The sequence below is a fragment of the Microbulbifer maximicatervae (SeqCode) genome (assembly GCF_052467325.1).
This window is the reverse complement of sequence record NZ_CP174310.1, coordinates 2,826,945-2,884,615: the sequence shown is the minus strand read 5'-3', so window position 1 is coordinate 2,884,615 and position 57,671 is coordinate 2,826,945. Positions and strand designations below refer to the sequence as shown.

At 47.0% G+C, this 57,671-nt stretch carries 44 protein-coding genes, 1 tRNA gene and 1 pseudogene (2 of these 46 cut by a window edge); 24 read left to right on the top strand and 22 right to left on the bottom strand.

All coding sequences use genetic code 11. The features are described 5' to 3' along the window. The 3 genes from ACJJIE_RS12965 to ACJJIE_RS12955 form a co-directional block, all read right to left on the bottom strand. A protein-coding gene (locus ACJJIE_RS12965; RefSeq protein ID WP_444891959.1) for a NarK family nitrate/nitrite MFS transporter crosses the window boundary here: on the bottom strand, positions 1–849 show its 5' portion. Its footprint begins 615 nt before the window's first position; the window shows 849 of its 1,464 coding nt (coding positions 1–849); it begins with the start codon at positions 847–849; its stop codon lies off the left edge, out of view. Between the two features lie 180 nt (positions 850–1,029). Next, positions 1,030–2,094, bottom strand: coding sequence for a CmpA/NrtA family ABC transporter substrate-binding protein (locus tag ACJJIE_RS12960; RefSeq protein ID WP_444891958.1), 1,065 nt, complete (start codon positions 2,092–2,094; stop codon positions 1,030–1,032). A 7-nt stretch (positions 2,095–2,101) separates the two neighbouring features. Continuing rightward, the gene (locus ACJJIE_RS12955) at positions 2,102–2,689 is read right to left on the bottom strand and encodes an ANTAR domain-containing response regulator (RefSeq protein WP_282931354.1); all 588 of its coding nucleotides are present in this window, start codon (positions 2,687–2,689) and stop codon (positions 2,102–2,104) included. Between the two features lie 774 nt (positions 2,690–3,463). On the opposite strand from ACJJIE_RS12955, the gene ACJJIE_RS12950 reads away from it, so the two are divergent. From ACJJIE_RS12950 to ACJJIE_RS12935, 4 genes are all read left to right on the top strand, one after another. Continuing rightward, a complete protein-coding gene (locus ACJJIE_RS12950; protein WP_282931355.1) occupies positions 3,464–5,011 on the top strand; it encodes a Re/Si-specific NAD(P)(+) transhydrogenase subunit alpha in 1,548 nt (515 codons plus the stop codon). A gap of 15 nt (positions 5,012–5,026) precedes the next feature. Further along, entirely contained in the window at positions 5,027–6,418 is a 1,392-nt protein-coding gene (gene pntB / locus ACJJIE_RS12945; protein ID WP_282931356.1) for a Re/Si-specific NAD(P)(+) transhydrogenase subunit beta, read from the top strand. A 211-nt stretch (positions 6,419–6,629) separates the two neighbouring features. Further along, the gene (locus tag ACJJIE_RS12940; protein WP_444891957.1) at positions 6,630–8,216 is read left to right on the top strand and encodes a S41 family peptidase; all 1,587 of its coding nucleotides are present in this window, start codon (positions 6,630–6,632) and stop codon (positions 8,214–8,216) included. A 1-nt stretch (position 8,217) separates the two neighbouring features. Next, positions 8,218–8,592, top strand: coding sequence for a hypothetical protein (locus tag ACJJIE_RS12935; RefSeq protein WP_444891956.1), 375 nt, complete (start codon positions 8,218–8,220; stop codon positions 8,590–8,592). A 34-nt stretch (positions 8,593–8,626) separates the two neighbouring features. Here ACJJIE_RS12935 and yhbY read toward each other — a convergent pair whose 3' ends face one another. Next, positions 8,627–8,929 (bottom strand): ribosome assembly RNA-binding protein YhbY, encoded by a 303-nt coding sequence (gene yhbY / locus ACJJIE_RS12930; protein ID WP_108734403.1) that lies wholly within the window; start codon positions 8,927–8,929, stop codon positions 8,627–8,629. 143 nt (positions 8,930–9,072) lie between these two features. Between yhbY and rlmE the strand changes: the two genes are divergently transcribed. The 14 genes from rlmE to cas6e all read left to right on the top strand — a co-directional run bounded on the left by rlmE (position 9,073) and on the right by cas6e (position 24,890). Next, positions 9,073–9,693: a 23S rRNA (uridine(2552)-2'-O)-methyltransferase RlmE gene (gene rlmE, locus ACJJIE_RS12925; protein WP_108734402.1), complete on the top strand. Its 621-nt coding sequence runs from the start codon at positions 9,073–9,075 to the stop codon at positions 9,691–9,693. Positions 9,694–9,880: 187 nt separating this feature from the next. Further along, positions 9,881–11,800 carry an ATP-dependent zinc metalloprotease FtsH gene (ftsH, locus tag ACJJIE_RS12920; RefSeq protein ID WP_444894768.1) on the top strand — a complete coding sequence of 640 codons (1,920 nt, stop codon included), beginning with the start codon at positions 9,881–9,883 and terminating at the stop codon, positions 11,798–11,800. A gap of 91 nt (positions 11,801–11,891) precedes the next feature. Next, positions 11,892–12,737, top strand: coding sequence for a dihydropteroate synthase (folP, locus tag ACJJIE_RS12915; protein ID WP_444891955.1), 846 nt, complete (start codon positions 11,892–11,894; stop codon positions 12,735–12,737). 94 nt (positions 12,738–12,831) lie between these two features. Next, positions 12,832–14,184, top strand: coding sequence for a phosphoglucosamine mutase (gene glmM, locus ACJJIE_RS12910; protein ID WP_444891954.1), 1,353 nt, complete (start codon positions 12,832–12,834; stop codon positions 14,182–14,184). Between the two features lie 119 nt (positions 14,185–14,303). Beyond that, positions 14,304–15,038, top strand: coding sequence for a triose-phosphate isomerase (tpiA, locus tag ACJJIE_RS12905; RefSeq protein WP_282931362.1), 735 nt, complete (start codon positions 14,304–14,306; stop codon positions 15,036–15,038). 70 nt (positions 15,039–15,108) lie between these two features. Next, a complete protein-coding gene (gene secG, locus ACJJIE_RS12900) occupies positions 15,109–15,543 on the top strand; it encodes a preprotein translocase subunit SecG (RefSeq protein WP_444891953.1) in 435 nt (144 codons plus the stop codon). Positions 15,544–15,552: 9 nt separating this feature from the next. Then, positions 15,553–15,638 (top strand) — tRNA-Leu (locus ACJJIE_RS12895). A gap of 1,338 nt (positions 15,639–16,976) precedes the next feature. Further along, a complete protein-coding gene (locus tag ACJJIE_RS12890; protein ID WP_444891952.1) occupies positions 16,977–19,142 on the top strand; it encodes a choice-of-anchor U domain-containing protein in 2,166 nt (721 codons plus the stop codon). A gap of 45 nt (positions 19,143–19,187) precedes the next feature. Then, positions 19,188–19,427, top strand: coding sequence for a hypothetical protein (locus ACJJIE_RS12885; RefSeq protein ID WP_282931375.1), 240 nt, complete (start codon positions 19,188–19,190; stop codon positions 19,425–19,427). 468 nt (positions 19,428–19,895) lie between these two features. After that, positions 19,896–21,497 (top strand): type I-E CRISPR-associated protein Cse1/CasA, encoded by a 1,602-nt coding sequence (casA, locus tag ACJJIE_RS12880; RefSeq protein WP_444891951.1) that lies wholly within the window; start codon positions 19,896–19,898, stop codon positions 21,495–21,497. Beyond that, positions 21,497–22,075 (top strand): type I-E CRISPR-associated protein Cse2/CasB, encoded by a 579-nt coding sequence (casB, locus tag ACJJIE_RS12875; RefSeq protein WP_413663214.1) that lies wholly within the window; start codon positions 21,497–21,499, stop codon positions 22,073–22,075. The genes casA and casB overlap by 1 nt, the downstream gene beginning before the upstream one ends. A gap of 190 nt (positions 22,076–22,265) precedes the next feature. Then, a complete protein-coding gene (gene cas7e / locus ACJJIE_RS12870) occupies positions 22,266–23,342 on the top strand; it encodes a type I-E CRISPR-associated protein Cas7/Cse4/CasC (RefSeq protein WP_282931378.1) in 1,077 nt (358 codons plus the stop codon). 8 nt (positions 23,343–23,350) lie between these two features. Then, the gene (gene cas5e, locus ACJJIE_RS12865) at positions 23,351–24,109 is read left to right on the top strand and encodes a type I-E CRISPR-associated protein Cas5/CasD (protein WP_444891950.1); all 759 of its coding nucleotides are present in this window, start codon (positions 23,351–23,353) and stop codon (positions 24,107–24,109) included. A 10-nt stretch (positions 24,110–24,119) separates the two neighbouring features. Then, entirely contained in the window at positions 24,120–24,890 is a 771-nt protein-coding gene (cas6e, locus tag ACJJIE_RS12860; protein ID WP_413663212.1) for a type I-E CRISPR-associated protein Cas6/Cse3/CasE, read from the top strand. Between the two features lie 783 nt (positions 24,891–25,673). On the opposite strand, the gene ACJJIE_RS12855 is transcribed toward cas6e, so the two are convergent. The 3 genes from ACJJIE_RS12855 to ACJJIE_RS12845 form a co-directional block, all read right to left on the bottom strand. Further along, on the bottom strand, positions 25,674–27,032 hold the full coding sequence (locus ACJJIE_RS12855) for a hypothetical protein (RefSeq protein ID WP_444891949.1): 1,359 nt from the start codon (positions 27,030–27,032) through the stop codon (positions 25,674–25,676). Positions 27,033–27,375: 343 nt separating this feature from the next. Further along, a complete protein-coding gene (locus ACJJIE_RS12850; protein WP_444894767.1) occupies positions 27,376–27,909 on the bottom strand; it encodes an endonuclease V in 534 nt (177 codons plus the stop codon). Positions 27,910–27,921: 12 nt separating this feature from the next. Then, positions 27,922–28,656, bottom strand: coding sequence for a tetratricopeptide repeat protein (locus tag ACJJIE_RS12845; protein WP_444891948.1), 735 nt, complete (start codon positions 28,654–28,656; stop codon positions 27,922–27,924). Between the two features lie 236 nt (positions 28,657–28,892). On the opposite strand from ACJJIE_RS12845, the gene cueO reads away from it, so the two are divergent. After that, positions 28,893–30,464 carry a multicopper oxidase CueO gene (gene cueO / locus ACJJIE_RS12840; protein WP_444891947.1) on the top strand — a complete coding sequence of 524 codons (1,572 nt, stop codon included), beginning with the start codon at positions 28,893–28,895 and terminating at the stop codon, positions 30,462–30,464. A 20-nt stretch (positions 30,465–30,484) separates the two neighbouring features. Here cueO and ACJJIE_RS12835 read toward each other — a convergent pair whose 3' ends face one another. After that, positions 30,485–30,919 (bottom strand): helix-turn-helix domain-containing protein, encoded by a 435-nt coding sequence (locus ACJJIE_RS12835; RefSeq protein WP_282931385.1) that lies wholly within the window; start codon positions 30,917–30,919, stop codon positions 30,485–30,487. Between the two features lie 22 nt (positions 30,920–30,941). On the opposite strand from ACJJIE_RS12835, the gene ACJJIE_RS12830 reads away from it, so the two are divergent. Further along, complete coding sequence (locus ACJJIE_RS12830) at positions 30,942–32,453, top strand: MFS transporter (RefSeq protein WP_444891946.1); 1,512 nt, start codon at positions 30,942–30,944, stop codon at positions 32,451–32,453. Between the two features lie 282 nt (positions 32,454–32,735). Then, positions 32,736–33,242, top strand: a complete 507-nt coding sequence (locus ACJJIE_RS12825; RefSeq protein WP_444891945.1) for a hypothetical protein — start codon at positions 32,736–32,738, stop codon at positions 33,240–33,242. A 376-nt stretch (positions 33,243–33,618) separates the two neighbouring features. On the opposite strand, the gene ACJJIE_RS12820 is transcribed toward ACJJIE_RS12825, so the two are convergent. Further along, positions 33,619–34,572, bottom strand: coding sequence for a hypothetical protein (locus ACJJIE_RS12820; RefSeq protein ID WP_444891944.1), 954 nt, complete (start codon positions 34,570–34,572; stop codon positions 33,619–33,621). Between the two features lie 847 nt (positions 34,573–35,419). On the opposite strand from ACJJIE_RS12820, the gene ACJJIE_RS12815 reads away from it, so the two are divergent. Next, positions 35,420–37,855 (top strand): glycoside hydrolase family 19 protein, encoded by a 2,436-nt coding sequence (locus ACJJIE_RS12815; protein ID WP_444891943.1) that lies wholly within the window; start codon positions 35,420–35,422, stop codon positions 37,853–37,855. 147 nt (positions 37,856–38,002) lie between these two features. On the opposite strand, the gene ACJJIE_RS12810 is transcribed toward ACJJIE_RS12815, so the two are convergent. From ACJJIE_RS12810 to ACJJIE_RS12785, 6 genes are all read right to left on the bottom strand, one after another. Then, a complete protein-coding gene (locus ACJJIE_RS12810; protein ID WP_282931390.1) occupies positions 38,003–38,818 on the bottom strand; it encodes a NosD domain-containing protein in 816 nt (271 codons plus the stop codon). Positions 38,819–39,213: 395 nt separating this feature from the next. Then, a complete protein-coding gene (locus ACJJIE_RS12805; protein ID WP_444891942.1) occupies positions 39,214–40,437 on the bottom strand; it encodes a hypothetical protein in 1,224 nt (407 codons plus the stop codon). Between the two features lie 278 nt (positions 40,438–40,715). Beyond that, a complete protein-coding gene (locus ACJJIE_RS12800; protein ID WP_282931392.1) occupies positions 40,716–40,880 on the bottom strand; it encodes a hypothetical protein in 165 nt (54 codons plus the stop codon). 128 nt (positions 40,881–41,008) lie between these two features. Then, a complete protein-coding gene (locus ACJJIE_RS12795) occupies positions 41,009–42,367 on the bottom strand; it encodes a hypothetical protein (protein WP_282931393.1) in 1,359 nt (452 codons plus the stop codon). A 511-nt stretch (positions 42,368–42,878) separates the two neighbouring features. Beyond that, positions 42,879–42,989 (bottom strand): hypothetical protein, encoded by a 111-nt coding sequence (locus ACJJIE_RS12790; protein WP_413665889.1) that lies wholly within the window; start codon positions 42,987–42,989, stop codon positions 42,879–42,881. A gap of 33 nt (positions 42,990–43,022) precedes the next feature. After that, positions 43,023–43,415, bottom strand: coding sequence for a hypothetical protein (locus ACJJIE_RS12785; protein ID WP_444891941.1), 393 nt, complete (start codon positions 43,413–43,415; stop codon positions 43,023–43,025). An 836-nt stretch (positions 43,416–44,251) separates the two neighbouring features. Here ACJJIE_RS12785 and ACJJIE_RS12780 point away from each other — a divergent pair. Then, on the top strand, positions 44,252–45,091 hold the full coding sequence (locus ACJJIE_RS12780; protein WP_444891940.1) for a right-handed parallel beta-helix repeat-containing protein: 840 nt from the start codon (positions 44,252–44,254) through the stop codon (positions 45,089–45,091). A 545-nt stretch (positions 45,092–45,636) separates the two neighbouring features. Here ACJJIE_RS12780 and ACJJIE_RS12775 read toward each other — a convergent pair. The 6 genes and pseudogenes from ACJJIE_RS12775 to ACJJIE_RS12750 form a co-directional block, all read right to left on the bottom strand. Further along, positions 45,637–46,011, bottom strand: coding sequence for a cysteine peptidase family C39 domain-containing protein (locus ACJJIE_RS12775; protein WP_444891939.1), 375 nt, complete (start codon positions 46,009–46,011; stop codon positions 45,637–45,639). Positions 46,012–46,436: 425 nt separating this feature from the next. Beyond that, positions 46,437–47,531, bottom strand: coding sequence for a hypothetical protein (locus tag ACJJIE_RS12770; protein ID WP_444891938.1), 1,095 nt, complete (start codon positions 47,529–47,531; stop codon positions 46,437–46,439). A gap of 156 nt (positions 47,532–47,687) precedes the next feature. Further along, positions 47,688–47,795: pseudogene (locus tag ACJJIE_RS12765) on the bottom strand (hypothetical protein); the annotation flags it as partial. Positions 47,796–48,779: 984 nt separating this feature from the next. Next, positions 48,780–50,090 (bottom strand): hypothetical protein, encoded by a 1,311-nt coding sequence (locus tag ACJJIE_RS12760; RefSeq protein WP_444891937.1) that lies wholly within the window; start codon positions 50,088–50,090, stop codon positions 48,780–48,782. Between the two features lie 492 nt (positions 50,091–50,582). After that, positions 50,583–51,878: a hypothetical protein gene (locus tag ACJJIE_RS12755; protein WP_444891936.1), complete on the bottom strand. Its 1,296-nt coding sequence runs from the start codon at positions 51,876–51,878 to the stop codon at positions 50,583–50,585. Between the two features lie 581 nt (positions 51,879–52,459). Next, positions 52,460–53,755 (bottom strand): hypothetical protein, encoded by a 1,296-nt coding sequence (locus ACJJIE_RS12750; RefSeq protein WP_444891935.1) that lies wholly within the window; start codon positions 53,753–53,755, stop codon positions 52,460–52,462. Between the two features lie 1,402 nt (positions 53,756–55,157). Here ACJJIE_RS12750 and ACJJIE_RS12745 point away from each other — a divergent pair. Then, the gene (locus ACJJIE_RS12745) at positions 55,158–56,546 is read left to right on the top strand and encodes an MFS transporter (protein WP_444891934.1); all 1,389 of its coding nucleotides are present in this window, start codon (positions 55,158–55,160) and stop codon (positions 56,544–56,546) included. 35 nt (positions 56,547–56,581) lie between these two features. Here the strand turns inward: ACJJIE_RS12745 and ACJJIE_RS12740 are convergent, their stop codons facing one another. Further along, positions 56,582–57,671 carry the 3' portion of a hypothetical protein gene (locus ACJJIE_RS12740; RefSeq protein WP_282931403.1) on the bottom strand. Its footprint extends 272 nt past the window's final position, so 1,090 of the gene's 1,362 nt are visible here — the last part of the coding sequence; its start codon lies off the right edge, out of view; it ends in the stop codon at positions 56,582–56,584.

The following is a 57,671-nucleotide window of genomic DNA, read 5'->3' as shown; positions in this document are numbered from 1 at the left end:
TGGTGAGTTGCTGAGTACTTCACGGTTAATACTGTAGGTTTTATACGCGTCCAGAAGATACAGTAATACCAGGCCTGCATAGATCAGGTTGGCAGTAAGGTTGGATATTAATGCAACGCCGCTGGATAATTTCCAGGTTAGCAGAGCCAGTGCCGCATACATGGGCACTTTCATCACCAGAAGCAGGATAAAATCCCCGGGACTGGTGACTTCCATAGCACCAATTTTTTTTGGCTTGAAATAGGTTGACCCCTTGGGCGTATCAGTCACAGAGAAGTAATAAACTACGCTGTAAACCAGTGCGATTGCACCGGTGAGGCCAATGGCGTAGCGCCAGCCGTCGTCACCGCCAAAAAACAGGGCGATGGTGGGTAGGGACATGGCCGCTGCGGCTGAGCCAAAATTTCCCCATCCCCCGTAAATACCCTCTGCGGTACCCAGCTGTCGAGCCGGGAACCACTCGGACACCATGCGGATACCTACAACAAAACCTGCACCAATAAAGCCCAAAAGGAATCGGCCAATGGCTGCTTGCACAAAATTGTCTGCCAGGGCAAAAATAAAGCAAGGCACACTGCCGATTGCCAGTAATAGCGAATAGGTGAGTCTGGGGCCATATTTATCAGTGAGCATCCCGATTACAATGCGTGCGGGAATTGTCAGGGCCACGTTTAAAATAAGTAGGGTTTTGACCTGGTCCGGAGTTAATGAAAGGCTTTTCGCAATTGCCATTAACAGTGGTGCGTGGTTAAACCAGGCAAAGAAAGTGATAAAGAAGGCCACCCAGGTTAGGTGGAGCACTTTTATCTTCCCGCGGAACGAGAATAGATTGAGTGAGTCACTGGACATGCGCATTTCCTTTGTTTGCTAATTCCGCAGGCACAAAAAAAGCCCACAGCTGCAGCCGCTTGACTGCAGACGATGGACTTCGTTGCCCGTTATATTCGGCGAACAACCGCTTCACCGCGCTGATGCGCCTGAGGGAAGGCAATTGCATCATCGAATTATTTCCATTCAATTAATGTGCCACTATTTTTTTGCGAGCAGGAAATCCACTGTCTGCCGATAGAGGTCTGGACGATAGGCTTCTGCTGCACGGAGTGTCGAACTCCCCAGGTCTGAATACATCTCCAGCAGCTGCCGTGCTTTTTCCTGAGTTGGACGCCCGCAGTCGTTATCAATATGGGCAAAGAGGTGCCAGCCGGGATTGGCGAGAATCTCCCGGTCCCGGTGGTAGAGAATCTGGTCATTGAGGGAGCGCTGAATCAGCTCCTCAGGCAAGTTGAGGTATTGCCCCAGGGACAAGAGCTTGGCAGCTTCGGCTCTGTTTGCGCGTGCGGCAAGCCAGGTACAGGCTTTGAGAAGAGCGGCCCTTAGGGCCAAGTGGGTCGCAGGGTTGGCTTGGTGCCAGCTTTCAGTGACTGTCAGCACTTTTTCCGGCATAGCTGGCAGCAGTGTATTACAGGCTGCAATGACTACGCCGGACCCTTTGTGGGCGGCCAGGGAGTTCCAGGGTTCGCCTACACAATAGCCATCGATAACGCCACTGTGGAGGTTTTCCAGCATTTGTTCAGGCGGTAATACCACCAGTTTTATATCCCGGTCCGGGTCGATATCGGCAGAGCGCAACCAGTATCTTAATTGCAAGCTATGACTGGAGAATGGATAAACCGTGGCGAGCCTGACAGTAGGTGGGTATTTATTGTCGTGCAGGTAGCGCTTTAGCGCCAAGGCTATATCACTTTGTGAGTCACCTTCACAGTAATTTTGCAGGCGTTCGAATAATTCTGCGGAAAGGGTAATAGCATTACCATTGCAGCTGAGAATTAATCCACTTAACAAGCGTTCGTGGCAATTGGGTAACGCTTGTTCAAGTGTCAGGGGCATAGGAGCGAGCATTGCTGCAGCATCTGCTTTGCGCGCAATTAACTTGTCTCGCAGGGTGGCCCAGCTTGTTTCTTTTTGCAGCTGTACCTTTAATCCATATTCTTGGAAGTAGCCTAGCTCCTTGGCGACAATCAGCGGTGCGCTGTCGGTCAGGCGCAGGTAAAGCAGTTTGATGATCTTTTTTTCCGGGCACAGAAGGGCTGACATCGGTACTCTAATGCTCTTTCTGAAAATATTGGATTACTTGCTCGGCAACTGTATGGATGGTCGAGTTGCTGTTCATCGCGAGATTGCGCAAGGTCTTATGGGCATCCTCTTCACTGAGGTTCTTCTTGGCCATTAATAGCCCTTTGGCCCGCTCGATCGCTTTTCGCTCTGTGAGTTGCTGCTGGGTGCGCTCGAGAGACTGACGCAATTGCTGGAAATGTTTAAATTGTGCCATAGCGATTTCGATCGCCGGTGCCACGCGCTCAGGAGTCATTCCCTCGGCCATATAAGCGCTTACCCCGGAGTCGACTGCACGACTAATAAAGTCTGCGTTGCCGCTACCTGAAAACATAGCCACTGGGGTTGGCGCCTCACGATTGACTATGGCCAGGCTTTCCAGGATATCCCTGTCCGGGGATTCGATGTCTATCAGCACAATATCTGGACGGTATTTTTCCACCTGGAAGAGGAGGCCTTCGGCACTGTTGATCTGGGCGAGAATGCTGTAGCCAGCAGCACGTAATCGCTCACAAACCAAGTGGGCGCGCTCGGGATTGTCATCGACCAGCATGATTCCAGGGCTTGGATTAGTCACAATTTACTGCGGCACTCATCTAATAATTTTTATTGGGCTTTACCAACTTTTAATCAATAGTTGTGCCAAATACGCAGAGGTGGGGGAGTGGATATATGTCTCTAATTCCATGAGATAAATCTGATGTTACTGCTTTTTCCTGGTGCGACATTCTGCGGATATTGTTTTTTTTGCACAAGTAGGGGGCTAGTACATATTTTTCAGGTAGAAAAGTGTGACTTGGTACTATGGAAGCAAAATCATCTGCACATTTGTGGTTTGCGTGAATAGACTGTCACATGGCGCGTTATTTTTTATTATAGGTGTAATGCGATAGTCGCCTTTATCGACAATATTTAACTAACACGGTGTGTTTGGCGATCTATTTGCGGTTATTAAAAATAGTCAGTTACCCCTAAATTATTGTAGTTTTTTGTTTGTTTGTAGGTGGTCACTCCACTGTGGGGATTTTCTTGGGTTGAAAATTCATAGTGAATTGAGCGGTAAGGCCATTTAAAAAGGAAAACTCCTTATATTTTGGATAAACAAATAGCAATTTAACTTCAGGGAAAAGGTTTCGAGCGAGACTAATTTTTGCTTATTTCTTTCAGGTCTATATAGCCAATTCAGGATATATAGTCTTATTAATTTCACCAATTACGGCTATCAGGTTATCCCTCTTTTCATCCCCTTTGACGACGTTTACACTCGATCTGTTTATAAATTGGGCAATCCAATACTTTTTGAGGTAGATGTAGCTGTAAGTTCATAAAATCAACTAAGAGGGGCACGGCGGTGATTATAGCCATACCTAGAGAGACCGCAGAGGGAGAAGCACGTGTTGCAGCGACTCCCGATAGCGTAAGACGATTACGCGATTTGGGTTTTTCCGTAGCGGTGGAGAAGGGGGCTGGTAACAGGGCCAGTTTTACTGATGAAGCTTATGCTGAAGCCGGTGCAGAAATCCGTGAGGATATGCAACAGTGCCTGGCTGACGCGGGCATAGTATTAAAAGTACAAGCACCAACTGATCAAGAGTTGGCCCTGATTCCCAAAGGGGCTACGCTGATCGCCTTTCTGAAGCCGGCACAAAATGCCGAGTTCCTACAGAAGCTTGCCGAGCGCGATATCAATGCGCTAGCGGTCGAGTCGATTCCAAGAATTTCCCGCGCGCAAAAAATGGATGCGCTCAGCTCCATGGCAAATATTGCCGGCTATCGTGCGGTTGTGGAGGCTGCCCATAATTTCGGTCGCTTCTTTACCGGGCAGATCACAGCTGCAGGAAAAATTCCCCCGGCAAAAGTACTTGTTATTGGTGCTGGTGTAGCGGGGCTCTCTGCAATAGGTACGGCAAAAAGCATGGGAGCTATTGTGCGGGCCTTCGATACCCGCGCTGAAGTACGTGAGCAAGTGGAGTCCATGGGGGCTGAATTCCTTACCGTAGAAATTGAGGAGGAAGGCTCGGGCTCCGGTGGTTACGCCAAGGTGATGTCCAAGGAATTTATTGATGCTGAAATGGCACTGTTCCGCGAGCAGGCCAAAGAAGTGGATATTGTGATCACCACTGCCTTAATTCCGGGGAAACCAGCTCCGAAATTATGGCTTGCAGATATGGTCGACAGTATGCCTAAGGGTTCTGTCGTCGTGGATTTAGCGGCAGAAATGGGCGGTAACTGTGACTATACGGTGGCTCATGAAAAAGTGGAGCAGAATGGCGTCACTATTCTTGGTTATACCAATTTGCCCAGTCGAGCAGCTGCACAATCCTCGCGCCTGTATTCAACCAATCTCGCTCACCTGCTTGGGGAGCTAACTCCGGAGAAAGATGGCGAGATTAATCTCAATTTTGATGATGAAGTGATTCGTGGTGCCACAGTGGTTAAATCCGGTGAGATTACCTGGCCTCCACCCGCACCAAAAATTTCTGCTCAGCCCAAGCCATCGGCGAAAGCTACTGAGGAAGTGAAAATTGTTGAGGAGAAAGCTGAGAAACGAAAATCTCCCGTATCTATTTTTGCATTTTGGGCGATCGCGGCAATCTTATTGTTGTGGTTGGGGCGCGTCGCACCTCCTGATTTCGTCTCGCACTTTACCGTATTTGTCCTGGCAATATTTGTTGGCTGGCAAGTGATTTGGAATGTTACCCATGCGCTACACACTCCGTTAATGAGTGTTACTAATGCAATTTCCGGCATTGTGGTTGTTGGTGCATTAGTACAGCTTGGAATTGCCAATTCGGGTTTGGTGAGCCTGCTTGCTTTCATCGGCGTGTTGGTGGCCAGTATTAATATATTCGGTGGTTTCTTTGTGACCTACCGTATGTTGAAAATGTTTCGCCGGTAAGGGGAGGAGAGAGTGATGAACGGTATGATTGCAATGGCTTATCTCTTCTCGGCAGTGATGTTTATCTTGAGTCTGGGAGGTTTATCCAGTCACGAAACTGCGCGCAGGGGAAATATTTACGGCATGGTGGGAATGGCAGTTGCCATTATCGCCACTATTGCTGGAGTGGCCGCCGGGGCTTACTGGATGGTCGCCATCGCCATGATCGTCGGTGCGGTGATTGGTTTGGCACTGGCCAAGCGTGTGGCTATGACTCAAATGCCACAAATGGTGGCTTTGCTACACAGCTTCGTCGGCTTAGCTGCGGTATTAATTGGTTGGGGCGGTTTCCTTGATCCGGTTGTGGAGTTACACGGAGCTGCTCATGTTGTCCACAGCACTGAGATATACCTGGGTGTATTTATTGGAGCAATTACCCTGACCGGTTCTTTGGTTGCTTTTTGTAAGTTGCAGGGATTGGTTTCCGGGAAACCATTAATGCTACCGGCCCGGCACTGGCTTAACTTGATTGCCATTTTGGCTTGTATTGTTCTGGGTGTGTTGTTTGTACCGGCAGATGTGCATGCGGGTACGGTTATTAACTTACTGTTAATGACCTCAATTGCATTGCTGTTAGGTATTCACCTTGTGGCAGCTATTGGCGGCGCTGATATGCCGGTGGTTATATCCATGCTGAACAGCTACTCCGGTTGGGCCGCTGCCGCTACCGGATTTATGCTGGGCAATGACCTGTTAATTGTAGTGGGCGCCCTGGTGGGTTCTTCCGGTGCCATCCTGAGTTACATCATGTGCCGGGGAATGAATCGCTCTTTTATCAGCGTTATTCTCGGTGGATTTGGCTCTGATGGTGGTGAAGTCTCCGATGAGGAAGTCGATGGTGAAGTAATTGCCATTGATCAACAGGAGCTTGCGGATGAACTGGATGCGGCGGACAGTATCATTATTGTTCCCGGATTCGGAATGGCGGTAGCCCATGCCCAGCAGGCGGTTAGTGACTTGACCGATCGTTTGAGAAAAGCGGGCAAAACAGTGCGCTTTGGTATTCACCCGGTAGCTGGACGTCTTCCCGGACATATGAATGTGCTCTTGGCTGAGGCTAATGTGCCCTACGATATCGTTCTGGAAATGGATGAGATTAATCCAGATTTTCCCGCTACAGATTTGGTTTTGGTGATCGGTGCTAACGACACGGTAAACCCGGATGCAGTGGAAAAACCGGGCTCGCCTATTGCCGGTATGCCGGTGTTGGAAGTTTGGAAGGCCGGTAAGGTTGTTATCCTTAAGCGCTCTATGGCTTCAGGGTATGCGGGAGTTGCTAACCCGCTGTTTTACAAAGAAAACTCACGCATGCTGTTCGGTGATGCAAAAGATAGTTTGCAGGGGGTTTTGGGTAAGCTCGGAAGCTAATCCCTGACCCGGGTTATCAAATGTAATTAAACCTACTTTGCACAGAAGGGCTTGGAGGGGTACAAATTGGACAGTGCCTCTTCAGGCCTTTCTGCGTTTAGGTTTGGTGATTTATTTTGATGAAAATATGGTTATCGAACCTCGCATCAAATAATGATAATCTGCCAGCCTTTACATATCTTTACAGTAGAGAGTTACAAGGAGTTTGGGGATGGAAATCCGTCTACGTAAGCTAGCTTTAACAGGGGTGGTTACTCTGGGAGTTTTGGGTCTGGCAGCTTGTGGGGGGGGAGGCGGTTCTGATTCTGGGGCTCCAACAACAGATAGTGGTACTTGGGAAGAGGGTAATTTCCTGACCTCCTCTACCTATGCTAACCAGTGTGTTTCTCCTCGCAGTGGCACAGATCCAGCAACCGGTTCAGCCTACGCTGATGTAGCGGGCAGCCGTGAAGATGAGAATAACTGGCTGCGCTCAATGAGCAATGAACTCTACTTGTGGTATGACGAGATTGAGGATCAAAACCCAGCTGATTTCGATGACTCTTTAGCTTATTTCGAAGAGCTAAGAACTTTCGCCCTGACTCCCTCCGGTCGGGAAAAGGATCGTTTCCATTACACTGTCCCCTCAGATGAATGGTATTCAGAATCAGAATCCGGTGTTTACGTTGGCTATGGTGTTCAGTGGGCCCTACTTTCCAGCACCCCGCCACGTAAAGCAGTAGTCGCCTACCTGGATGAGGAAAGCGGTGGTGATTTGCCCGATATTATGACCCGTGGTGCAGAAGTTATTAGTGTCGACGGTGTTGATCTGGCCTACGGCGATGATGTGGATACCCTGAATTACGGTATGTGGCCAGAAAATGAGGGTGAGTCCCACGTATTTGAAATAAGACCTTTGGGTTCTTCAATGATCGAGACTGTCACGCTGGTTGCGTCACCGGTGCAATCTGACCCGGTTCAATATGTTAAAACTGAAGTGACAGATTCGGGCCGTAAAGTCGGTTATATGCTCTTCAATGATCATATTGCGACAGCGGAAGCGGAGCTGATTGATGCTGTTACCGAGCTTGAATCGGAATCTATTGAAGAGTTAGTGCTTGATCTTCGCTATAACGGCGGTGGCTATCTCGATATCGCTGCGGAACTGGCCTATATGATTGCCGGTGATACTACTGTGGGGCAAGTATTTGAAATTGCCCAATTTAATGACCAGCACCCGGAAACTAACCCAATTACCGGAGCGCCTTTGGATGGGACTCCATTCTATTCGACCGGCTTAGGCTTTATTGATGAGTCTTTATACGGAAAAGAACTGCCGACTTTAAACCTCTCGCGGCTGTTTGTCCTAACCAGTGAAAATACCTGCTCTGCCAGTGAAGCCATTATCAATGGCTTGCGCGGCATTGATATCGAGGTTATTCAGATAGGTGAGACTACCTGTGGTAAGCCCTATGGTTTTTATCCTTTGGATAATTGTGGCACCACTTATTTCACAATTCAGTTCTCCGGTGTGAATGCAAAAGGCTTTGGTGATTACTCCGATGGCTTTATGCCCAATGGTGATTACGGAACTGATGCCGATTTGCCAGGGTGTGTGATCGGTGACGATTTTGACAATCTCCTGGGGGATGTCGATGAAGCGCGCTTTGCTACCGCACTGAATTATATCGAGACCGGAGTGTGTGGAGATATTTCCACCAGTGCATTCTCCATATCAGGTGAAAGTGAAGATGCTCCCGTTTTCAATGCGAGAGTGACCAAGGAAGTTTCCCGCAGTAACCGCATAATGGTGAAATAAAATGAGAATGGCAGCTCTGGCTAAACTTTGTGGTTTTGCATTAATGTGCCTTGGCTGCTCCTCTCAGCAAAGTGTTGAAACTGCAACACCGGCGCTGTTACTGGAAACAAGCCCGGAGATTCAAAGCAAGTTGCAAACTGCAGTTTCGCAAGCGTTGGGTGGAGCTAAAGTGACCCTTGGCCCGAAGGTGTTTGTAGATGATACCGTTTTAGTGCTTGAGAATACCCCGAAGCAGATGGCATTGATTGGTAGGGATATGGGGCGGCCGATTAAGTTTCAGCTGGTCGGCAATGGTGAAAAGTGTTGGTTGACACGGCTGTCCACTGGAGAATCCTGGGAGTTGCCTGTGATGTGTAAGCCAGTTTCCACTGGTTGAAAAAAGAAAGGGGAGCATTAGCTCCCCTTTTTGTTTAACGCAGCAGGTTGGACTTGCGAATATCCGGCTTCTGCGCTGCACGGAAAATCAGGGCAATCTTGCCGATTTCCTGTACCAGCTCGGATGAGGATTTTTCGCAAAGCTCACCAACGATTTGGTGGCGTACTTCCCGGTCGGCGATCATCAGTTTGACCTTGATCAGCTCGTGGTCTTCGAGTGCACGGTTCAGTTCTTCCATCACCCCCTCGCTCAGCCCATTGCCGGCTACGGTCACGACAGGTTTCAGGTTGTGACCTAGAGAGCGAAGAGCTTTTTTGCGGTCGGCGGTTAAAGGCATACAATACTCCATTACCACTTTGTGGAATTCGATGTGGGAGCGGCCACAGACCGCGATCGTCGCCAGCGTTTGTTCGGCGGACCCGATCGCGGCCAGTGGCCGCTCTTATAATTAAGCTGTAGTGATTGTAGGCATTGTACCCGATGGGCCGATCTAAGAGCAGCCACCGTTGGCTGCGTGAACATTTTAATGACCATTACGTCAAACAGTCCCAAAAAGAGGGCTATCGCTCCCGTGCCAGCTACAAGCTGCAGGAGCTACAAAATAAGGACCGCTTATTCAAACCGGGAATGACTGTTGTCGACCTGGGTGCGGCTCCAGGGGGCTGGTCCCAGGTAGCGATGGAGTTGGTAGGGCACAAAGGCAAGGTTTTGGCGTCAGATATATTGCCGATGGACCCACTGGCCGGTGTGGACTTTGTCCAGGGGGACTTTACCGAGGAGTCGGTGCTCAGTGAACTGTTACAGCGCATGGGCGATGAACTGGCAGACCTTGTGATTTCCGATATGGCCCCCAATATGAGTGGGATACGCGATGTTGATCAGCCCGCCTCCATGTATTTGGTGGAACTGGCGGTCGATATGGCCCGGCAGGTACTTAAGCCCGGTGGTGCATTTGTTGCAAAGGTATTCCAGGGAGAGGGTTTCGACGAGTTGATCCGCGACTTGCGTGGGAGCTACAACAGTGTCGTAACTCGCAAACCTGGTGCTTCCCGCCCCCGTTCACGTGAAGTATACGTGGTGGCGCGAGGATTTAAGGGCTGAGAGCGACTGAGAACATCGGCGTATTTCTAGTCTGACTCCCCGTATGGTATAAGCGATACCTGTATCGGGGGCGAAGGCTGTTGACCCCCCGCACCTATACTGGTTTTATCCGGTATTGATGTGGCCGGCATTGCCGGAATGAACGGATTTTGATTGCGAAAGCGAGAGGGCTATCCCTTTGAATGATATGGCAAAGAACCTGGTACTGTGGTTGATCATCGCAGCGGTACTGCTGATGGTTTTTCAAAACTTTAAACCGCAGTCACGGGATGAGGCTCTCAGTTACTCCGACTTTGTTCAGGATGTGCAGTCGGGCCAAGTTAAGAACGTGATCGTAGACGGTCTGGTGATCACCGGCGAAAAAGCCGATGGCAGCCGCTTCAAGACTATCCAGCCACAGATTATCGACGATGAACTGACCAATGAGCTGGTGCGCAGCAATGTGCAATTTGTTGGTCGCGAGCCTGAGTCACCGAGCATCTGGCAGCAGCTCCTGGTAGCCAGCTTCCCGATCCTGATTATTATCGCTGTATTTATGTTCTTTATGCGCCAAATGCAGGGCGGAGCCGGCGGTCGCTCAGGCCCTATGGCATTTGGTAAGAGCAAGGCGCGCCTGCTGGGTGAAGACCAGATCAAGACAACTTTTTCCGATGTTGCCGGTGTAGACGAAGCTAAGGAAGAGGTACAGGAGCTGGTCGAGTTCCTACGCGATCCCACCAAGTTCCAGCGCCTGGGTGGCAATATCCCTCGCGGCGTACTGATGTGTGGTCCTCCCGGTACCGGTAAGACCCTGCTTGCCAAAGCAATTGCCGGCGAAGCAAAAGTACCTTTCTTCTCCATCTCCGGTTCTGACTTTGTTGAGATGTTCGTTGGTGTGGGCGCTTCCCGGGTGCGGGATATGTTTGACCAAGCCAAGAAGCAGGCTCCCTGCATCATCTTTATCGATGAGATTGACGCTGTTGGCCGTCACCGTGGAGCCGGCGTTGGCGGCGGTCACGATGAGCGTGAGCAAACCCTGAACCAGTTGCTGGTTGAAATGGACGGTTTCGAAGGTAATGAGGGCGTGATCGTTATTGCCGCGACCAACCGCCCGGATGTACTGGACCACGCCCTGCTGCGCCCAGGTCGCTTTGACCGCCAGGTATTTGTCGGACTGCCGGATATTCGCGGCCGCGAACAAATCCTCAAGGTCCATATGCGCAAGGTGCCTATGGACGACAAGGTGAACCCGCAGACGATTGCCCGTGGAACCCCTGGTTTCTCCGGTGCCGATCTGGCCAACCTGGTCAACGAAGCCGCCCTGTTTGCTGCGCGGGCCAATAGACGCACCGTGACCATGGAAGAGTTTGAGCGCGCCCGTGACAAGATCATGATGGGCGCCGAGCGCAAGTCCATGGTGATGAATGAAAAGGAGAAGGTGAATACCGCCTATCACGAGGCCGGTCACGCCATTATTGGTCGACTGGTACCGGAGCATGACCCGGTACACAAAGTAACTATTATCCCCCGTGGCCGCGCTCTGGGTGTGACCCAGTTCCTGCCAGAGGAAGACAAGTACAGCCTGTCAAAGCGCGCGATTGAATCGCAATTGTGCTCCCTGTTTGGCGGCCGTATTGCTGAGGAAATGACCCTGGGTATCGACGGCGTTACTACCGGCGCTTCCAATGACATCGAGCGGGCCACCGACTTGGCGCGCAGTATGGTGACCAAGTGGGGCTTGTCTGAAAAGCTCGGCCCATTGCATTACGGCGAAGATGAAAGCGGTCAGCCCGGCCAGGGTAATCCGGTTTCCGGCAAGACCACTTATGAAATCGAAGCCGAAGTACGCCGTATTATTGACGGCTGTTACGACCGCGCTCAGAAACTGCTGGAAGACAATCGAGATATTCTTGAAGCTATGAAAGATGCGCTGATGGAATATGAAACCCTGGATGCGGACCAGGTTAGTGATTTGATGGCTCGTCGCAAAGTTCGCGCACCAAGGGACTGGGAAGACAATAACTTCGGCTCTGGTGGAAACAGCCCGACTCAGGATACTGAAACCACAGAGGCCTCAACTGAGGCAGATAAGAGCAATACCGTCGGCGGCCCATTAAACGGCCACTGATTCTCCGAAGCGACTAACTGGACAAAACCAAATGCCGGGTTGGGGATAGGGCGATAGCCTGTTCCGATCCGGCATTTTTTTATTTCAGCCAATGAAAATTATCTGTGGTAACCACACCTTAGACCTCTCCCAACCGGTGGTTATGGGGGTTCTGAATACGACGCCGGACTCCTTTTCCGACGGTGGCAATTACTATGCCTCCGGTACCCTGGACTTGACCCTGGCTCTGCAGAGAGCGGAACAGATGCTCTCTGAGGGAGCGACAATCCTGGATATTGGCGGAGAATCGACACGCCCTGGCGCATCGCCGGTCACCGAGCAGCAGGAGCTGGATCGGGTAGTGCCGGTGGTGGAGGCAATCAATGCGAACTTTGACGCGATTATCTCTGTCGATACCAGTACTCCGGCAGTGATGCGTGAGTCAGCTGCGGTAGGGGCGGGACTGATCAATGATGTTCGTGCCCTGGAGCGCCCTGGAGCACTGGAAGCCGCCGCAGAGAGTGGCCTGGCAATCTGCCTGATGCATATGCAGGGTCAGCCCGGCACTATGCAGGATGATCCGTCTTACACTGATGTTGTAGAGGATGTCGCCAGGTATCTGCAGAAACGGGTTGATCTCTGTATCGAGCTGGGGGTGGCACGGGACCGGCTTATTCTCGACCCGGGTTTTGGCTTTGGCAAAACCGATGAACACAATTTGGCGTTGTTGCGTAATTTGTCGCAGCTGGCGCCAGCGGATATGCCCATACTGGCGGGCTTGTCGCGGAAATCGATGATTGGTCGCTTACTCGATCGAGATGTAGATGGCCGCCTCCCCGGTAGCCTGGCCCTGGCCATGTTGGCTGCGCAAAGGGGTGCAAGAATTTTACGTGTCCACGATGTTGCGGAAACCGTGGATGTGTTGCGCATGCAGCAATTGGTTTGCAGCGAAATTTGATGAGTGATGTCTTACAGAGACCTTAAGCCGCAGGGTCCTGTTGTGGTTTTCCGACAGAACAGAAAAGCGGCGAAGTACACAATTGAGAAGCGTTATGGAAAGAAAGTATTTTGGCACTGATGGTATTCGTGGTCGCGTTGGCGAGGGAGCAATTACTCCCGATTTTATGCTGCGTCTGGGATATGCAGCGGGCAAGGTACTGGGAAGAATTTCCAAAGCTAAACACCACCGGCGCCCCCGCATCCTTATCGGTAAGGACACACGGGTCTCCGGCTACATGTTTGAGGCAGCGCTGCAGGCGGGCCTGATTAATGCCGGTGTTGATGTCGCCCTGTTGGGGCCAATGCCGACTCCGGCGATTGCCTACCTGACCCGGACTTTCCATGCCGGCGCAGGCATTGTTATCAGCGCCTCCCATAACCCTTACCATGACAATGGCATCAAGTTTTTCAGTGCTGAAGGTACCAAGTTACCGGATGAGGTTGAGCTGGAGATCGAAGCCGCTCTCGAGCTGCCAATGGAAACTTCTGACGATCTCGGTCGCGCCTATCGTGTTGATGATGCAGCCGCGCGTTACATTGAGTTCTGCAAGGCTTCCACGCCCTGGGGTTTCTCCCTTGAGGGGCTGAAAATTGTTCTCGACTGCGCCAATGGTGCCACTTATCACGTAGCGCCAATGGTATTTCGTGAGCTGGGAGCAGAAGTCAGCGTAATTGGAGCGGGTCCTGATGGACTCAATATCAATCTAGATTGCGGCTCCACTAAACCTCAGCAGTTGCAACGGGCCGTGGTTAAGCGCGGTGCGGACCTGGGGATAGCCTTTGATGGTGACGGGGATAGGGTGTTGTTCGTCGATGCCAATGGGGAATTGGTCGATGGCGATCAGCTGCTGTATATCATCGCTATGCACCAGCATAAATTCCTGGGCGGTTGCAGTGGTGTTGTCGGCACCTTGATGAGCAATTACGGTTTTGAGCTTGCATTACGCGAAAACAAAATCCCGTTTGAGAGAGCCAAAGTGGGCGACCGCCATGTGCTTGAAAAAATGTCAGCTAATCAGTGGAAGCTGGGAGGCGAATCCTCAGGCCATATTATCTGTGCCGATGCGTCTACCACCGGTGACGGTATTATCGCCGCACTGCAGGTACTGCGTGGCCTGTGTGAGTTTGATGAGCCCTTGCATCAGCTTAAGTCCCGTATGACAATGTTCCCCCAGCACATGATTAATGTGCAACTGGCTCATCGCGATGGTGTGCTTGATCACACAGATGTTAAGGCTATTGTTGTCGATGCGGAACGCCGACTGGCGGACAGCGGACGTGTGCTGCTGCGGCCATCTGGCACAGAGCCTCTGATCCGGGTAATGGTTGAAGGTCGCGATAGCGTCCTGGTAGAACAGCTGGCCAAAGATATTTCCTCCGTGGTGGAGCGAATTGGAAATAACTGATCTGCTGCGATTTAACCCGTAGTAAATCGGTCCTCTTGGGGCGCAGAAGAAACTCGTATAATTTTGGTTGTATGTTGGCGTCAATGTCGCTAAGATTTGCGCCCCTTGAAGGAGCACACATGCGAACACCGCTAGTAGCAGCAAACTGGAAAATGAACGGCAGCCGCGAGTTTGCCGAACGTTTTTTCACCGAACTCAACCTCGAAGGTGTGAAGTCCGGTGTTGTTGTTTGCCCATCTTTTCCATACCTCGGCCTGGTGGCTGATGCAGCGGAAAAGAGCGGAGGTTTCAGCTTGGGTGCCCAGGACCTTAGCCAGGAGCCCGAAGGGGCGTTTACTGGTGAGGTTTCCGCTAGCATGTTACTGGATTGGAATACCCGTTACGTTATTGTCGGGCATTCTGAGCGCCGTAGTCTCTACGGAGAAACCAGTGAGTTAGTGGCGAAAAAATTTGTTGCGGCCCAAGAGGCGGGATTGACTCCAATACTTTGCGTCGGGGAAACCCTTGAAGAACGCGAGCAGGAGCGCACTCTCGAAGTGGTTGCAAAACAACTTCAAGCGGTTGCCGATATCATTGATTCGGCTGGCTGGAAGCAGTCCGTGATTGCCTATGAGCCGGTATGGGCCATTGGCACCGGAAAAACTGCTACTCCTGATGAAGCCCAAGCTGTACATGCATTTATTCGCTCGCAGTTGGGAGATTTGGGCGCTGAAGTACAGATTTTATATGGCGGTAGTGTAAAATCCGCAAATGCCAGGGAGCTTTTTGCCCAGGCAGATATTGATGGTGCCCTGGTGGGTGGAGCCTCGCTGGATGCCGGCGAGTTTGCTGAGATTTGTCGCGCTGCTGTTTAAATTGACAGCACGCGGGTTGGCGAATACTGAATAACGGGTTGTTTAGACCCCGGTAGAGAGTTTCCAGAAAATGGAAAAATTGGTATTAGTTGTACACGTTTTGACCGCATTGGGCATTATTGGCCTGATTTTGTTGCAGCAAGGTAAAGGTGCCGAAGCCGGTGCATCCTTTGGTGCGGGCGCGTCCCAGACAGTTTTTGGTAGTCAAGGTAGCGGAAATTTCTTTTCCCGCTTGACAGCAATTTTTGCGACGGTATTCTTCGTCACCAGTTTCGGCCTGGCCATCCTGGCTAAGCAAGGTGCAGGCGCCAACGTTGATGCGGACCTTCCGCAAATTCCAGCAATGGAGCAGCAAATTGGCCCAGCCGAAGAACTGCCGGCTATCGACAGCGATATCCCGCAGCTCGAAACAGATTTGGAAACTGGCGATATCCCGCAGATTCCTGCAGACAGCACCGGCTCAGAAGAGCCAGCTGCTAACCAGGAAAGTGAGGAACAGCAGTAAAAGATTTTTGCCCAGGTGGTGGAATTGGTAGACACGCTATCTTGAGGGGGTAGTGAGCTATGCTCGTGCGGGTTCAAGTCCCGCCCTGGGCACCACATCAAGATCCGAAGAAGTTCGGAATCATTCAAAAAGCCCGGTAAATCCGGGCTTTTTGCTATCTGGAGGGTACACAGCCCTCCGTTCTTGTTCGTTGTCATCCGGTGTTACATTTGGTGCTACCTGGTTCAATTTAGAAACTGGTAGTACCACCATGGCTATGACAGGTGCTCAAATCAAGTAGGCCAAGCCAAGCGACAAGGATTAGTGGCTTGTGGATATCTGGTTGTTCTGTATATGGCTCTTATGCTCAGAGTTCAATACGCAAAGTAATGTAGCCAATAAAACTTGAGCGCTGGAATCAGCTTTAGATCTTAACTTTGGCCAAGTAGAGAGCCAGTCATTTCAACAAAAAATGATATGGACCACTAGCTGTTTGACTAAGTCAGGGAATAATTATGTATACCTTACGCCGTTGCTTATTTATAAGCTCCAGTATATTCACCCTAATTTATGTCTTGCGATGGCTTCTTGCCTATTCATGGTTGTGGGTGATTGGCTATCTTGTAGTTGGTGCAATATTCGTAGGTTTCTCAATGTGGCTTTACTCTGGTATGTATAACGAAGACGAATGAAAATTTTTGCAAGCGCGCATATGCATAGCTGAATAGTGTCGTCTTGGCGGTCTATGCGGTTTGAGTTTCTGTACTTTACCGACCACCAAGGGTTCTAGGGGGGCATGATTCTGGGCGCCCTTTGGGATGTTTTGGAAATCACTTCAACTAAAGTAGGGCTACCTTCAGAGCATTAGGTAAACCGATACGTTGTCGATTTGGAGTAGGTGAAGCCACGCTTGAATTTCAGTATCACGCTCAATCGTTGAGCCCCCTCAGTAGGGGGCAGGATTCAAAGTGGTGTTACTTTTTTGTTGTGCTTTCCTATACGTCCCGCACTGATCAAGAAACGAAGAGGCTCCGAATCATCCAAAATGCCCGGCTGGTCCGGGCTTTTTACTATTTAGAAAATTAAAATATTAACCTTTCACTTTGTCAGGAATTGCCCTGTATAGCCTTGAATATCCCTTCCTGGCTCACTCATTTAAGACCAGGTGCCTCTCCAATAATTTATAAGCCACCCGTAGAGCTCATCGGTGGTTGATGTGATTTTGTAGACAGAAAATATTCACTAGTAGGCCTGTAATTCTATGTAATAGCTTTTCCGGGAGGTTTGGTTGCGGGTTTATTTGGGGGGATGGATACTGGATTACTCCAGTTGCTCGGTATCAAGTTAGTAACTATTTTGCTTCCCATTCGCGATCCCTATTCTCGGCACTAGTTCTGAAAGTGAATTCAATATCGGCTGAGATTTTTGGTAAATATAGAAAAAGGAGTTTTCGATTGAAGTCTTATACCACTAAATACAAAAAGCTTTCGACACTTCGGGGGCTAGTAATATTTGTCGGGCTACTGTCCATGGAAGGTGTATCAGCTGACGCCTCTCCTTCTGATCTTGATATTGATAATGATGGTCTGATTGAAATTCGTAATTTCACAGACCTTAATGAGATTCGTAACAACCTAGACGGATCAACTTTATACAGTAGTAACTATGGTTGCCCAGAAAGTGGCTGTTATGGCTTTGAGCTGACCAAAGACCTGAATTTTGATACCAATGGCGATAGTTATGTTGATGCGAATGATGAGTACTGGAACGAGGGCTTGGGCTGGGAGCCAATCGGTACGAGTGAAAATCCGTTTACTGCGACCTTTGAAGGTAATGGCTATTCCATCAATAACCTCTATATAAACCTCAATGGAGGAGTATTAACGGTTCTAAATGGATACACAGGCCTGCTGGGAAACGTTCAATCGGCGGAAATACGCAATTTTACTATAGTTGATACTCTCGTTTCTTTTATTGGCACTATTTCCGCTGGGGGAGACTCTACAAGCCCAAGTGAAGGGTGCTCGGGAGATATGGCTGAGTCTAGTACTATTTCCAATAGTGAATTAGGTTCTATATGTGAATTAAGCTCGATTGTGCTGACCTTAGATTTATCCGATACCGAGATAGCATTACCCTATATTAATTTTGAATCTCCAGTAGAGGGTAATGAAGTATTTGTTATTGATTTATCTGAATTCCCTTCAGTTGATGAAGAGTGCGGGGCTAACGATTTTTCTGGGGACAACGATAGCTTTTGTGTTACTGGATCAACAATTAGTTTCCAGGAGGGGGCTGATGGTGACAGTTTTGTTGCTATTTCAAGTATTCCAGTTATACCTAGCGCTACGTTTAACTTTTACCCCATAGTTACGGCAAAGCTATCTCAAGCTGGTCAGTTCAGGGCTGTAATTTATGAGGATCAGGGACCGGCAGAGATTCAAGCCTGGGTTACAGATGAGTATGAGCTGGACCCATTTACCTATAGTTGGAACAGCCCAAAGCTAGTTCAGCTCAACGACTCTGGTGAAAGCGTATTTACCTTTGATCCAGCAGGTTTGTCGGGAGCTTTCGAAGTTACTGTTACTGTTACAGATTCTGGTGGTTTGTCAGATACTGCGAAGCTGATATTACGAGTGGATGGCAGTGCCCCTGTATTGTCTGATAATGAGGATGCTGATCAGGATGGGCTGAGTGACAGCCTTGAGGGATTCTTAGATTTAGATGGTGATCGCATACCGGACTATCTAGATAGGGTGGCGGTTCGTTCCCAGCTGCCGGTAAATAGAACTGGTGCAGTGATGCAAAGCTCTGAAGGGACAAGCTTGAGACTTGGTGATAGTGCCTATATTGCCGGTCAACAAGTGGGCCAGGTTACGTTGGAGGATATAGATAATCTCTTTGAGGATAATTTGGCAGGACAGAATAGCTATAAATTCCTGCATGGTATTTTTGACTTTGTTGTTTACGATACAGATTTTGGGGAAAGCGCTAACATCGTTGTCCCTTTAAATGCCGCCTTGCTCGAAGGTGCTCGTTATCTGAAATATCGCCAAAGTGTTGGATGGGTGGATTTTATTGAGGATGAATTTAACCATGTATCTTCTGCACTGGGGCAGTTGGGTGATTGTCCTGAGCCTGGCAGTGATGAGTACCAGCCAGGGCTCCATGAAGGCCATTTTTGCATCCAGCTCAGTTTACAAGATGGTGGCCCTAACGATGATGACGGGGAGGTGAATGGTATTATCGTTGATCCCGGTGCTGTTGCGACTCTCAATGTCAATGAGCCAATTGTAAGCATAAACTCCTATTTACTTGAGCGTTCACAGTTTCTGCTAGAGCAGGAAGCCCCGGTATTAGCTTTCTCTCTGCAGAGCGATTCTGCCGATGCGATATTGAAGTCATTCACAATTAAGGCCGATGGCGAGCTGAATGAAGTGTCAGACTTACAGCAGGTGCGTTTGTATTTGGATCGGGACAGTGACGGGATTGCCGCTGAATCGGAACTGATCGGCAATGGGTTTTATTCAATTGATAACGGCTCCCTGACGTTAGATTTATTCAATAAGTTTCAGTTGCCTGTCGGCGAGACCCGGTTTCTGGTGACGTATGAATTCTAAGTTTCAGAGAATTTTTTGGATTTTCTGCTAATGGTAGGTGGATATATGAAATCTTTAAAATCTGATATATGTTTATATCTTTTATTGGCTATGATTGCCTTTGTTGGGGCTTGTGCTGATTCATCGAATAATGTGGTAGAGCCGGATGAAAAATCGGCAAGTAAAGCCTTTTCAGTTAGCCTGGAGTCAGTTGAGGTTGAGAGGCTCAGTAATGGTGATGCTGTGTCTGTGGATACAAATGAGACTGAAAATAAAGATCTTGTTTTGGAATTTCCCCCCGACTAAATAATGTTTTAATAAGTAAGAACATAATGCCCCTTTTTAGGGGCTTTTTTGTGCGTAATTTTTAAGAAACTTATAAGGGGGATAATAGAGAGTGACTAATCATTTGTTAATGATTTTGTCATAAAGGATTTAAGTATCCAGATAAAGGCTGAAGTTGATGCAAATATCCTTACATTTATAAGGGTTGATATGGCAGTAGTCGATTCGTAGCGGGTAAACGGCCGTGCATATAATTTTCTGTCTGTGAGAGGGAAAAGATGCCCAGACTTGAGCCAGATCATTTTTCCCTAGTCAGAGTGGCATAAGGTAATGCAATTAGTGTCCCGGCAGTGACGCTGAGAGATTGAGCACTCAATAAATGAGGCAGAGGCGCTCGCACTGCTCTGAGTGTAACTGTTCCCTCTAGCTCTTGAAAAAGCATGGCTATAGCAGAGTAAGAGGGCGGAGACTGGATCAGGGAGGATCGTGGTGAATTTGGTTGAAGATTCCTGGCTGCCAATTATCCGGCGATGCGGTATGCAGGAAAGAATTGCTCCTTGGCAAATTGTCGAGGTGGATAATCCTGTCGTAGATATTTGCACGGTACGACCGGATTTTCGCGGGGCGCTGTTCCAGTTTTTAATTGGCCTGTTGCAAACAGCTTTTGCACCTGAAAGTGTCGATGATTGGGGAGTCTACTGGAAAAAGTCGCCTACTGAGGAAACACTAAAATCACGGCTGCAAAGCTACGCTCCCAATTTTGAGTTGTTTCAAGAGTCCGGGCCTGCATTTATGCAGGACTTGGAATTGAGCGAGGGAGAATCAAAGTCGATTGCCGCCCTACTGATTGAGGCGCCGGGCAGTAAAACCTGCAGAGATAATCAGGATCTATTTATTAAGGGCGGTAGGGTGCAGGGTGTATGTCCCAGCTGTGCCGCTAGTGCCTTGTTTACTTTGCAAATTAACGCCCCCTCCGGAGGAGTGGGGCATAGAACCAGTTTGCGTGGTGGTGGTCCTCTGACCACATTGATAATACCAGAGGCAGATGATGCCAACCTTTGGCAGAAATTGTGGCTCAATATCCTGCCACAAGAGGAATTTGGGTCAAGGTCTGAAAGCTCTGATAGTTGCATCTTCCCCTGGCTCGCTCCCTCCCGCCTCTCTGACAAACAAGGTTCCTCTACGTCTCCCAATGATACCCATCCCCTGCAAATGTACTGGGGTATGCCGCGCAGGATACGTTTCCATATCCCGAGAGAAGGCAAGGGTTACTGCGATCTTTGTGGAGAGCAGACGAGTCAATTAATTCGGGAATATACCACTAAGAATTATGGTATTAATTACGAGGGTCCCTGGATTCATCCCCTTACGCCCTATCGACGTGATCCCAAGAAAAAAGCCCCACCCTTGAGTTTGAAAGGTCAACAGAGTGGCCTCGGTTATCGGCATTGGTTGGGGCTTATGTGGAATGACCATTCAAATGGCGATGAAGCGAGCCGGGCGGTGAGCTTGTTCCATGAGGAATATGCAGAAATTCTCGAAGAACTTGATTTGAATGTCGATGTACGCCTGTGGGGATTTGGCTATGACATGGACAATATGAAAGCGCGTTGCTGGTATGAACAGGAAATGCCAGTACTGCCAATTTCCCCCGAGCACCGGTCGCTATTTATTCAGCTGGCAGGGCAGCTTTTAACGGCTGCAAAAGATACTTTGAAAGAGCTGCGCTTTAGGGTCAAGGCTGCCTGGTTTAATAACCCTAATGAGGCTAAAGGGGATTTTTCATTTGTCGATCAGGCGTTTTGGCAGGCGACGGAAAGCCAGTTTTATCACTCGCTCAAGCAATTATCCCTCGAATCCAAGAAATCCCAATTTACACCTGCACCGGTGGCTATTGCCTGGGCACACATATTGAAAAAAACGGCCTTGGCGCAGTTTGACCATTGGTCAATGGAGGGCTCTGCGGAAGACCTGAAATTGCAGCGAGTGACTCGGGCGCGACGTCTTTTAAGGAATAAGCTCGCCAGTCTGGCAAGTTTAAAGACTCTGGATAATACAGCCAAAGTTGAGCAACAACAGGAGGAATTGTGATGGCCGGATATCAATATCTTAGCGATACAGATGTGAGCCGACTGCGCGAGTGGCACCGCTGGCTCAATGACAAAGCTGGCCGGGCCGACCGAGCGCGTTTGCGCCGTGCGGTAGAGCCTATGGATGTAATGCCTACTCCCGCCTTTATCCGTTTTTTAAAGGATATGCCCGAGCGCTGGCAGAAAGATGAGCAAATTCGTATCGAAGATGCGGCTCTGGTAGCCACAGTAATTGCACACGTAAAAGCTGATAACACGAGCAAAACAATTGATATTGATAGCAGCGAGGCTATGGATGTCAGCTTTGCCCGATCCCTGGCTATGCCCCGGGAGAGGGGCGGGCGCCCCCCTTTAAGTGAGCTGCGCTTTTTTCAGTTGCAAAAAAGTCGCGATACGGCCGAGTTTTATCGCCGCATAGTACGGGCCCTGGCCCTGCTGGATGGCAGAGCCAATATAGCTTCTCTTGCCAATGATTTGCTGCACTGGCAAAGAGAAATGCGCACAATTCCCGCAAGACATCCACAGGAACGCCTGGCTGTGCGTTGGGCAACTGATTACTACGCCGTATTACCAGACTGAGAAGTATTTAGAGAATTCCAAATTAAAGGGGTCTTAGGGGCCTAAAAATATTTTAAATGCTATTCCCATAACAACACTAAGCACTAAGCACAGAGCAAAGCCAGACCGATTGACAGTGACTGTTGATCAGATACTTGAGAAATGAATCGAAGTAATGTGATGGCCTGACGGTCGCAACAAGGAGAGATTTATGAGCCGCTTTATTCAATTGCATGTATTGACCGCCTATCCCCCTGCGAACCTGAACCGGGATGACTTGGGGCGGCCAAAAACAGCGAAGATGGGAGGTTGTGATCGCCTGCGAATCTCTTCCCAGAGCCTTAAGCGTCACTGGCGAACGTCAGAGTTGTTCCAGCAGGTATTGGCTACGGAGCAGGGGGATAGCCTAATTGGCACCAGAACCAAGCGTCAGGGGGTACTGGCCTATGAGACTTTATTGGATCTGGGTGTCTCTGAAAAAAAGGCCAAATTGTGGGCACAGAAAATTGCCGAGCAATTCGGTAAGTTAAAAAAGCCGGAAAAAGATAACCCTCTGGCCGATTTGGAAATCGAGCAGTTGGTTCACCTCAGTAGTGCTGAGCAAAACGGGATCAGTGCACTACTGAAAACCTTGGCAGAAGAGGGGAGGGAGCCGGAGAAGACAGAGTTGGATTTATTGCGTAAGGAAAACATGGCGGTGGATATCGCCTTGTTTGGCCGTATGCTCGCTTCCAAGCCCACCTATAACGTTGAAGCTGCGTGCCAGGTGGCCCATGCACTCTCGGCTCACTCTGTAGTGATTGAAGATGATTACTTTACTGCGGTAGACGATTTGAATGATCGCAGCGAGGATGCCGGTGCTGCTCACTTGGGTGAGGCGGGTTTTGCTGCGGGATTATTTTATTCCTATATCTGCATTAACAAAGAGCTGCTAATTGAAAACCTGGGCGGGGATAAACCCCTGGCCGATCGAGCCGTAGCTGCGCTGACTGAGACAATCCTTAAAGTTTCTCCCAGCGGTAAACAAAACAGCTATGCCAGCCGTGCCTATGCATCTTATGTCGTGGCCGAAGCCGGTGACCAGCAACCGCGCTCTCTCTCTGCGGCCTACCTGAAGCCGGTTGATCGCTATAGCGAGGATTACGCCCATGACGCTATTGATGCACTGCAAAAGCAATTGCAGAGTTTCGATAAGGTGTACGGGGATTGTGCCGATAGCCGCTATGTTCTCAATGCCGTAACTGGCGAAGGTAATATCGAGGAACTTTTGGCCTTTGTCAGCGAATAGGTGGCGCTATGGAATACCTAGTATTTCGTCTTTACGGTGCCATGGCTTCCTGGGGGGAAGTGGCTGTGGGGGAATCCCGCCACAGCGCACACTACCCGAGTAAATCCGCTATTGCGGGACTATTTGGTGCGGCACTGGGGATACCCCGGGAGCGAGAGGATTTACATCAGAACCTGGCCCGGCAATATCGCCAGGCGGTAAAGGTGCTGAATGTAGGTACTTTGCTGAAGGATTTCCACACGGTACAGGTCCCAGATTCCGCCGGCAAGCGCCGCTACCATACGCGCCGGGATGAGCTGGTTGTAGGGAAAGCGCGTCTGGGAACCCTGTTATCCCGCAGGGAGTATCTGGTGGATGCGCAGGCGGTAGTGGCCCTGAGATCCTGTGAAGAGGCTAACTGGACTCTGGCGGAGCTGTGTGAAGCCCTGGCCCGGCCAAAGTATCACCTCTACCTGGGGCGCAAGGCATTTCCACTTTCAGCCCCCACTGCCGCACGGGTGATTGGTGCGGATAATTTCCGCAGCGCCCTGGATCATTATGAATCCCCGGAGTTGCTGGATTACCAACCGGAATGGGCCCGGCAGGAGCGCTGGTTGCCCACTGAAGAGAGTTGTCGTTACTACTGGGAGGGTAGCTTGGATGATTTCTCTGCGGAAGATGGAGTGTTTTCAGCAGGATCTGTACAGCGGCTTAGCCGTCTCGATCAGCCCCTATCTCGCAAGCGCTGGCAGTTCCAGCCGCGTATTGAAAATCTCTGGCAGTCATAAGGGAGCGGCTATGTATTTATCCAGAGTTCAACTATCTCCCTCGCTGGCGGTGCAGAAGCAGCTGGCACGGTTGCTCAGCGAAAACAGCTACGGTATTCATCAAATCTTGTGGGATCTTTTTGATGGTGATGAGCGTTTTTTATTTCGTGAGGAATCCTCGCGGGAACAGCTGCTTAGCAAACGCAATCTACCGGTGTATTACCTGCTGTCTAAAGTCCGGCCTGCGCAGGACAATCCGATATTTTTGGTAGAGACTAAAATCTTCGAGCCCCGCTTAAACCCCGGCGATCGGCTGGCCTTCCGCCTGCGGGCGAACCCTACAGTGGCGCGTAAAACTGAAGGGCAAAAGCGCGGCAAGCGGCACGATGTGCTGATGGATGCCCAATACCATTGGTTGAGGGAGCAGTGCGAATTGCATGGTTTACCTGTTGAAGGTGGCAAAGGGCAGCTGAAGCAGAGCTTGGTGCAGGAAAAGCCGGAGCAGTTTGACCAGGGGCAGATTGAAACCCGGTTACAGGATGTCAGCCAAACTGCCGCCCGCAGCTGGTTAATTCACCGGGGGACGCGCCTCGGCTTTGATATTTACCCACCAAAACTTCACTGCAATGGGTATCGTTGGAATTTGTTACATAAAAAGCAGCGCGGTGCTGGATTCAGTTCTGTGGATTACCGGGGAGAGCTTTTGGTTACTGAACCTGAATTATTTATAAAAAATATTTTTGCGGGTATGGGGCCGGCCAAAGCATTTGGTTGTGGATTGATGTTAATCCGCCGAATCTGATTGGGATAAATAGAGTTGTTATACAGATGGAAGTGTTTGAGAGCGAGGGCTGGAATTCAAAAGTATCGGTAACGATACTAAGACTTTAGCGGATAGCAAATAGGCAGATTTAGAGAATTCCCCGCATCAGCGGAGATAAATCGACCGGTGAGATGATGGTCAAACCAGCTTGATACTGTTCCCCGTATATACGGGGCTAAACCGGAGGGTATCCTGTTATACACTCCTTTCCGAATAGGTTCTCCGCATAAGCGGAGTTGCACCGGTAATTGCGCAATAAGGCGATCTTAACCGAGGCTGTTCCCCGCCCAGGCGGGGTTAAACCGTGGAAAATCGTCAAAGCTGCACGGTAATGATTCGGGCTATTCCCCGCTGCTGCGGGGGTAAACCGAGTGTGGGGTTGGGTTGTGCCGACACCTGAGTTTGTTCCCCCGCTGGGCGGGGCTGGACCGTAGCCGATAGCGCACGGACATTAGTTCTGAAAATGTTTCCCCGAAGGCTCGGGGATGTAATGAGGGTGTGCTATGATCGCGCTCCTTTTGCGCGACTGTTCCCTGTTTGTACAGGGGTAAACCGGATAAGGCATGGCCTTTGTGCTCTGCGCAAGGTGTTCCCTGAATACTCGGGGATAAACCGACGATGGAGAAGTTGTCGGAGTACATCCTAGTTGTTCCCCGCTCTCGCGGGGCTGCACAACGACTTTTCCCTTCTTCTTTTTCCTGTAGATTTCGCAATCGAAAGCCCCGCAGTGTATTACCGGGGGCTTCTGAATTTTGGCTGAAATTATTGGATGATTACGCCGGTATTACTCTCGCCGCCGATCTGGAAATTAAAAGCGCGGCCATTAGAACCTGTCTGAGTAATTTCCTTGGTGTGATTGTTACCAATTTGCAGGCTAAAGGCTGAGTTGGAGTCACCGCTCTGGGTGATGGTGATGTTATTACTATCGCCAAACTGGCGGGAGCTTATTGACAGAGACTCACCAGCCTGTTCGAACGTTGCCCGGTTATCGAAACCCAATTGACGGGTGAATATATCTACCTCTGTTCCAGCCTGCTCGATATTGGCAACATTCTGCAACCCGGTTTGTTCATTGGTCGCGCTGATCAGTAAGCCGGCTTGATTAATAACAACCACATTATCAATCAGGAACTGTTCGCTGTTCATGGAGTTGAATTCGGCACCCAGCTGGGAACCCGTAATCTGGTTGGTGGTACCGGTCTGGCGTATATCGATACTGCTACTCAATGCGGATTGTTCTAAAGCCGCGTTGTTACCCCCACCATTTTGGCGCAACTCAAGGGTATTAAAGGCACCGGTTTGGGTAATCGAGGTGATATTGGCATCGCCGAGCCTTTGGATAATCAGAAGGTCATTGAACAGACTGTCTACTTGGGTTGCAAAGGCGAAGTGGCGATTGTTTGTTTGCCGTAAGGTCATACTGCTGCTGACACTGGCAAATTGTGCGAGCCCGCCATAGATATCGCTGCCATCCTGCAGTATGTCCAAGGTGCCATCGATTGTGGCAACCAGGCTGGCGGTGGCAAAGTCGTCCCGATCAAACTGGAAGATTAAAACGGAACTGCCTATATTGCCTGCGGTTTCCTCTACCACGGCACTTTGCCGTTCGCCGTCCTGGAATACAAAAATGCTGCCGTTAGCACTGGCTTCCTGGCGACCAATAAAAAAGTGACTGTCTCCGTCCTGGATATTGGTAATGGTATTACCGCTGCCAAAGCGCTGTTCGATAGTGGAAGCGTTGGAGGTACCGAGTTGCAGAATAGATACCTGGCTGTCGAGAGAGAGTTCCTGGGTGATCTCGGAAGTATTTTGCGATCCGATTTGTGTATTGGTTGCGCTTAGAGAAGCACCACCGGATTGAGATATCGTGGTCTCGTTTTGACTGCCGATCTGGGAGCTCTGAATACTACTGTTAATAACACCGCCACTTTGAGTGGCGGTAGCGGTATTAGTATCACCTATTTGGCGTTTGATAATAGTATTGCCGAAACCCGCTTCAGTTTGATCGGAATTTGCTGAGTTACCTGAACCGATTTGCTCCAGGTCAGTAGAGTTGGTGCCCAGCGCATTGCCGCTAAAGGCAACCAGTGCGAGTGTCGCAATACTGGCGCATAACTTCATGAGTAACTCCTTTACTACAAAACTTCTAAGGAGCCCATTCGGGGCTGCTAATGAATATCGTCCACTCGCACTTCACAAGTGGACATCAAAAACTACGAGCCGAATACATCAGTATGGGATCTTAGCTACTTTTAGCCGTCTTTCTAAGCGCCAGATTATCCCTATGGGGTAAACGGATGCCAGGGAGCTTTTACTTTCAGTAGCTATTTCCCGCCGAATAGAAAAATTATTGCTGGCATCGAAGGGGTAGGATATGAGAAATAAGTATTGAAAATGTAGGAAGAAAGTCCCAGGGATGTGACTGGGAAATGGCGGCGATAACTGCCTTTCATTCTCTCGGGAATTATCGTGGGGACTTTCGACACTCGCGGTCCACGCGTTTTAATAAAGTGGGGATACGGTGGTCTCCATGCATCTTTTTTACCAAATTTTTGGCTTCCAGCAAAGGGAGACCGAGGCTGCTGATATACAGCGGTTTTACACTTTTTCCCCGCAGCAGCTCCGCCTCAACAGGGGTGCCCTTAAACGGTTTCTTGGCGACACCGATGATGGGAACTTCCTGCTGGAGAGCAGAGTAGAGATGGGCACCCAGGCCCGGTTTTTGTTCCCCTCCGAGAAATACATAACCATCGATAACAATCAGTTCTGCCTCTATCCCGTGTTCTTCGATTAGGGTGAGGATACAGGGGAGCTCTCGCTTGTAGAAAGCACCGGGCTCATAGGCCAAGGTACTCTCTATTTCACTGAAATATAGTTGCTCGGGCTCAGGAACTGACCAATCGTCAAAGCCGACCCCGGCTACCATTGCTCCGGGGTCCCGGTAATCTACATCTACCGCCAAAATCATATTGGGAGCCTTTTTACTTTTGAGTCGAATGTTGCGATTGGTTCAGGATACTTCCAGTTTTGCCTGCTTTAACAGCTGCTTATGAGTTGCTTTGTAGTGCTTGCCCAGTGTTTTGGATTTATCAAGGATTTCATTGAACAAGACATTGGCCTTTTCCGCCTGGGATTGATCTTTCAAGAATAAGGCAAAGTAAAAAGTCGCTTCTGGTCCGCTGTAGTATTGGTACAGCGTTTCATACTCGTGGTAGGCCTCTTTTACTTGCTTCAATGCCGCTAGTGTACGAGCGTAAAGTAAGTGGGCATCCTGATTTTTATAATCGGGGTTCTTTTCGATTAATTGATCCAGTGTCTCTTTGGTCGGTTCAAACAGATTGAGAGAAAACTGGCAGCGTGCCAACCCAAACATCAGCTCAGGGTCATCCTGATGAACCCCCTGGAGGCACTTTTCATAGAGAGTTTTTGCCTCGTGATAAAGGCCGTGTTTCACGCATTCATCGGCCATGCGCATAGAGTTTTCCACATTATTGGAACGGGACAACTCTTGTGCAGCCTGATGGATATCCCGATTGGGATTTAGTGTTTCCCGCACCGTCCTGCGCGCATTTTTGGCACTGCGTGACTGGTTTAATTCCGGCAGGATTTCCAGGACCAGGTAAGCAATAACTCCGGCCATGGGCAGCATCACCAGAACCCAAATCCAAGTGGTGTTGCGCCCGGTTTTGAGCACGTGAATTACAAAAGCTGCCTGAATAAGGATGGATAGAATAAGAAACGGCATAGGGATTACTCTTCTTATTTTCGCTACTAACTCTTCGTGGGCAAGGTTAACCGAGTCCGCTTAGAACACAAGAGCTGTGGATCACGGAGTTGTGCACCGGGGTACCACTCTGTATTGAGTGCACAGTTGTCGCAATATACTACTGGGCCATTGGAATAAGCCGTCTAAGATTTCTGGGGATAAAAATGACCAGTGCCTTAGACACTTGGAGCTATGGCGCATAGGGAGGTGAGCCAATGGCTCAATTGTCGCGACGGGAATTTTGTTTTACCACTGGCGCATTGGGGGCGGCCTTACTAACAGGGGTGTCGACTTCCAAAGCTACCCAGGCACAGAAGGGTCGCCGTCAGGCTTTACCGATTCCCCCGGAGTTGCGTGCAGATAGGCAAGGCCGGATTAAATTGGCAGCGCGCCCGGGCAAGCAGTCTTTCCTACCGGGGGTGACTACGCGTACTTATGGGTTCAATGGTCCGTTTTTAGGTCCGGCGATACGGGTGCGCAAGGGCGAGAAAGTAACCGTCAGCGTGGTCAATCATCTGCCGCAAAATGTAACTGCGCATTGGCATGGACTGATCGTACCCGGCAATGCCGATGGTGGCCCCTATATGCCATTGAAGCCTGGAGAAACCTGGACCGTAGATTGGAACATAATCCAGCCCGCCGCAACCCTGTGGTTTCATCCCCACCTCTACCCGACAACCGCCGAGTTGGTACTCAAAGGCTTGGCGGGACTGATTATTATCGACGATGAAGAAGGCGATGCACTACCGATACCTTCGCAGTGGGGTGTGGATGACATTCCGTTAGTGATTCAGGATCGCCGCTTTACCGATGATGGTCAGTTCTTCCATCGCTTTAACGAAGTGACGGTTGCGGCGGGCTATTGTGGGGATCGACTTCTGGTTAATGGCGTTATTAATCCGGTGGTCAGGCCACCTAAAGGCTGGGTGCGCTTTCGTATTTTGGACGGCTCCAACGGACGCAACTATCGGCTTGCCACCAGTGACAAGCGACCACTCTACGTGATCGCCAGCGATGGCGGTTTTCTCTCGGAACCAGTGAAAGTGGATGTACTGCCTATTGCTGCGGGAGAGCGCTACGAAGTAATGATCGACACCCGCGATGGCAAGCCTTTCGACTTCCAAACACTGCCAGTGCCCCAGCCAATAATGCGCCTGCCGCCATTTGATCAGGCCCACAGTTTTCTCAGTGTGGTGCCTGGAACATCTGAGGGGAAAGGAAAATTGCCGGAGCGCCTGGTATCCCTGCCGACAATTCCCCAAAACCTGCCACCAATCAGTCAGAAGCTGGTGATGCAAATGAATCGACAGAAGCAGGCGCAAGCTGTGATCGGTGCAACGGGGCTGCCGCAGATGGTTGCCGCCGGTACGACCAACCCCGATGTGGTGGCCAAAGTATTGAAGCTAATTACTGAGGGGCCGGCATTGCCGTTAAAAGAGCAATTAACTGCGAATGCGATTAATGGGGTTTCCTTCGCATTTACCGAGCCCGGGTTTAAGGTTGCGATGAATAAGGACTTGCGCTGGGAGATCTCTGAAGGACAGGACCGAATGCTACACCCGGTACATATCCATGGCTGCCAGTTTCGAGTCACGAAATACAATAATGCAGAACCGCCACTCTATATGCGTGGCTGGAAAGATACGATGCCCATATCCGATGGCGGCAAAGCGGAAATATTTGTTCGTTTCCCGCTGCCGGCGATGCCGGATATGCCCTATATGGCGCACTGCCATGTTTTGGAGCACGAGGACTCGGGAATGATGACAGAGTTTAGTGTCTCCTGACTTTATTCGCTGCTATTCTGTCAGCGTCGCTTCTGTTTCCTGTCTTCCTTATGCTGTAACTTGGTAGCTTTCCTGATCAGGTTTTGGAAGTTGGGGCACTCCAGCTGATTGACCTCGGGACAGTTGGCCACATGGCGTAGCCCATCGCGCATAGCTTCGAGTCGGCGGATATTCTTTTCCAGATCGTCGGCCCTGGCGAGGAGCTGCTCCCTGTCGATAGCGGGGTTGCCATTAGAGGAAAACATCTCGCCAATTTCATCCAGGGAAAAACCGGCGTAGCGGCCAAGGGAGATAAGGGACAACTGTTCTATCACTGTGGCTTTAAAAATCCGGGTAATTCCCCGACGACCACATGACTTTATCAGGCCTTTTTCCTCATAATACCGAAGTGTGGAAGAGGGGAGTCCCGACAGTTTGGAGACTTCGCGTATATCCAGTTCTTCCCTGTTATTCATCGCTTATTGACCTCAAGCTCACTTGAAGTTGTATGCTAGTTTCACGCGTCATTACTGGCAAGTCAAAGTTCAGCTTATGCACACCGCGAAAAGTTATTCCGAAGACCCAATTTCCCAAGAGGCTGCTCAGGTTTCCAAAAGAGGAGTCCTGGTCACCTTGTGTTTGGCGACCTTGCTCGCAGCCTTGGGAGTCAGTGCAATTAATATGGCGCTGCCTGTATTAATCGAAAGCTTGGGGGCTTCCTTCAGTAATACTCAGTGGATTACCGTGGCCTACATGATGTGTATGACTGCGACCCTGCCTATTGCCGGAAGCCTCAGTGACAAGCTGGGTCGCAGGAAATTGTTTCTAAGTGGCGGATTGATATTCACCTTATCGACATTACTTTGCGCGCTGTCTTTTAATGTTTGGACTCTGGTTTTTTTCCGCGCAATACAAGGGGTCGGTGCGGCGATGTTCGTGGCTGTGTCTATGGCTATTGCCAGCGACGTTTTCGATAAAAGTGAAACGGGAAAGATAATTGGATTACTGGGCAGCCTGTCTGCGGTTGGGACTGGTATGGGTCCTATTGTGGGCGGCTTGATTGTCGAAAACCTGAATTGGCAGGCTATCTTTTGGTTGGTAGTGCCGGTGGGATTGGGGGTGTTTTTTCTGGCATATCGAACTCTACCGGAAAACATAGTCGGCGAAGTTGTTGATGGCAGAAGTCGACTCAAACGCTACCTGGCCGCAGCATTCCTGTTCTTTAACATTGTTTTTTATACCCTGGCGATTAAGCCATTGGGAGAAGGATATTCCGCAGTTAATGGAATTGCTATCGCTCTATCGGTGATATTTGGTGTGGGGTTGTTTTACGTTAGGCAGAAAGTACAACCCTTGCGTGAAGGATTTACGGAATCTTCTGGAAAGCAGACATTCTTGGCGAATGTGGCCGGAAACTTTTTGGTGGCTTCATCGGTAATGAGTAGCCTGATTGTAGGGCCTTTTTATTTGACCCTGGCACTGGATCTGGACCTTTTTATCGCAGGGCTGGTGATGACAACCGGATCATTTATGGTGGCTGCTTGTTCAAATCTTGCCGGTCGAGCCGTGGATCGATTCAATAGTCGAGGTATCGTATTACTGGGTCTGTTAATTTTGCTTTGTGGAGCCATGGGAATGGGGCTGCTCAGGGTGGAGCAGGGCTTGGTAGGCTATCTGATTTTTTCCGTCACTATGGCAATGGGTTACGGAACCTACCTGTCGACAGTTAATACCATGACCATGAATAGCGCCCGGGCCGAAGTTCGTGGGCGTATTTCCGGGTTTCTCAGCCTTTCACGAGGATTGGGTTTATTGACCGGAGCTTCAGTGATGAGTGTGATTTTTGTAGGGCTTGTACCCAGCCAGCCCCTGCAAGACATGACCCCTTCGCAGATAGCGGATGGTCTCAATGCCGTTTATCGCCTGGCATCAGTGTTCTTGTTAACCGCATTAACAATACAGGTGGTGTCTATTCTTGCCAGCAAGCTTGCTTCCAAAGCGCAAAAATAAAGATTACCTCCAGAGCTATAAAGTAAACCCATTAGCGAGTGCTTCGTTTTAGTGAGCACTCGCGGGTATTAATAGCTGCTGGAGCTATTAATACCCATCTCTAATCCCTGATTTATTCCTATTTTCCAGTCCAGCGCTTTTACACTTCACCCACTACCTCAATAGCTAAAAATTCAGGCACAGATCTGGTTGACTTAAAGCTGGCTTCAAGTTGTATCTTGAGTTTGTGGATTCGCAGTAATTTTCAACAAGATATCGAGAGAGCTTTAGGAGGACCAATCAGTGACGGATTCTTTGAGACAGTGTGTTGAAGCACTTAAAGCGAATTGGCAGGGACTTGATACTTCATCGATTGTGAGATGTCGAGAGGCCCTGGGAAAATTGGCGTCATCAAATTCTGATGAAGCATGGTTGGCTGATCTACACAGTCGCCAAGAACCCAGTGTAGAGTTATACCGTGACGAAGATAAGGGTTTTATCTTACTGGCTCATGTGGAGCCTCGTGGGCTCTATCGTCCACCACATAATCATGGCAATGGCTGGGTATTTTACGCGGTGCAACATGGTGAAGTGGAGATGTCTACCTATGGTTTGCTCAATCAAGACGACGGTGAACAACTGGTGAGCCGGGGCTGTTATCAAATGAAGCCTGGTGACTGTAGTGTGTTCTTACCAGGAGATATTCACGATACTCGTTGCCTTTCCGAGTATGTGTTGATGTTTAGATTGACCAGCTGTGACTTTAGCGAGGAGAAGCGTGAGGGACGTCTTAGGGTGTTTGCATCTTAAGCAAGAGTTTAACAATTGCCCGCTGGCCAGTTGCTAACGGGCAATTATCGATTGGACGTTTCCTAAAGAGCCTCTGAATAACGCCGTAATGCCTCTGCGGGTCTTGAAGGCTGCAGATGTTAGGCGTAGCTCGCCGCGAATGGCTCTAGTCCTTTGTAAGAGCTGCAACGCAGCAGCTGTGGCCTTCAAGGCCCGCCCTTCGGGGCTTGCAGAGCGATTCACACTCCGCGTTGCGACTTCTTGAAAGGTCTAGACATTCCTGCAAAGCCGCGCCTTGATTGTGAACCGCTCTGCAAGCCAGAGGTATCACGGAGTTATTCAGAGGCTCCCTAAGCCCAGTTCAATCAAAACTTTCGATTAAAAATCGTAATCTCTATTATTGGGATATCATCCCAATATTGCCATTGCCCACTTGACTGGCTGAGATATTTCCATTGACTTCACTCTGTGAAATATCAATAAAATTATCCAGCCCATTTTGTTGAGATAAGGCGAAACTCGAAGTGCCCTCCTGAAATGCAATAGCCTCATTAAACATACCTTCCTGTGTGGTGGTGATGCTCATGAGTTCACCTTCTTGTCGAGAGGAAATGATATTGTCTGACCCGATCTGACTTGTTTGGGCGTAGCTGTTTTCATTGAATATTTGCCAGAGAGTGGCATTGTTGCCATCACCTAATTGGGTAACTTCATTAGTAAGGGACTCGCCAAAGTTCTGCAAGCTGGTCGCCTCATTTCCTGTTCCGTTTTGTGTCACGGTAGAGGTATAGAAGGTACCGCGTAATTGAATTAGGACACCATCATTCAGCGTTCCTGTTTGGAGAAGTGAGCCTGAGTGGAAATCACCACTCGTGGCGCGAACAAACCCCATATTACTTTGTCCAGATTGGAACAAGTAGCCTGTATTGCCAGTGGAGTCACTTTGGAAGAGTTCACCGTCATTCAATAGCCCCTCCTGATAGATTTCCCCATTAGTCGTAGTGGTAAGTATCTGGGTACTGAGTGCGGTCTGATTATCACCCAATTGCACAATTTGCACCGTAGTTGAAGTGCTTTCTTCTTGACTGGCGATGGCGCTGTTACTGTCTCCAGTTTGCATTTGAAGTATGTAGCCCAAGGATGAATTCAAAGATTGCATCGCTTCGGCAGAGTTGGAACTACCCGTTTGCATTTGTTCTATTAAGTTATTTTCAATGGTTGAGTCAGCTTGCTCTGCTGTTGCCAGATTGCCATCGCCGTATTGCTCTACAGTGGTAATACTTGTGTCCGCGTGGCTAATAGTACCTAATAACAGAATTGTGGATAAAAAAAGGATAGGGTAAGGCTTCACAAAGATCTCCCTTTGTTGAACTAATCTGAACTCTTTCCTGTTTGGGGCACGGGGTGCTAGCCAAAGGATAAATGACTGTCATTTGCGGCTTATTACTGCTGATATTGCCGATCTAAAGTGTCGCCATGGAGTAAGGGAAATACTATGGGCCAGAAGTACTTTTATTTTGAGAGAAAAGTCACTGACGAAAGATGTAGGAATTGTGAAAAACTGTATTTATCCGTTGTGATTCCTGGTGAGATTGGGAACTTTTTCTCACTTGGACGATGTAAAGTGTCATGAGATTTTCTATCGGTGTCTGTTGGCTAGGTAATTATCCTTACATTTTGACCCTGTATTGTTATTGGTAAAATTTTTCTATTTCATGGTTTTATGTAGATTTAAAAACCTATAATTTCTGCTTTTTACGTGCCTTTGATCTTGAATTTAGACATTTGCTCACTGGCGCACGTGACCTGTGTCGATGTGGTCACGAAATATTCTGTTTAAATCTGGAACCATTCCGTTTGCTATTTATCGAAACTGCTGAGTACGTATGGGGCTATTTGAACAGCGTACAGAAATAAAGTAAGTGTTTGTGATAATTACTAAAAGGTGCAGGGGCAGTTGCACCCAGTTGAGTAAATAAAAACGGGGAAGGGAAGTGGGTTCCTTTCAATTTAGAGCGTCCTGGCAGTGTATAAATATTCATGCCAAGAATGCCTGCTCTATTTATTAATGCCTTCCGTTATACGTTATTCACACAAGCTCTTGATCTCTATTTTTGCAAATAATACCTGGCAGTTAGGTATTTGCCTCATCGCGTAAAACTTTAAATAGAACCCTAAAAACGACAATTGGAGATTCTATGAGTCATATTTTTATTCGCACAGCCATAGCATCGGCGCTGATGCTGGGCGCTCAAGGTTTGAGTGCGGCACAACCCGCCGACGACTACGTTGCGGGGCAGAGTTATACCGGTGGCAGCCAGGTTTGCTACGGGGGAAACTTATATAAAGCTCAATGGTGGGCAACAGCTTCTCAAGTTCCCTCGGATGCCCTGACAGCAGAAAACCGATGGGACTCCCCCTGGATTTTGGAAGAGTCAGGTGCGTGCGATACCAGTGGTGGCGATGACTCCAATTCCGGTGATGGTGATGGCACCGATTCTGATGATGATACTGATACCGGAAATAACGGTGATACGGATTCTGGTAACAATGATGATGCAGGTTCCGGCAGTGGTGGTGGCACTGGTGGCTCTGATGACTCCGATACTTATATTTCTGGTCAAAACTATCGCAAAGGCGAAGAAGTTTGTTACGACGGTGACCTATTTGTTGCCCAGTGGTGGGCTAATAGTGACGACCACCCCACCGATGCATTAACGGCTGAAAATACCTGGGGTTCCCCTTGGCTTCTTAAGGAAGCGGATGGTTGCTCCAGTGACGGTGGCTCCGATGATGACACCGGCACCGGTGGCAATGATGGCGGCAGTGATAACGACGATAACGACAACAGTGGCGATGGCAACGATAATTCTGACAGCACTCCCATTACGATAAGTGCTTCAGTGTCGCAGTCACAAATTACCGGTGGTGGCACTGTAATACTTGATGCCAGTGCCTCCGGTGGCGAGGGCAATTTATCTTACAGCTGGGCCCAATTATCCCCGGCCTCTCCTGAAGCAGATATTGCCTCTGCGACCAGCGGATCCACCACTGTTACCCTACCTTCAAGCACCTTTGATGTGAGCTATGTCTTTAGCTTGATCGTCAGTGATGGTGACACTACTGAAGAAGCACAGGTAACCGTGCAAAACCTCGCGGTGGACGATACCGATGAAGACGAGGATGATGATAATACCGATGGTTCTGAAAGCTCAGTAACCGCAAATATCTCGGCCTCAAGTATCAATGTAGGCTGTAGTGGAACGGTTAATCTGGATGGCTCTGGCAGCACCGGCGGCAGCGATATCTCTTACATCTGGAGCCAAACCAGTGGCCCGGTTGTAAAGATGACCAACTATACCGGCAGCGCTACCTCAGTGACCCTGTCTGAGATATACAGCGATGTAACCTACACCTTCCAGCTGACAGCTTCTGACTCCACTCAAGCCAGTGATGTGGACGAGGTCTCCATTAGCCAGGATGGCTGTGCCGCAGCCGATGGCTATGTGATGGGCATCAGCGAACTGGAAGCTGCAGAAGAGTCGATTACCAGCAGTGATTCCTTGCTTCAGGAAGTAAAGGATACTGTCGAAACCCGGGACAACGCCGTGGTTGAGGCGGTACAACCTGGCCGCAGTGCAAACCCTGAAAATGTCCTCCGCGTTGAGAGCATCCTGTCTGAAGAAGACTGGGATTACCTTTTCGCCCTCAGAGCGGAAGAGTACACCTACACCAATTTCCTCCGTGCCGTAGCCAAGTTCCCAGCTTTCTGTGGTGACTATACCGATGGCCGCGATGCCGAGGCGATCTGTCGCAAGTCGATGGCGGTAATGTTTGCACACTACGCCCAGGAAACCGGTGCCCACGCAACAGGTTGGGAAGTGCCGGAATGGCGCCAGGGTCTGTACTGGTTGCGGGAAATTGGCTGGACTGAAGATACTTCCGGTGGCTACGGCGCCTGTGATGCCAGCAGCAGCTGGGCAGCGGAAGCATGGCCCTGTGCGATCAATGATGACGGTGGCTATAAGAGCTACTTCGGTCGCGGTGCCAAGCAATTGAGCTGGAACTATAACTACGGCCCTTTCTCCCAGGCGATGTATGGCGATATTTACACCCTGCTGGAAGCGCCGGAGTTAGTCGCGGATACCTGGTTGAACCTGGCCAGTTCCATCTTCTTCTTCGTCTACCCACAGCCACCCAAGCCAAGCATATTGCATGTAATTGATGGCACCTGGGAACCGAATAGTGTGGATCTGGCCAATAACCTGACTGCAGGATTCGGTGTTACCACCAATATTATTAACGGTGCGATCGAATGTAGTTCAGGTACTGAAGACTACCGCTCACAGTATCGGATCGAGTACTACCAGAGCACAGCGGAATACTTCGGTGTAGAAATTCCTGCAGATGAAGAACTCGGTTGTGCCAATATGGGGCAATTCCAGACTGGCGGTGCAGCCTCCCTGGATATTTACTGGGATAAAGATTGGGGATGGTCTGCGGATACCCCAAATAATGAGAGCTACGCATGTCAGTTGGTGAATTACCAGACTGCCTACTCAGCACTGAATGAGGGCGATTATGCCAAGTGTGTTGAAGGAAACTTTGATATGACCGTCGATTACCAAGACTAAAAACCACGGGGCTAAATAGCCCCCACTCAAACCCTTTCAGTGACCTGGTTCCCCCCCGCAGCCAGGTCACTTTTTTATTACCTTTCCTTCGGTGTTATCTTTCTCTAAACCTATCTACAGGCATATACATTCCTGTTAGACAAAATTTTAATCCAGGCAGTTGGGGTTAGCCGTTGTAAAAGTGTTGGAGATCCATGTATTGGAAGATGTACAGGCATCGGCATTGGCATCATTAAGGTCGAAGCCAAGGCCAAAGCCGCCCGCATCAACTCTGTTGCCAGTAATAAGGTAATTGGTTTGCGCAAATTCCTGCATCAATATGCCGCTAAAAATAATATTTAAAACGGTATTTTGCGTAATAATACCCCCGGACGAACTGCCGATAACGATACCATTCTCTCCTGTGTTTACCCCTTCAGCTACAGGCTCTATGGTGTTTTGTGAAACGAGAGCATAGTCCCCTTGGATAACAATAGAGTCCCTCCAGTTACCTACAATTTCATTTGAAAGTATGCTGTTAAAATCCCCATCGGAAGAGATACCCATTTCGGTATTTAAAGAAATTGTAGAACTGCTAACAAAGTTGTTATTGCTGGTTAGGGAAATACCTATTTCGTTAGTTTGCGCTAGGATATTGTAAATTCCATGAAATCCCGAGTCCTCTGCGCTGACGCCGGTATAACAATTTTCAATAGTCCCGTTTGAGAGAAAAGCCCCCTGGCCAGACAAAATGATGCCAGTATTCAGCACGGGAAGTTCGGCACAGTGCACGGTAAACCCGTTCATATCCAGATTGCCGCTGGGACCGGATATGGTGATTGGCGGTGTGGCAGTGCAGAATAATATGTCTTCAGTCATTATTTCAGCGGTGGTAATGGTATCGCCGCACTGAACGTCGGCAAAAGATAGGGCTGGTAAAAGCACGGGTGCAAAAATGAATGGGAAATATTTTCCTGCCTGCATAGGGTTTCTTCTCTGTCAGTTGCTTTAAGGAAGCGCTTAAAAGAGATCCTTTGAACGGATCTTCTGAGAAAAATATAGATATGATTGATTGGTGTGTGAGGTAATAGGTGACGGAGATCAGGCGTGGGAAATGGGTGCATGTTATTGATGTTTGCATAGATTCCAGCCAAACAGGGAGGAATAATTAGCGGCTAAGAACTTCCTGGATCGGCTGTTTTTATACGTACAGATTACTCTTTTTATTCTGTGGTATTGTGCTTGCGCCTTGTGTATAAGGCGGAAATATACGATGGGGCTAATAAACTATAATGCCGCCGGATATCACAAAGGATATTGGCGGCATGGTGTTACAACATATTTAAGAGCTACTTAAAAATAGGGGTGCCGGTTTACTCCTACTGTGTGACCTGGGCAAAGTTGGCGCTGCCGATTTGGATCGTGAAAGAGGAATGACCTTCACCAGATTGTGATATCTCCTTGTAATGCCCTTCGCCAATTTGTAGGAGTGTGAGGGAATTATTCAGGCCACTTTGTGAGATCACTGCTTCATTGGAATTGCCAATTTGGGCAACATCTGCACTGAGAATAGTGCCATCCTGCTGTAGGCTGACGGTATTAGCTGTTCCGATCTGTGTAACCAGCAAGTGTACATCAAGCCCTAACTGATCAGTATCCACTGCATTTTGGCTTCCGAGCTGAGCAATCTCACCACTACTAATCAGTGTATTTTGGTCGGCCTCAACACTATTTCCTGAACCGCCTTGGGTAATGATTAGGGAGCCATCTTCAGATAGATTCTGGTTAGTAGTCGCTGTATTTAAGGTTCCTAGCTGGGCAATAAATACACTATTAGAGTTACTAATAGTCTGGGTAGTTTCAGCGGAGTTCTGAGTGCCAGTTTGTAATACTTCTGCACTATCAGAATTGGCATCCAGCTGAGAAATCTTCGCATAGTTATTACCTCCAATTTGGGTAATAGACCCTTGAGCGGTGTCGCTGTCGATTTGGTCAATACGGCCTGTATTTAATGATCCGACCTGAAGCAGAGTTCCAGTGCTACCAGACCTTAGCAGTTGCAGAATATTCCCCGTATTTGATACTCCAAATTGTTGAAGTGTGCCACTAGCAGAACTTATATTCTCCTGGTAAATTTCCGCAGAGTTTTGTTCTCCCACTTGAGTGGTGAGTGATGAGATTGAAGAGGTCACAACCTGTTGGGAGGTAGCGGTATTCGATACGCCGATTTGATTGACGATAATCGATCCGTCTGATGAGCTTCCCTGGCCAGCATTAGCGCTGTTACTATCCCCTGTCTGAGAAGTGTTGATATGCCCATTACTGGTATTTTCCTGGGCAGTCTCACTGTCATTGGCGACACCGATCTGGCTTTGCACGATGGTGCTTTCACTGGTTCCATCAATTTGGAGGGCATCCTCGCTGTTGTTGACTCCAATTTGAGTTTGTACTATTAAGCTGTTGTTAACATCAGAGTCTGCATTATTGGCTGTCGCGGTATTGCCTATGCCAGTTTGGTTTTGGATTACAAAATTGTTTTCGGCAAAAACCACACTGCTGATTGCCAACGCAAGTGAGCTAAAGATAAGTGGTGAGATTTTCATAAGTTACTCCTTTAAACTAAAAATCCCTAAATCATTGTCCGTTCAGTTACTGCTTCCTCCTTGTAAATCGAATTGACCACTGATATCCACTTGAGGCTCTGCCGATGAACGATACTGCATACAGAGCCTAATCCTGTGAGTTTTGGATATAACTATTGCTGCACACTGGCAAAGTTGGCATTACCAATTTGTAACGTAAATGAAGTTTGGTTTACATACACTTTGTGAAATTTCTTCAGAATGACAGCAGCCAATCTGGATTAATATCATCAAATTTCTCAGATCCGTATGGGTATTGTCTGCCTCATGGTACTGCCATTTTGTGTTACAGCGGTGCTCAGAAAGGCCCTACCTTGCTGTGAAGTAACAAAATTATTCTCGGCGATAGCAGCACTGCTGATGGTCAGCGCCAGGGAATCGGTAAGGAAGGAAGAGATTTTCATAAGGTACTCCTTGACTACAAAATCTCTATGACAGTATATGGTGATGTTTAGGCGATGTGCTCATTAACTTTTGCATATTGAGTAGGTTAAGATGCCCAAAGGGCACCTTAACGAAAGTCTCTATCAGTCTACTGTATAAATGTAGCGCTATTGCCGTCTCCAAGTTGGGTAACACTGATAGCATCATTAAAGCCAGTTTGCGTAACCGATATGTAGTTACTGCTACCGTCTTGAGATAATGTTGCAGTGTTTTGCATGCCGCTCTGGGCCAACTCAATCAAATTCAAGTTACCTGCCTGCAGCATGGTTGCTGTCTCCATATCTCCATCCTGTGTTGAGGTAATTTCGTTCTCATCACCTTCCTGGGTGATATCCAATGAGCCACTGAATGCTGATTGGCTAGCTGAAACCATATTCATATTTCCAATTTGTTCAACAGAGGATGTATCCGATGAACCGCTTTGTGTGACAGTAGCATCGTTTTGTGTACCGTCCTGGGAAATAATATTGGAGCTATTGTCAGTCGACGCCTGTAAGGCTGTAGCCATATTGGATGAGCCTGACTGATAAATTTCAATGTTGTCACTGGCTCCTGATTGTGTTGCCAAAGCCATATTATTGTCATCACTTTGGCTAATATAAATGTTACTTTCAAAAGCACTACTTTGTGTGGCAACCGCTGATTGATTATCCCCATATTGGTAGATGGATAATGTATTGTCTGCAGTATCAAAACTAGTAGCACTGGCAAAATTGGAGTCTCCGGACTGTACTACGATAGCACTATCGGAACTTGAGGTGTTTCTGTTAATTGAGGCATTGTTGAAATCACCAACCTGACTTATCAAGTCTGAATTGGTAAAGGAGTTAAGGTGAGATATCCCAGCAGCATTTTGTTGCCCGAATTGAATTGTGGTAGCGCTGTTACCAGAGCTTGCTGTGTTTTGCAATGTAGTTGAAATATTTAAGTCACCGGATTGGGTAATGACTACAATATTGCTGGAACTCGTGTCCTGAGTACTAGTAGCCAGGTTTTGATCGCCATACTGGCTGATTGAAATAGAATCAGAATCTGAGGAGGTTTGTTCAGAGCTGGCAAAGTTAGTGTCACCATTCTGGAGGATTTCACTGCTACCGTTTGAAGCGGTTTCCTGACTGGTTAAAACGATATTGTTATCCCCGACCTGGAGTGCTGATGCCGTAGTGCTGGTTGTGGCATCTTGTGTCGAGGTGACACTATTATTATCCCCCTGCTGTGTTTGATAAATGGCGCCGCTGACATTGCCATTAGTTTGACTGGCATCAGCGTCGTTGTTATCACCAATTTGTGTTTGCACAATAAGGTTATCAAATACGGTCGGATCACTTTGATCAGCTGTCGCGTTATTATCTGTACCCATCTGGTTCTGGATGACAGTATTTTCCGCATAGGAAATCCCACTGATCATAAAGGATAAGGCCGTGGCTATAAGGGAATAGGTCTTCATTGGATAACTCCTTTACCAATTTGGACTTTGGGTGGTAAGCATATACTCTGCCTTTAACATCCATATAAAGGCAGAGTGTTTTTCGTGTTTCTACGAAAAATTATGTGCGGTCAATAATGATTGGGAATCTTAAGTGGAGGCTAGTACATAAAAAATATCACTCTACTACACGATGATATGGTTTAAAGCCATAGGTTGGGTTGTTAGCCATTTGATTTATAGCGTCAGATCAATCAAAGGCTACTTTAATTTTTGTCGATGAATTGGTATGTAGCTATGAGAATTTAGTTTGGCAAAGTTAGGAATAAAGTCGAGTTTGTGTTTTGACTGACTACGTACTGGGCTGATCTATATTTTATAGATTGACAAGAATATAGGGAGGTTGCGCCCTGATGATCACATCAGCTCACCGATCAGCACAGCTTTCGAGACAACCTTGAAAGGGCTAGGTTATTGCTGCTGGTAGTTTGCGCTGTTGTCACCACCTATTCGTAGTATGTCAGCACTGCTATTAACCCCCAGTTTGCATCATTTGTATAAAGTTATTGCTACCAATTGGGGAGAGTTCGACAGTATTTTGTCTCCCACTCTGGGTTAGACTGAGCCCATGATCGCTACCTATTTGGTGAGTGTAGAGGTGAGTCTCTTCTCCACTCTAAGTGACGTTTAAACTATTAATATATCCCTCCTGCAGTAGTTGCAGTTCGCTACTTGTGCCGCCCAAATTCACTGTTTTAATATTACTACTGCCGAGTTGATTAATAATGACCTCATTATTAGCTGTAGAGATAAGACTAATATCGATAGTGTGCCTGGTCCCAGCTTGTATAATCTCTACTTTGTCATTATCACTAACACTGTGAATTAGAAAAACCTGGTTGTCCGCACCAACTTTCTTGATATAGTCTATTGCCGAGTTTGTCGTGCTAATAAATACCTGGTTTTGATTGGTATCACCGATTTGAGCGGAAAGTGTACTATTATTAGAGCCATTGTTTGAATCTAGTATTGTTGGTTTGTTACTAAGTCCTATCTGATGAAATTGCATTTCTCCATTAATAATATTACCTCGTGAACTAGTGGCAGAATTTTCTGTGTTTTTTTGATAGATAGAAATAGAAGCATTTTTAGAGTAGGTTTGAACACCTTGGGCGTTATTTTGATGGTCTAACTGGATATAGTTAAAATGGCTGTTAGTAATGGAGTCTTGTAGTGAACTTCCCTGGTTGCTATCGCCAATCTGGTAGCCACTGGAGCTTGTGTCTCTTGTATTTTCCTGAGAAGCAAAGGTATCGTTATCATCGCCGAATTGTATTTGTATGATCTGGTTGCCAATACTAGTAATATCGCTTTGGTCAGTAGTGGCACTGTTAGCGCTACCCTACTGATGCAGTGATTTAATATTTGTTTCAGCCTAAGAATCTGTAGCAACAAGTGAAGCTAGAGCAACGTAAATACCAGCCTTGGTGTATATGATAACTCCTTTCTATGACCGAACATTAAGTAATAGTTTTCCGGAGCAAGTACTTCTATCATGAGTAAGTTTTATATAAATAATCTAAGTCTTTCCTAATAAGCTGCATACACTAGCTGACGAATAAAATCGTACTTTCCCAAGTTGGATCAGAGTATGGTGTTCTGGATTAAATGTTAGTAATACTTAGAAAGTAATTGCGCCAGCTTAGGGTTCTGTTTTTAATCTTTGTTGTCGATTTAGCTGCGTTAGATTCTTCAAAGGAATGACTTGGTTTTTTTATTCATTCGAACGTCAATTACTTTGGGCAATTTTTCTTATGGTGGAAGTTATTATTGCATCCAAACTTAGGGGACTCAGTATCTCTGTGCTGAGGTATATTATTTTTTCTGAACTGATAGGAGTTGGATGTGAAAATTAAGCAATCTGTAGATAAGGTGGCACTATTAGCGATAATGGCTTTTTCGACGTCTTCATATTCATCAATTACCTTGGCTGAAGTGGCTTGTGGCGATGTAATTACAACTGCAGAAGTGCTTACTGAGGACTTATCTTGTGATCTAACAACCGATGAACCTGATGCACTTACTATTGTCGGCCCAAGTGGCAGCTTAAATATGGGCGACTATTCCCTGACCTGTACTACAGGAGGAGACCTAGGTGGTGCAGGAATTCGAATCGAAGGCAATGGCGCCACCCTCACTGGAGGCGTTATTGATGGCTGTTTTGATGGAGTTTTCTTAGAGGGAGAGGGGTATCACAAAGTACTTAATACCGAAGTTGTTAATAGTGTTAATGATGGGATAGATATAGATAGTATTTATAATACTATAAATGACTGCGTTATTACTGATAGTGGTAGAGTCGGAGTCGATATGGATGATGACTTCAATACTTTTTCTGGCTGTACTGTAACAGGTAGTGTTGCCGACGGAATCCAGGTGGATGATAGTTTTTCACGAGTTTTTAACAACACTTCAAGTGGAAATGGAGGGGCTGGTATTCTAATAGAAGGATCGTCAAATAATGTGATATCACAGAATACAACTACCGACAATGGCAACGGTGATAGCCAAGATGGTGGTATAGTTCTTATTTTTACTAATTCCAACTTCAATATTATTTCTGCGAACTCTTCTTTTGATAATGATCCTTTTGATCTGAGGGATACAGTTGACCCTGATTGCAGTGGTACTAATATTTGGGTAAACAATGAATATCTCACTAAAGATCCAGATTGCCTGGATTGAAAATTTTTTTCGAGCGAGTCTTTTTTCAAAGTCTCTTAAACTGGTGGCTACATCTTGTAGGATTTCATAGCGGGCTTTATTTAACTTGTCTATAAAATTTATCAATCAGTTGTCTATTGGGAGCTTGTATGTTAAATATATGAGCTTCCTTTTTTGTGATTAGATTCTGGTAGAGTTCTACTGTACTTTCACATAAAGTAAAAAGCGTTCAAGATCAGTAGCTTATATAAGGCTCTCGAGTACGTGGCTGGTAGCATTTTCTTTCATTAGATGTTGTTGTATAAATCAAATTATACTTTTTCCTTAATATTAAAGCCTATGGTTCATCTCTTCCGGATAGCTGCATTTTTTAGTGGTTAATGCCTTGAAACTGCCCGATATTGTAAGCAATATTCCAGTTTTGTACGGCTCGGCTGTAAACATCCAATGTCCTTGTAATTTGTACTATAGATTCTGATTTCATCCATAGCTTTACGGTAGTTCGACGTTTTTCTTTCTTAGCGGAAGTGGGTGGTTTTCTTACATCAATAATATCCACTTGGACATTATTGGAAATCAGCAGATGCCTCACCATCGGATAGGCATGCCACAATAAAATAACTGCCATCGTGTGCCTTAGCGATAGCGGGCAGCATGACATTACTCAGATCGCTGACATCAGACGCTAGCTGCTTGGCCTTTAATGTAAGAACCTTGGCTGCTTGTAGGAGCTGGGTATCAGAAAAGGATTGTCCTTCATGACCAAACTGGTGGGAAAGTTGATCAGGCTCAGCAGGCAATTGATGGAAACGCGCTATGGCAACCAGCGCATGCAATCCTGTGTCGATCCCTGAAACTGCCTCCATCTTACTACTACGCCGCAAAATCCATGTTAAATACAACTTTATAGCAAGCAAAAGCCCTGCTATACCATCTGCCATCCCGGAATCATTCCAGAGCGCACGCAGTATAAACAAACTTGAGAATCGATCTCAATAAATAGAAAATAAAATAAAATATAGTTTATGTGACTAACTTATCAGTCATTGTGTAAATAATTCACTTTCTTCGTCGGCCTATGATCTTGCCCCGTTTTAACGGGCACCAAAGTCAAACAGACGAGGTGTCCGTTAAAAGGGGCAAGATCAGTAGGTTTTTGTTCGTTTCGACATACAATGTTCTTTGGTTCAAAAGAGGAAGCTGATGTTTACGTGTACTACTGATCCAGAAGGAATACACTGTTTCTGAGGGCTGCTGTGAATGCACATCGGTAAGCTCGTATTTGGCATCCACAGCTCATACAGCCTTAAATACAGTTTTTCTTTCTCTCCTGACTTCTTGTAGTTGGTGACTCCTAAGGCGCAGCCTACTGCTGTTGATAGCTTGCGCTATTGTTACTGCCAAGTTGCAATATGTTAATGCTGCTATTAATTCCTGTTTGCATCAAATAGATATAGTTGCTGTTACCAAATTGGGAGAGTGTGGCAGTATTTTGTCGCCCACCCTGGGTTAGATCCAGCTCATTATTACTACCTATTTGATGGGCGTATAGGTTAACTCCCTCTCCACCCTGAGTAAGATTGACACTATTAAGATATCCATCCTGTTGCAGTTGCGTTCCGTTACTTGTGCCGCTCAAATTTAAGGTACCAATATTACTACTACCTAATTGATTAATAGTGACTTCATTATCAGCTGTAGAGATAAGACTAATATTGAGCGTTTGTTGCGTCCCAGCTTGCAGAATCTCTACTGTATCATTGTCACTGATACTGTGGACCAGGAAAATCTGGTTGTCTGAACCGGTTTGCTGGAGATGATCTGTTGCGGAGTTCGTCGCGTTAAGAAACACATTGTTTTGATTGCTGTCCCCGCTCTGGGTAGAAGTTAATCTGTTATCAGAGCCGTTATTGGAATCCGCTACTGTAGATTTATTGCTAATACCGGTTTGGTAAAACTGCATTTCTCCCCTGGTAATAGTGTCCTGTGAACTAGTAACTGTATTTCCTGTGCCCTCTTGAGCGATAGAAATAGAAGCATTGTCGGAATTCGTTTGGACGCCTTGAGCGCTATTTTGACTGCCCAACTGGGTATAGTTGAACTGACTGTTGGTAACTGAGCCTTGTAATGAGCTTCCCTGGTTGTTATTACCAATCTGGTAACCACTGGAACTTGTATCTCTTGTGCCTTCTTGTGAAGCAAAGGCATTGTTACTATCACCGATCTGCGTCTGTAATATGGAGCCACGCAAATTGCTGTCGCTCTGTGTTGCCTCTAGTGAGTTATCGCTACCAATTTGTATTTGCGTAATCTGGTTGCCAATACTGGTAATGTCGCTTTGATCGGCAGTGGCACTATTATCACTTCCTTCCTGATAGAGAAAAGTATTATTATTTTCAGCCAGTGAAAATGTGGCAGAGAATGAAACTAGAGCGGCGCAAATACCAACCTTGGTGTGCATGATAACTCCTTTCTATGACTGAACAGCAAATAGCAGTTTCTTGAAGTGAGTACTTCTATCATAAATACAGTTTATATGGAGATATCTAGAATTTCATGGCCTATTTTTTCTTATTTATTTTTAAACGTTGTATCTGGAGATGGCTCCCCACTTTATTTAGGAAAGCCATTTAATCCATTTTTTAGTAAAAATAGCGCTATTGTTATCTCCCAGCTGAGCAATGTGTATACTCTCGTTCGCACCCATTTGGGTAAGCATTAGAAAATTATTGTTGCCATCCTGAGTTCAGGTGGCGGTATTTTGTTGGCCAATCTGCATGAGATCTAACTCGTTCATCATTGCGGTCAAACTTAGTGTTGCTATTTCATTAACACTATCTTGGAGTAAATTGATAAGATTCTATTCTCTATGTTGTTCGGCCAAAAGGTCAAGACCAGAACTGAATTGCTATTACCGCTTTGAAAAATTACTATAGACATATTTGAGGTGCTATCTTGAACAGAAACAATAAAGTTATTATTTCCCTCCCGGGTCTGGATAATACCTCCTCCAGTATATCCATTTATCTGACGTGCATCTATATCATTGTGATTTCCAGTTTGTGTCTGGTCTATAAGGTTATTACTAATAGTTGGCTCTGGTGTGTGCATTGTGGCCGTATAGCTTTCTGAGCTACTTAGAGGTTCCCGGGTGGGAATATATTTTCAAGTCATAGTTTCCGAACAATCGATTAAATTAAAATATAATACCTACTGAACTTGAGGTGTTAAATTGTCACTCTAAATGGCGATAAAGGTCGATATGGCTTTGCACTGCAAACTTCGAATCCATCTAATTGCTATTGATGTCTTAATCTGCCTTGGTATTACTCGCATACTGGCTGTTTAGATGTGAATCGATAATCTCAAGAGCGCTACTAATATATCCCTAAATCGATATTTCTATATGGGTCACCTCCTATGGTCAATGAGCCAGTCGCATCGAGTGTTGTCAGGCCTGGCTGTACCTTTAATTTGTGCGGATAGTAAATTGCTGATCAGAATCTCTGGGATGTTGAAAATAATGACGCTCTAAAAAGTTATTGTGCAGTAAAGAATTCTTAGCAAGTTGGAAAAGTATGGATTTGTTAGGAAAAAATTCCTGGAGAGATATTGCACATCTCTCCAGGTGTGAGTATTTAATGCGGGCTTAAATAAAATTAGGTTATCGGTAGGGTGCTTGCTGTTTGTTGATTGCCCCTAAATTCAATCACTGGGAAATGGTGCCGCTATTGTTATCCCCCAACTGGATCGTGGTGATAGTATCGCTGGTGCCAGTTTGAGTAACGGTTAAAGTATTGTCATTGCCGTTTTGGGTGAGGATGGCGGTATTCAGCGTGCCGCTTTGGGTCAGATCTATCTCATTGACCGTGCCGGTCTGGCTCAACATAGCTATTTCACTAACGCCATTCTGCACCGCATCGATCAGATTATCTACACCATTTTGTAGAGCGTACAGGCTGTTGTCGGCGTTATCTTGGTCGACATTTATGTTACTGGAGTCATCCATTTGGATAACTTCCGCCATATGACCGGAACCCGATTGATTAACTACGGCAACATTTATAATATCGCTTTGGGTAACCGATACATAACTATCTGAAACGTTAGTTTGAAAGATTGTAAGATTATGGAAGCGCCCACTCTGAAGGGCAACCGCTGTACTATTGTTTGCATTGTTTATTTCTGCATTGATAGAGTTGCCATTCCCATTTTGTACTAAGTTGTTGGTCTGATTAAAGCTCGAGGCAATGGTGGAGTTGGTAAGGTGGGAATTTCCAGTCTGGGTAAGGCTGCTGATATTGTTGGCGCCGCCAGTGCGATCTTGTACAGTGCCAACATGGGTGTTGCCCGTTTGAAAAATTGTAATGGTAGAATTTGAAACATCAGTTTGGATTGGAGTGGGATCGTTGCTATCGCCATAAGTTTCCGAAATTGCTGTTGAGGAATCCGAATTCTGCTGATTTAAATCGGGGCGGTTACCCTCACCAACAACGGTAAAACTAGCACTGACATTGCTGTTATTCGCTTGAAATGATTCCCCGTCGTTATTATTTCCTTCAATGGCATAGATCACCGTTGTATCTGAATTTCCTGTTTGCATGTTTTCTATTTCATTGCCGTTTCCTGTTACATAAACGCCGATAAAGCTAGTGGCGTTGGAAGTCTGAGTGGTTTCTAAGTCGTTGTTGTCACCGATAGCACTGGTTTCTACCGTTGAGTTAGTGTTGCCGTCCTGGGTGCTAAGCGATACATTATTGCTGCCCTCCTGATACTGGCTAATGGTGCTACTGTTATTGCCATTGGTCTGCGATGCATCGACGGAGTTGGTTGTTCCGATCTGGACTTGTTCAATCAGGTTGTCGCTAATCGTGGGGTCGCTCTGATCCGCGTTAGCGGTATTGCCGCTACCATCTTGAAACAGAATATATTCATTGTTGTCAGCATAGGCGGGGCCACTGATGGCGAGGGCCATTGCGGTTAGGGGTAGTACAGTCGCGGCGATGGGTAAGATTTTCACAAATAAGTCCTTTATGTTAATTGGCTATGACATATTAATTGCAGTCGCAGCGCTTCCTGCATCACACAGGCGGCATCGATATCCAATTCCGGTGTTGGTTAACAACAAATTAGTCTGCCGTTGTAATTCGCCCAATATCGGGGAATTTTCTTGCCTTAATGGAGAGAAGTAGTGAGACTGCTGACTGGCACTGATTTCAAGCCATTATTGTTAGCATGAATACTTGGTTATGCTGGGATATTGACCTTTGACTTCCTTCTCTACAGTCTCTGGACCGAATAAATCCGCGCTATTTGAATCCCGAATTATTGGTAGAAGTATTAAAAGAAGGCGTAGGAAAGGAAATGGGATAAAAGCACTGAAAAACTAGTAATAAAGTAGGTCTGGACGTTTTCGTAAGTGTGTCTATTCTATAGTGATTTTCTAGGATCAGAGCTAGTTGACAGTAGGGGGGGAGTCTATATGCGACGTATACAGACTCCCCTGGTCAATTCATTGTGTAAAAGTAGCGCTGTTGTTATCACCTAGCTGGGTGACACTAATGGTATCGCTAAAGCCGGTTTGAGTAACCATAAGGAAATTACTGTTACCGTCTTGCGAAAGGGTGGCGATATCCTGCTGGCCGCTCTGGGTGAGGTCTATCTCATTTAAGGTGCCGGTCTGGTTCAGTGTTCCTGTCTCACTATCGCCGTCCTGCAGAGAATTGATCAGGTTTTCCTCACCGTTTTGCAGAGCGTACAGATCGTTATCAAAGCTTTGTTGATCCGCATTGATTTCGTTCATATCGCTCATTTGAATCGTTTCTATCGTATGATCAGAGCCGGTCTGTTCCAGAAAAACAGAGTTGCTATCGCCAAATTGGCTGAGGTCAAAACTGTTATTGGAAACCGTCTGTATTATAGCGCCTATGGAGTTGTTGTCCCCCTGCTGCAAAACAATCCCGGTACCGTCACTGGAGTCTGTTACCGAGGTGGACACCACATTGCTATCGCCAATTTGTTCGAAATAGTTGTTTTGCGAGAAGCTGTTGAAGTTGGCAAAGTTGCCAAGATTGGAGTCGCCAATCTGGACAATGGTGCCGGTATTATTGGCGCTGCCAGTTTGATCCCCCGTGGTTCCCGTATTGCCATTTCCGGTTTGGAAAATCATAACGCTGGTGTTGGAGCTGTCACTTTGGGTAGTGGAGATAATATTGCTATCGCCGTAGCTTTCTGAAATCAGTATCGCTGAGTCGGAATCTACTTGCAGGGACGATGCGATATTGCCATCACCAACAAAGGTGAAATCCATTGAGCTATTCGATAAGTTCTCCTGGAGCGAGATCCCGAAGTTGTTATCCCCATCCATGGTATATAGCTGCGATGTATCGGATGTCGTATCTTGGGTGCCGCCCCCGGTATTACTATTACCCGTTATATATACGCCCATGGTGCTATTGCTGGTAGCCGTCTGCGATGTATCTGAATCATTACTATCACCGGTCAGATAGGCTTCTGCGGTTGAATCAGTGGTGCCATTCTGATCGCTGGTCGAGGTGTTGTTGTCACCTTGCTGGTACTGAATTATCACACCGTTGGTATTGCCGTTAGACTGGGTGGCATCCGCATCGTTGTTGTCACCAATTTGGGTCTGCTCGATCAGGTTGTTAAAAATGGTGGGGTCGCTTTGATCCCCGCTGGCGGTATTGCCGGTACCATCCTGGTAGAGGATATATTCATTGTCATCTGCATGAACCAGACCACTGATGGCAAGGGATAGAGCGGTAACGGCTATAGGTAAAATCTTCACAAGTAACTCCTTTACTTCAACTCGTTATGGGGCATTGACTGCGCCCACAGTACTTCCTGTACAACACAGGTGAAATCTGTATCCAATCCCGGTGTAAACGAACGGCGACTACATTCCGCCTCTACCGTCCGCTGGGCATTGGGGGGTGATTTGATCGGCCCTAAATGGTGAGAGAAGTAGTGAGACTGCTTACTTACACTGGCTCCAAGCCATTGTCATTGGCATTAGTACTTGGATATGCCGGGGCCTTGATCATTGGCGGCTTTCTCTAAAAAGACTCAATGATTCTCTATCTGGTTATTTATTCACCTAATAGGTGAGAATTTACCTCCTTCGTAATGTGATTTGTAAAAAAATCACCAAACACTCATTTCTCAATGGTCGTGCCTGTTAATGTCCTTACCCAGTATTGGCAGTATTCGTCATTGTGTGTATAGAACAAAAGTACTGAGATACTAGTAATAAAGACTGAAGGGTAAGGTACGCCTTGAATGAATATATTCGCTTTGACTTAGGTTGCGGTTAAGAATGGGGCAGTCTTACAAGGGCCTACATGACTTATGTAGGCCTTCTAATTTAGCTTACTGCATATAAGTTGCGCTGTTATTGTCACCAAGCTGTGTAACATTGATACTGTCGTTGAAGCCTGTTTGCGTGACCATCAAGAAATTGTTATTGCCATTCTGAGATAAAATAGCAGTATCCTGCTGTCCACTCTGAGTTAAATCTATTTCATTTAAGCTTCCTGCCTGGTTCAGAGTAGCTGATTCGGAATCTCCATCTTGCAGGGAGTTAATTAAGTTGTCTTCACCATCTTGCAAAGCGTAAAGGTTTGCATCAAAACTGCTTTGTTCAGCGTCTATAGTATTCAAATCATCGATTTGTATGATTTCTGCATAGTGAGAAGATCCACTCTGAACAAGAAATGAGTCGTTGCTATCTCCTGTTTGGGTCACTGAGGAATCGCTACCAAAGGCTTGATTTAATAATGTATTAGCATTATTACTTGAGCCTTCTTGAATGATTGAGGCAGTTATATTTGCTGAATCATTATATAGGATAAAGGAGTCATTTTGATCGCCTACCTGTAACAAATAGCTTGTGCTACCGCTGGTGTTGTTTGAAGATGACCCAGAAAAGTTGTCGTCTCCATATTGTTCAATTGTATCATTTTGGTTAAAGCTTGCATTGTGAACAAAGTTGATAATATTTGAGTTGCCTTGCTGGATATTCACAACGCTGTTATCAGCACTGCCATCATCATCAAAGCCGCTAACGACATTCGAGTCACCGGTTTGCTGTATTACAATACTGGTATTAGAGCTGTCTTCTTGAAAAGTAGATGCAATATTATCGTTACCGTTGGTATCAACTATCAAAGATACAGAGTCAGAGTTTTGCTGGAAGGAGCTACCAATATTGTCATCACCAGTGATGGTGAACTCCATTAAGCTATTTGAAGTATTTGTTTGAGAGGAGGCACCAATATTGCCCGAACCTGTAATGGTAAATTCCATTGTGGTGTTACTGGTAGAGGTTTGCTGGGTTGCTCCCTGATTGTTATTTCCAAAAATGGTCATGATTCCGGTGGAATCAGTTGTTCCATTCTGGAAGGCAAAAGCATCATTAGTATCGCCCTCCTCATACTGAATGATTACTCCGTTGGTGTTGCCGTTGGATTGTGACGCTTCAGCAATATTATTATCGCCGATCTGGGTTTGTTCAATCAGGTTATTGGTAATCGTGGGATCACTTTGGTCTCCCATGGCAGTGTTTCCTGTACCTTCTTGATAGAGGATATATTCATTGTCATCTGCATGAACCAGACCACTGATGGCAAGGGATAGAGCGGTAACGGCAATAGGTAAGATCTTCACAAGTAACTCCTTTACTTCAACTCGCTATGGCGCTTTGATGGCGTCCACAGTACTTCCTGTACAACACAGGTGAAATCCATATCCAATCCCGGTGTAGACGAACGGAGACTACATTCCGCCTCTACCGTCCGCCGGGTATTGGGGGGTGATTTGATCGGCCCTAAATGGTGAGAGAAGTAGTGAGACTGCTTACTTGCACTGGCTCCAAGCCATTGTCATTGGCATTAGTACTTGGATATGCCGGGGCTATGATCATTGGCGGCTTTCAAAAAAAGACTCAATGATTTCAAATTTCTGGTGAGCATAAGTGCCCACCATTTGTCATAGATTTTTCTCCTCTGTAATCCGTTTGATAAGATCCTCCAAAAGTTGAAACCCAAAGCGTTTCAGGCATTGAAGCCTTGAAAAAGTATTGGCAAGGAGAACCCTTAGGGAAATGAGATAAAAGCACTGAGATACTGGGAATAAAGTCGGATAATTTTTATTATTTTTAGGGTTTTCGGAAGTGGGAGTAGGGCAGGATGGTAGATTTCATGAGATTGATACATAGCTTTACTGCATAGAAATCATAGTATTATTGTTGCCAAACTGGGTGGTGGTGATGCTATCGTTAAACCTTACCTGGATAGTTGCTAAAGACTTGTTATTTCCATTTTGGGTCAAAATGGTGCTATCCGCTTGGCCACTTTAAATCAGATCTATTCCACTAAAAGTTCTCGTCTGATTAATTGTAGAAACTTCTGAGATGCCAGTTTGGAATACATCAACCTAGTTAATTTTGCATCTTATAGTACCAAAGGGTTTTAATTGGAGTCGGCTCGTTCAGCTATTATAGGGCCCGAGTTAACTTGCAGGAGTATACTGGTGCTATGATCTGATCCAGTCTGTAGTGATTCTATGGCAGTAAAGTTTCTAGTTTGAGTGATATTAGACTTGCTATCAACTACTGTAGCGCCTTCATGGGAAAATCCTGTAACCCTTGACTTGTAGTTAATGAGAGTGGAAGTAGAAGGTCCCGCTCAAGCTAGTCGATCAACCCTGATTGATCATCGACTGATAGCTTTAAATACTTCTGCTACCAAGAACTGCTTCTAGATTGATTCGACCTGCTTAACATGGGATGAAGGGAAGTGAGACTACGGACTTGCACTGACATCATGCCATTGTTGTTGGCATTAATGCTTGTCTATGCCTGAGCTGGGACCTAAACAGAGTATTGTGGATAAGTGCTGGCCAGGGTATAGGAAAAAAGCACTGAGATTCTAGTAATAAAGTTTATATGACCCCCTAGCTAGTACGTCTCCCTTTAGAGCTATACGCTGATTAGTACTGCAACCGGACTCCTGTTGGTCCAAGCTTTTATATCCATTGCATAATTTGCAAAGTGTAAAGTTTGGCATTTATGGCAGCCTCAAAGACCCCGCTATCGCGATCACAGATTATTGGCTTAACAGCATTGTCGTTGGCAGTCTTTTTGGTGGCCAATGATTTTACGGCCTTCTCAGTCGCTATCCCTGCAATGGAAAAACACTTTAACGCAGATATCTCCACTCTTCAGTGGGTGATTAACGGTTATGCATTGGTGTTCGGGATTTTTATAGTTACTGGCGGGCGCTTGGCGGATATGTTTGGTCGGCGCCGGCTATTTTTTGTTGGAACCTCAATCTTCGTCTTTTTCTCAGTTTTGGGTGGTCTGGCCGTTAATGAATGGATGTTGCTGGGGAGTCGGGCATTAATGGGGGTTGGTGGCGCCCTTATGTGGCCCGCTGTACTCGGCATGACTTACCAAATAATGCCTGATGATAGGGCGGGGCAGGCTGGCGGCTTGATAATGACGGTATGTGGTTTTGCCAATTCTATAGGGCCATTATTGGGAGGTTTCTTTACAGAGTTTGTCAGTTGGCGCTGGATTTTTTTTATTAATTTCCCCATTGCGCTGGCGGCAATGTTGGTGGGCTGGAAGGTAATTGAGGATGATAAGCCCGCAGAGAGCAAGGAAAAGGTTGACTATTGGGGCATGGTCTCTCTATCTATCAGCTTACTGGCATTAATGCTGTCCTTGGATTTTGTTATTGATGTGGGATTTAGAAGCCCTCTGGTAATAGGACTTTTCAGCGCTTCGGTGATGTTTTTCCTAGTGTTTGCCTGGGTGGAGCCTCATACCCAGTCGGACCCACTTATTCCCTCTGATGTCGCTAGCAACTGGCGTTTTTTTGCTATCGGTGTAGTGACCCTGCTTCTGTCTGTCACTTTCGTATCTATGTTGCTTTATATCCCGCAGTTTCTGATTAAGGAGCTGAGTTTTTCTGCCGTTTGGTCCGGCGCAGGGTTATTGCCGGTGATGATTACCTATGCGGTAGTGTCCTATATCGCGGGTTGGCTGTACGAATCTTTGGGAGCACGGTTAATTTTGGCTGCCGCTGCTCTATTTTTAGGATTGGGAATGTTCTTGCTTTCTGGATTGATAGTCCATGATCGCTATCTGCACTTGGTGCCAGGCATGCTTTCTCTCGGGGTAGGCTTGGGTCTATATTTTCCTACGATAACGACGACCGCTGTTACAGTACTGGGGCCAGCCAGGGCAAGCTTGGCGGCGGCTTTAATTTATATGTTCCAAATTATTGGCGGTGCTATTGGATTGGCGATGAATACAACAGTTGTAGCCATGGCTCCCGAATTATCGGAAGGTATTGATCGGGCATTTACTGTTAATGCGTGTTTGGCTGCTGCAGCACTGATTGTAAGTTTGCTGTTTGTGAAAGGGGATGTTTCCCAGAAAGAAAAAATCTGAGCAATAAATAATATGGTTTTTCTTAGCCTCTTTCTCTACTGTATGTATATCGCAGAATTGTTACTGCCAATCTGTGAAATGGAGATAGTAGCACCAAAACTCAATTGAATTACCTGGAGAAAGTTGTCTGTACCTAGTTGTAGTAGCTCTGCACTATTAAAGCTGCCGGTTTGAGTGAGATTGATAGTGTTTAGCTCACCCAATTGAATGATGTCCGCATCATCAATATAACCAGACTGCGTTGAACTTACTTGATTCTGTAGACCTTGTTGCAGCAACTGTAGTCTTGCACTAAAGCCATCTTGAATGGCTATTAATGTGTTTTGATCAAATTCCTGGTCTATAGCTGCCTCAGAGACTGATCCACTTTGACTAATATCAGCGCTATTATCCGATCCACTTTGTGTGACAACACTACTAGCCCCTTCAATAGCGAGTTGTATTGACGTGGCGCTATTGCTTGTTCCTGTTTGTGTTATCTCGGAAAAATTATTGATGTTTATCTGGTTGATTGTGGACCCGTTGTTTGTTCCGCTTTGAGATGTAAAGGCCTGATTATTTAGAGCAAGATTAACAATGATAGAAGCGCGATTACTCTGTCCTTGCTGGATGGAACTGTTAAATCCCTGAATAGAGTTGCTTGTTTGGATGCTAGTAGCACTGGAATCTGTCAGTTGTACTATTGAGTTGGTATTAAAGGCGCCGTTAATATTTGTTATCCGGGCAGTGTTGTTATTGCCAAATTGCTGAATTTGATTATTGGTTCCCAGAGACTGTATCAGGGTAATTCTAGTATCAATATTCTGGCTTCCACTTTGGATAATACTGGCAGAGTTTGCTATGCCACTTTCTTTATCGATAATCTCAGCTCTATTAAAATTACCTAACTGGCTAATAGAGACATCACTAAGAGCAACACCATCTTGGATAGATTCTGAAAAATTTAGGGTTCCTATCTGCGAGATGTTAGCAGTTGTACCAGTGGAAAGGTTTTGTATGCTGGTAATATGATTTAGGGATTGTTCCTGACTGATGCTTATAGTGCTAAACAGTGTACTTGTCTGTGAGGTTTCGGCCTTGTTGAGAACATTAAGCTGGGAGACTGATGTCGTGCTACCCAGGCTG

Excerpts from the sequence above, each read along its gene's own strand:
- ACJJIE_RS12775 (WP_444891939.1), bottom strand. The coding sequence starts at position 46,011 with ATGGCAGATGGTATAGCAGGGCTTTTGCTTGCTATAAAGTTGTATTTA.
- ACJJIE_RS12940 (WP_444891957.1), top strand. The coding sequence starts at position 6,630 with ATGGAAATCCGTCTACGTAAGCTAGCTTTAACAGGGGTGGTTACTCTG.
- ACJJIE_RS12885 (WP_282931375.1), top strand. The coding sequence starts at position 19,188 with ATGAAATCTTTAAAATCTGATATATGTTTATATCTTTTATTGGCTATG.
- yhbY (WP_108734403.1), bottom strand. The coding sequence starts at position 8,929 with ATGCCTTTAACCGCCGACCGCAAAAAAGCTCTTCGCTCTCTAGGTCAC.
- secG (WP_444891953.1), top strand. The coding sequence starts at position 15,109 with ATGGAAAAATTGGTATTAGTTGTACACGTTTTGACCGCATTGGGCATT.
- cueO (WP_444891947.1), top strand. The coding sequence starts at position 28,893 with ATGGCTCAATTGTCGCGACGGGAATTTTGTTTTACCACTGGCGCATTG.
- ACJJIE_RS12960 (WP_444891958.1), bottom strand. The coding sequence starts at position 2,094 with ATGTCAGCCCTTCTGTGCCCGGAAAAAAAGATCATCAAACTGCTTTAC.
- ACJJIE_RS12815 (WP_444891943.1), top strand. The coding sequence starts at position 35,420 with ATGAGTCATATTTTTATTCGCACAGCCATAGCATCGGCGCTGATGCTG.
- ACJJIE_RS12855 (WP_444891949.1), bottom strand. The coding sequence starts at position 27,032 with ATGAAGTTATGCGCCAGTATTGCGACACTCGCACTGGTTGCCTTTAGC.
- ACJJIE_RS12805 (WP_444891942.1), bottom strand. The coding sequence starts at position 40,437 with ATGAAAATCTCACCACTTATCTTTAGCTCACTTGCGTTGGCAATCAGC.
- ACJJIE_RS12835 (WP_282931385.1), bottom strand. The coding sequence starts at position 30,919 with ATGAATAACAGGGAAGAACTGGATATACGCGAAGTCTCCAAACTGTCG.
- ACJJIE_RS12785 (WP_444891941.1), bottom strand. The coding sequence starts at position 43,415 with ATGCAATTTCATCAGATAGGACTTAGTAACAAACCAACAATACTAGAT.
- ACJJIE_RS12810 (WP_282931390.1), bottom strand. The coding sequence starts at position 38,818 with ATGCAGGCAGGAAAATATTTCCCATTCATTTTTGCACCCGTGCTTTTA.
- cas6e (WP_413663212.1), top strand. The coding sequence starts at position 24,120 with ATGTATTTATCCAGAGTTCAACTATCTCCCTCGCTGGCGGTGCAGAAG.
- pntB (WP_282931356.1), top strand. The coding sequence starts at position 5,027 with ATGAACGGTATGATTGCAATGGCTTATCTCTTCTCGGCAGTGATGTTT.
- folP (WP_444891955.1), top strand. The coding sequence starts at position 11,892 with ATGAAAATTATCTGTGGTAACCACACCTTAGACCTCTCCCAACCGGTG.
- rlmE (WP_108734402.1), top strand. The coding sequence starts at position 9,073 with ATGGGCCGATCTAAGAGCAGCCACCGTTGGCTGCGTGAACATTTTAAT.
- cas7e (WP_282931378.1), top strand. The coding sequence starts at position 22,266 with ATGAGCCGCTTTATTCAATTGCATGTATTGACCGCCTATCCCCCTGCG.
- ACJJIE_RS12770 (WP_444891938.1), bottom strand. The coding sequence starts at position 47,531 with ATGCACACCAAGGTTGGTATTTGCGCCGCTCTAGTTTCATTCTCTGCC.
- ACJJIE_RS12800 (WP_282931392.1), bottom strand. The coding sequence starts at position 40,880 with ATGAAAATCTCTTCCTTCCTTACCGATTCCCTGGCGCTGACCATCAGC.
- ACJJIE_RS12935 (WP_444891956.1), top strand. The coding sequence starts at position 8,218 with ATGAGAATGGCAGCTCTGGCTAAACTTTGTGGTTTTGCATTAATGTGC.
- casB (WP_413663214.1), top strand. The coding sequence starts at position 21,497 with ATGGCCGGATATCAATATCTTAGCGATACAGATGTGAGCCGACTGCGC.
- ACJJIE_RS12745 (WP_444891934.1), top strand. The coding sequence starts at position 55,158 with ATGGCAGCCTCAAAGACCCCGCTATCGCGATCACAGATTATTGGCTTA.
- ACJJIE_RS12845 (WP_444891948.1), bottom strand. The coding sequence starts at position 28,656 with ATGCCGTTTCTTATTCTATCCATCCTTATTCAGGCAGCTTTTGTAATT.
- ftsH (WP_444894768.1), top strand. The coding sequence starts at position 9,881 with ATGGCAAAGAACCTGGTACTGTGGTTGATCATCGCAGCGGTACTGCTG.
- glmM (WP_444891954.1), top strand. The coding sequence starts at position 12,832 with ATGGAAAGAAAGTATTTTGGCACTGATGGTATTCGTGGTCGCGTTGGC.
- cas5e (WP_444891950.1), top strand. The coding sequence starts at position 23,351 with ATGGAATACCTAGTATTTCGTCTTTACGGTGCCATGGCTTCCTGGGGG.
- ACJJIE_RS12795 (WP_282931393.1), bottom strand. The coding sequence starts at position 42,367 with ATGAAGACCTATTCCCTTATAGCCACGGCCTTATCCTTTATGATCAGT.
- tpiA (WP_282931362.1), top strand. The coding sequence starts at position 14,304 with ATGCGAACACCGCTAGTAGCAGCAAACTGGAAAATGAACGGCAGCCGC.